Annotated in this window: 47 protein-coding genes, 1 tRNA gene and 2 pseudogenes (1 of these 50 running past the window's edge); 23 read left to right on the top strand and 27 right to left on the bottom strand. The window is 73.6% G+C overall.

Annotated elements, in window-relative coordinates; translation table 11 throughout:
• From LQ51_RS07850 to LQ51_RS07830, 5 genes are all read left to right on the top strand, one after another.
• A protein-coding gene (locus LQ51_RS07850) for an acyclic terpene utilization AtuA family protein (protein ID WP_046564043.1) crosses the window boundary here: on the top strand, positions 1-561 show its 3' end. Its footprint begins 1,116 nt before the window's first position; 561 of the gene's 1,677 nt are visible here — the last part of the coding sequence; its start codon lies beyond the left edge, outside the window; the stop codon is at positions 559-561.
• Positions 558-1,697: an acyl-CoA dehydrogenase family protein gene (locus LQ51_RS07845; RefSeq protein ID WP_046564020.1), complete on the top strand. Its 1,140-nt coding sequence runs from the start codon at positions 558-560 to the stop codon at positions 1,695-1,697. The genes LQ51_RS07850 and LQ51_RS07845 overlap by 4 nt, the downstream gene beginning before the upstream one ends.
• Positions 1,694-3,301, top strand: coding sequence for an acyl-CoA carboxylase subunit beta (locus LQ51_RS07840; protein WP_046564019.1), 1,608 nt, complete (start codon positions 1,694-1,696; stop codon positions 3,299-3,301). The genes LQ51_RS07845 and LQ51_RS07840 overlap by 4 nt, the downstream gene beginning before the upstream one ends.
• Before the next feature lie 68 nt (positions 3,302-3,369).
• Entirely contained in the window at positions 3,370-5,346 is a 1,977-nt protein-coding gene (locus tag LQ51_RS07835) for an ATP-binding protein (RefSeq protein WP_046564018.1), read from the top strand.
• Complete coding sequence (locus LQ51_RS07830) at positions 5,343-6,506, top strand: acyl-CoA dehydrogenase family protein (RefSeq protein ID WP_046564017.1); 1,164 nt, start codon at positions 5,343-5,345, stop codon at positions 6,504-6,506. The genes LQ51_RS07835 and LQ51_RS07830 overlap by 4 nt, the downstream gene beginning before the upstream one ends.
• 13 nt (positions 6,507-6,519) lie before the next feature.
• On the opposite strand, the gene LQ51_RS07825 is transcribed toward LQ51_RS07830, so the two are convergent.
• Complete coding sequence (locus LQ51_RS07825; RefSeq protein WP_046564016.1) at positions 6,520-10,287, bottom strand: CHAT domain-containing protein; 3,768 nt, start codon at positions 10,285-10,287, stop codon at positions 6,520-6,522.
• Positions 10,288-10,466: 179 nt separating this feature from the next.
• On the opposite strand from LQ51_RS07825, the gene LQ51_RS07820 reads away from it, so the two are divergent.
• Both LQ51_RS07820 and LQ51_RS07815 read left to right on the top strand, forming a co-directional pair.
• A complete protein-coding gene (locus LQ51_RS07820; protein WP_046564015.1) occupies positions 10,467-10,847 on the top strand; it encodes a hypothetical protein in 381 nt (126 codons plus the stop codon).
• Entirely contained in the window at positions 10,844-11,785 is a 942-nt protein-coding gene (locus tag LQ51_RS07815; protein WP_046564014.1) for a hypothetical protein, read from the top strand. Before LQ51_RS07820 ends, LQ51_RS07815 begins: the two co-directional genes overlap by 4 nt.
• A 12-nt stretch (positions 11,786-11,797) precedes the next feature.
• On the opposite strand, the gene LQ51_RS07810 is transcribed toward LQ51_RS07815, so the two are convergent.
• Positions 11,798-12,823, bottom strand: a complete 1,026-nt coding sequence (locus tag LQ51_RS07810) for a tetratricopeptide repeat protein (protein ID WP_197087562.1) — start codon at positions 12,821-12,823, stop codon at positions 11,798-11,800.
• A gap of 151 nt (positions 12,824-12,974) precedes the next feature.
• Here LQ51_RS07810 and LQ51_RS07805 point away from each other — a divergent pair, with 151 nt between their 5' ends.
• Positions 12,975-13,358 carry a hypothetical protein gene (locus LQ51_RS07805; protein ID WP_046564012.1) on the top strand — a complete coding sequence of 128 codons (384 nt, stop codon included), beginning with the start codon at positions 12,975-12,977 and terminating at the stop codon, positions 13,356-13,358.
• Here the strand turns inward: LQ51_RS07805 and LQ51_RS07800 are convergent.
• From LQ51_RS07800 to LQ51_RS07775, 7 genes are all read right to left on the bottom strand, one after another.
• A complete protein-coding gene (locus LQ51_RS07800; protein WP_046564011.1) occupies positions 13,345-14,880 on the bottom strand; it encodes a serine/threonine-protein kinase in 1,536 nt (511 codons plus the stop codon). The two genes, LQ51_RS07805 and LQ51_RS07800, sit on opposite strands and share 14 nt — an antisense overlap.
• A gap of 30 nt (positions 14,881-14,910) precedes the next feature.
• Positions 14,911-15,381 carry a hypothetical protein gene (locus tag LQ51_RS07795; protein ID WP_046564010.1) on the bottom strand — a complete coding sequence of 157 codons (471 nt, stop codon included), beginning with the start codon at positions 15,379-15,381 and terminating at the stop codon, positions 14,911-14,913.
• A gap of 116 nt (positions 15,382-15,497) precedes the next feature.
• Entirely contained in the window at positions 15,498-19,079 is a 3,582-nt protein-coding gene (locus tag LQ51_RS07790; protein ID WP_046564009.1) for an adenylate/guanylate cyclase domain-containing protein, read from the bottom strand.
• Complete coding sequence (locus LQ51_RS07785) at positions 19,076-19,876, bottom strand: MBL fold metallo-hydrolase (protein ID WP_046564008.1); 801 nt, start codon at positions 19,874-19,876, stop codon at positions 19,076-19,078. The genes LQ51_RS07790 and LQ51_RS07785 overlap by 4 nt, the downstream gene beginning before the upstream one ends.
• A 118-nt stretch (positions 19,877-19,994) precedes the next feature.
• Positions 19,995-20,456, bottom strand: a complete 462-nt coding sequence (locus tag LQ51_RS07780; RefSeq protein ID WP_046564007.1) for a RidA family protein — start codon at positions 20,454-20,456, stop codon at positions 19,995-19,997.
• Between the two features lie 5 nt (positions 20,457-20,461).
• Complete coding sequence (locus tag LQ51_RS32660; RefSeq protein WP_013736319.1) at positions 20,462-20,617, bottom strand: DUF4177 domain-containing protein; 156 nt, start codon at positions 20,615-20,617, stop codon at positions 20,462-20,464.
• Positions 20,618-20,679: 62 nt separating this feature from the next.
• Positions 20,680-21,126 (bottom strand): hypothetical protein, encoded by a 447-nt coding sequence (locus LQ51_RS07775; RefSeq protein WP_046564042.1) that lies wholly within the window; start codon positions 21,124-21,126, stop codon positions 20,680-20,682.
• A 611-nt stretch (positions 21,127-21,737) separates the two neighbouring features.
• On the opposite strand from LQ51_RS07775, the pseudogene LQ51_RS07770 reads away from it, so the two are divergent.
• From LQ51_RS07770 to LQ51_RS07760, 3 genes and pseudogenes are all read left to right on the top strand, one after another.
• Positions 21,738-22,316: pseudogene (locus tag LQ51_RS07770) on the top strand (hypothetical protein); the annotation flags it as partial.
• A gap of 26 nt (positions 22,317-22,342) precedes the next feature.
• Positions 22,343-23,317 (top strand): ArsA family ATPase, encoded by a 975-nt coding sequence (locus LQ51_RS07765; RefSeq protein ID WP_046564006.1) that lies wholly within the window; start codon positions 22,343-22,345, stop codon positions 23,315-23,317.
• Positions 23,318-23,371: 54 nt separating this feature from the next.
• Positions 23,372-24,523: an ArsA family ATPase gene (locus LQ51_RS07760; RefSeq protein WP_197087560.1), complete on the top strand. Its 1,152-nt coding sequence runs from the start codon at positions 23,372-23,374 to the stop codon at positions 24,521-24,523.
• Positions 24,524-24,545: 22 nt separating this feature from the next.
• On the opposite strand, the gene LQ51_RS07755 is transcribed toward LQ51_RS07760, so the two are convergent.
• Positions 24,546-24,866 carry a WhiB family transcriptional regulator gene (locus LQ51_RS07755; protein WP_046564004.1) on the bottom strand — a complete coding sequence of 107 codons (321 nt, stop codon included), beginning with the start codon at positions 24,864-24,866 and terminating at the stop codon, positions 24,546-24,548.
• A 401-nt stretch (positions 24,867-25,267) separates the two neighbouring features.
• Here LQ51_RS07755 and LQ51_RS07750 point away from each other — a divergent pair, with 401 nt between their 5' ends.
• Positions 25,268-27,709: a penicillin-binding protein gene (locus LQ51_RS07750; protein ID WP_046564040.1), complete on the top strand. Its 2,442-nt coding sequence runs from the start codon at positions 25,268-25,270 to the stop codon at positions 27,707-27,709.
• A 64-nt stretch (positions 27,710-27,773) separates the two neighbouring features.
• Here the strand turns inward: LQ51_RS07750 and LQ51_RS07745 are convergent, their stop codons facing one another.
• Complete coding sequence (locus LQ51_RS07745; RefSeq protein ID WP_046564003.1) at positions 27,774-28,229, bottom strand: GatB/YqeY domain-containing protein; 456 nt, start codon at positions 28,227-28,229, stop codon at positions 27,774-27,776.
• Between the two features lie 25 nt (positions 28,230-28,254).
• On the opposite strand from LQ51_RS07745, the gene LQ51_RS07740 reads away from it, so the two are divergent.
• Together LQ51_RS07740 and LQ51_RS07735 are read left to right on the top strand one after the other, a co-directional pair.
• Positions 28,255-29,148: a metallophosphoesterase gene (locus tag LQ51_RS07740; RefSeq protein ID WP_046564002.1), complete on the top strand. Its 894-nt coding sequence runs from the start codon at positions 28,255-28,257 to the stop codon at positions 29,146-29,148.
• A 74-nt stretch (positions 29,149-29,222) separates the two neighbouring features.
• A tRNA-Pro gene (locus tag LQ51_RS07735) sits at positions 29,223-29,299 on the top strand.
• 198 nt (positions 29,300-29,497) lie between these two features.
• Here the strand turns inward: LQ51_RS07735 and LQ51_RS07730 are convergent.
• Positions 29,498-30,202 (bottom strand): hypothetical protein, encoded by a 705-nt coding sequence (locus LQ51_RS07730; RefSeq protein WP_046564001.1) that lies wholly within the window; start codon positions 30,200-30,202, stop codon positions 29,498-29,500.
• A 106-nt stretch (positions 30,203-30,308) separates the two neighbouring features.
• On the opposite strand from LQ51_RS07730, the gene LQ51_RS07725 reads away from it, so the two are divergent.
• Positions 30,309-31,073 (top strand): hypothetical protein, encoded by a 765-nt coding sequence (locus LQ51_RS07725; protein ID WP_156313001.1) that lies wholly within the window; start codon positions 30,309-30,311, stop codon positions 31,071-31,073.
• 49 nt (positions 31,074-31,122) lie between these two features.
• Here LQ51_RS07725 and LQ51_RS07720 read toward each other — a convergent pair whose 3' ends face one another.
• Positions 31,123-31,596: a hypothetical protein gene (locus LQ51_RS07720; protein ID WP_046563999.1), complete on the bottom strand. Its 474-nt coding sequence runs from the start codon at positions 31,594-31,596 to the stop codon at positions 31,123-31,125.
• Positions 31,597-31,705: 109 nt separating this feature from the next.
• Here LQ51_RS07720 and LQ51_RS07715 point away from each other — a divergent pair, with 109 nt between their 5' ends.
• The gene (locus tag LQ51_RS07715; RefSeq protein ID WP_046563998.1) at positions 31,706-32,995 is read left to right on the top strand and encodes an MFS transporter; all 1,290 of its coding nucleotides are present in this window, start codon (positions 31,706-31,708) and stop codon (positions 32,993-32,995) included.
• Between the two features lie 82 nt (positions 32,996-33,077).
• On the opposite strand, the gene LQ51_RS07710 is transcribed toward LQ51_RS07715, so the two are convergent.
• Both LQ51_RS07710 and LQ51_RS07705 read right to left on the bottom strand, forming a co-directional pair.
• Entirely contained in the window at positions 33,078-34,817 is a 1,740-nt protein-coding gene (locus LQ51_RS07710) for a bifunctional metallophosphatase/5'-nucleotidase (protein WP_046563997.1), read from the bottom strand.
• A gap of 607 nt (positions 34,818-35,424) precedes the next feature.
• Positions 35,425-36,198 (bottom strand): phosphodiesterase, encoded by a 774-nt coding sequence (locus LQ51_RS07705; RefSeq protein WP_046563996.1) that lies wholly within the window; start codon positions 36,196-36,198, stop codon positions 35,425-35,427.
• Positions 36,199-36,370: 172 nt separating this feature from the next.
• Between LQ51_RS07705 and LQ51_RS07700 the strand changes: the two genes are divergently transcribed.
• Positions 36,371-37,822: a sensor domain-containing diguanylate cyclase gene (locus LQ51_RS07700; RefSeq protein WP_046563995.1), complete on the top strand. Its 1,452-nt coding sequence runs from the start codon at positions 36,371-36,373 to the stop codon at positions 37,820-37,822.
• A 79-nt stretch (positions 37,823-37,901) separates the two neighbouring features.
• Here the strand turns inward: LQ51_RS07700 and LQ51_RS07695 are convergent, their stop codons facing one another.
• Positions 37,902-38,960 (bottom strand): aspartate-semialdehyde dehydrogenase, encoded by a 1,059-nt coding sequence (locus LQ51_RS07695; protein WP_046563994.1) that lies wholly within the window; start codon positions 38,958-38,960, stop codon positions 37,902-37,904.
• A gap of 6 nt (positions 38,961-38,966) precedes the next feature.
• Entirely contained in the window at positions 38,967-40,232 is a 1,266-nt protein-coding gene (locus tag LQ51_RS07690) for an aspartate kinase (RefSeq protein ID WP_046563993.1), read from the bottom strand.
• Positions 40,233-40,480: 248 nt separating this feature from the next.
• On the opposite strand from LQ51_RS07690, the gene LQ51_RS07685 reads away from it, so the two are divergent.
• The gene (locus tag LQ51_RS07685) at positions 40,481-41,263 is read left to right on the top strand and encodes a hypothetical protein (protein ID WP_231605536.1); all 783 of its coding nucleotides are present in this window, start codon (positions 40,481-40,483) and stop codon (positions 41,261-41,263) included.
• Positions 41,264-41,347: 84 nt separating this feature from the next.
• Positions 41,348-41,890 (top strand): nitroreductase family protein, encoded by a 543-nt coding sequence (locus LQ51_RS07680; protein WP_046563992.1) that lies wholly within the window; start codon positions 41,348-41,350, stop codon positions 41,888-41,890.
• A gap of 118 nt (positions 41,891-42,008) precedes the next feature.
• On the opposite strand, the gene LQ51_RS34340 is transcribed toward LQ51_RS07680, so the two are convergent.
• Positions 42,009-42,998 (bottom strand): ArsR/SmtB family transcription factor, encoded by a 990-nt coding sequence (locus tag LQ51_RS34340; RefSeq protein ID WP_156313000.1) that lies wholly within the window; start codon positions 42,996-42,998, stop codon positions 42,009-42,011.
• Positions 42,999-43,071: 73 nt separating this feature from the next.
• Here LQ51_RS34340 and LQ51_RS07670 point away from each other — a divergent pair, with 73 nt between their 5' ends.
• Together LQ51_RS07670 and leuA are read left to right on the top strand one after the other, a co-directional pair.
• Positions 43,072-44,343 carry an MFS transporter gene (locus tag LQ51_RS07670; protein ID WP_046563990.1) on the top strand — a complete coding sequence of 424 codons (1,272 nt, stop codon included), beginning with the start codon at positions 43,072-43,074 and terminating at the stop codon, positions 44,341-44,343.
• 239 nt (positions 44,344-44,582) lie between these two features.
• Positions 44,583-46,334: a 2-isopropylmalate synthase gene (gene leuA / locus LQ51_RS07665; RefSeq protein WP_046563989.1), complete on the top strand. Its 1,752-nt coding sequence runs from the start codon at positions 44,583-44,585 to the stop codon at positions 46,332-46,334.
• Positions 46,335-46,351: 17 nt separating this feature from the next.
• On the opposite strand, the gene LQ51_RS07660 is transcribed toward leuA, so the two are convergent.
• Positions 46,352-47,797, bottom strand: a complete 1,446-nt coding sequence (locus tag LQ51_RS07660; RefSeq protein WP_046563988.1) for an MFS transporter — start codon at positions 47,795-47,797, stop codon at positions 46,352-46,354.
• Positions 47,798-47,989: 192 nt separating this feature from the next.
• On the opposite strand from LQ51_RS07660, the gene LQ51_RS07655 reads away from it, so the two are divergent.
• On the top strand, positions 47,990-48,550 hold the full coding sequence (locus LQ51_RS07655; RefSeq protein WP_197087564.1) for an HNH endonuclease family protein: 561 nt from the start codon (positions 47,990-47,992) through the stop codon (positions 48,548-48,550).
• Positions 48,551-48,614: 64 nt separating this feature from the next.
• Positions 48,615-49,100: a hypothetical protein gene (locus tag LQ51_RS07650; protein ID WP_046563986.1), complete on the top strand. Its 486-nt coding sequence runs from the start codon at positions 48,615-48,617 to the stop codon at positions 49,098-49,100.
• Between the two features lie 49 nt (positions 49,101-49,149).
• On the opposite strand, the gene LQ51_RS07645 is transcribed toward LQ51_RS07650, so the two are convergent.
• The 8 genes and pseudogenes from LQ51_RS07645 to LQ51_RS07610 all read right to left on the bottom strand — a co-directional run.
• Positions 49,150-50,256, bottom strand: coding sequence for an ABC transporter ATP-binding protein (locus LQ51_RS07645; RefSeq protein ID WP_046563985.1), 1,107 nt, complete (start codon positions 50,254-50,256; stop codon positions 49,150-49,152).
• Positions 50,253-51,239 (bottom strand): ABC transporter ATP-binding protein, encoded by a 987-nt coding sequence (locus LQ51_RS07640; protein WP_046563984.1) that lies wholly within the window; start codon positions 51,237-51,239, stop codon positions 50,253-50,255. The genes LQ51_RS07645 and LQ51_RS07640 overlap by 4 nt, the downstream gene beginning before the upstream one ends.
• A 55-nt stretch (positions 51,240-51,294) precedes the next feature.
• The gene (locus LQ51_RS07635; RefSeq protein WP_082159314.1) at positions 51,295-52,335 is read right to left on the bottom strand and encodes an ABC transporter permease; all 1,041 of its coding nucleotides are present in this window, start codon (positions 52,333-52,335) and stop codon (positions 51,295-51,297) included.
• On the bottom strand, positions 52,332-53,339 hold the full coding sequence (locus LQ51_RS07630) for an ABC transporter permease (RefSeq protein WP_046563983.1): 1,008 nt from the start codon (positions 53,337-53,339) through the stop codon (positions 52,332-52,334). Before LQ51_RS07630 ends, LQ51_RS07635 begins: the two co-directional genes overlap by 4 nt.
• 98 nt (positions 53,340-53,437) lie before the next feature.
• The gene (locus LQ51_RS07625) at positions 53,438-55,108 is read right to left on the bottom strand and encodes an ABC transporter substrate-binding protein (RefSeq protein WP_046563982.1); all 1,671 of its coding nucleotides are present in this window, start codon (positions 55,106-55,108) and stop codon (positions 53,438-53,440) included.
• Positions 55,109-55,611: 503 nt separating this feature from the next.
• Complete coding sequence (recR, locus tag LQ51_RS07620) at positions 55,612-56,205, bottom strand: recombination mediator RecR (protein WP_046563981.1); 594 nt, start codon at positions 56,203-56,205, stop codon at positions 55,612-55,614.
• A gap of 7 nt (positions 56,206-56,212) precedes the next feature.
• Entirely contained in the window at positions 56,213-56,521 is a 309-nt protein-coding gene (locus LQ51_RS07615) for a YbaB/EbfC family nucleoid-associated protein (RefSeq protein WP_046563980.1), read from the bottom strand.
• Positions 56,522-56,629: 108 nt separating this feature from the next.
• Positions 56,630-56,933: pseudogene (locus tag LQ51_RS07610) on the bottom strand (DNA polymerase III subunit gamma and tau); the annotation flags it as partial.

Raw genomic sequence — 56,933 nt, 5'->3', positions numbered from 1 at the left:
GAGCTGGCGCTGGCCTCCTACCCGGGCTGCACGCTGACCACCCTGCCCGGCGACGCCATCCCGTACGGCGTGTTCACCGCCGACACGATCGCCCAGGACGCGGTCGCGCACGTGGCGGTGCTCCCCTCCGGCGAGCGGGTGCCGATCCCGCCGCCGACCGTGCTGGGCGGTCCGCCGGCGGCCCCCGTGCCCGACGAGGCGTCAACCGGGGGTGCGTCCGGGCCCGCCACCCGGCGCGGGCCGCTCGGCGAGCTGGTCGGGGCGCGGTCGGGCGACAAGGGCGGCGACGCCAACCTCGGTGTCTGGGCCCGCACCGACGCGACCTGGCCCTGGCTGCGCGACTGGCTCACCGTGGCCCGGCTGGCCGAGCTGCTGCCGGAGACGGCGGCGCTGACCGTCGAGCGGTACGAGCTGCCGAACCTGCGCGCGGTCAACTTCGTGATCCGGGGGCTGCTCGGGCAGGGCGTGGCCGCCTCCACCCGGTTCGATCCCCAGGCCAAGGCGCTCGGCGAGCTGCTGCGCTCACGGATGGTCGATCTTCCGACGGAGGTTCCGGCATGACCATCGTGGACACACCGGAACGCCGGCAGCTGCGCGAGCTGACCCGCTCGTTCGTCACCCGGGAGGTGCTGCCGCACCTGTCCGACTGGGAACGGGCCGGCGAGGTGCCGCGGTCGCTGCACGAGACCGCCGCGAAGGTCGGCCTGCTCGGCATCGGCTTCCCGGAGTCGGTCGGCGGCAGCGGCGGTGACCTGCTCGACTCGATGGTGGTCACCGAGGAGATCATCCGCTCGGGCGGGTCGTCCGGGCTGATCGCCGCGCTGTTCACGCACGGCATCGCGCTGCCGCACATCGTCGCGGCCCGGGACGAGGCGCTGATCGAGAGGTACGTCCGGCCCACCCTCGCCGGGACGATGATCGGCGCGCTGGCGATCACCGAGCCGGACGGCGGCTCGGACGTCGCGGGCATCCGCACCTGCGCGGTCCGCGACGGCGACCACTACGTGGTGAACGGCGCCAAGACGTACATCACCAGCGGGGTGCGGGCCGACTTCGTGACCACCGCGGTCTGCACCGACTTCCCCGGGTCGGCCTCGCTGAGCCTGCTCGTGATCGACAAGGGCACGCCCGGGTTCACCGTGGGCCGGCGGCTGGAGAAGCTGGGCTGGCACTGCTCGGACACCGCGGAACTGTCCTTCGTCGACGTCCGGGTGCCGGTGACGAACCGGGTCGGCCCGGAGGACACCGGCTTCCTCGCCATCATGCAGCAGTTCGCCGCCGAGCGGCTCTCGCTCGCCACCCAGGCGTACGCGACCGCGCAGCGCTGCGTGGACCTGACGGTGCGGTGGTGCCGGGACCGCCGGACGTTCGGCCGGCCGCTCGTCGGGCGGCAGGTCGTGCGGCACCGGCTGGCCGAGATGCACTCCCGCACCGAGGCGGCCCGGGCGTACGTGCACGAGGTCGCCGAGCGGGTCGCCGTTGGGCAGCCGGTGGTCACCGAGGTGGCGATCGCGAAGAACGTGGCGGTGTCGGCGTGCGACTTCGTGGTCTACGCCGCGCTGCAACTGCACGGCGGTTTCGGCTACCTGCGTGACGCCGAGGTGGAGCGGCACTACCGCGACGCCCGGATCCTCGGCATCGGCGGCGGCGCCACCGAGATCATGAACGAGATCATCGCGAAGGGCATGGGCCTATGAGCACGGCTGTCCTGCAGAGCACCATCGACCCGTCCGCGCCCGGCTTCGCGGCCAACCGGGAGGCGCTGCTGGAACGCCTCGCCGAGCTGGAGACCGCGCTCGACCAGGCCCGGGCCGGTGGCGGCGAGAAGTACGTGACCCGCCACCACGGGCGGGGCAAGCTGCTGCCCCGGGAGCGGATCGAGCTGCTGCTCGACCCGGACAGCCCGTTCCTGGAGCTGTCGTCGCTGGCCGCGTACGGCACCGACTTCCCGGTCGGCGCCAGCACGGTGACCGGCATCGGCGTGGTCGAGGGCGTGGAGTGCCTGATCGTGGCGAACGACCCGACGGTACGCGGCGGCGCGATCAATCCGTGGTCGCTGGCGAAGACCCGGCGGGCGGGTGAGATCGCGGCCGCCAACCGGTTGCCGATGGTGAACCTGGTCGAGTCGGCCGGCGCGGACCTGCCCACCCAGGCGGAGATCTTCATTCCCGGCGGCCGGGTGTTCCGCGACCTGACCCGGTTGTCCGCGCAGCGGATCCCGACGGTGAGCGTGGTCTTCGGCAACGCCACGGCCGGCGGCGCGTACGTGCCCGGGATGTCCGACTACACCATCATGATCCGGGACCGGTCGCAGGTCTACCTGGCCGGGCCGCCGCTGGTGAAGATGGCCACCGGCGAGGTGACCGACGACGAATCGCTCGGCGGCGCGGCGATGCACGCCAGCACGTCCGGCCTGGCCGACTTCCTGGCCGAGGACGAGCGGGACGGCATCCGGCTGGCCCGACAGTGCGTCCGCCGCCTCAACTGGCGCAAGCACGGCCCGCCGCCGCGCAACCCCCACCCGCTGCCACCCCGGTACGACCCGGAGGAGCTGCTCGGCATCGCCAGCGCCGACCTGAAGGTGCCGTTCGACCCGCGCGAGGTGCTGGCCCGGGTGCTCGACGACAGCGCGTTCGACGAGTTCAAGCCCGGCTACGGCACCGCCCTGGTGACCGGCTGGGGCGAGCTGCACGGCTATCCGGTCGGCGTGCTGGCGAACGCCCGGGGCGTGCTGTTCAGCCAGGAGGCGCAGAAGGCCGCCCAGTTCATCCAGCTCGCCAACGCCGCCGACACCCCACTGGTCTTCCTCCAGAACACCACCGGCTACATGGTCGGCACCGAGTACGAGCAGCGCGGCATCATCAAGCACGGCGCCCTGATGATCAACGCGGTGTCGAACTCGACGGTGCCGCACCTGACCGTCAACCTGGGCGCCTCCTACGGCGCCGGCAACTACGGCATGTGCGGCCGGGCGTACGAGCCGCGGTTCCTGTTCACCTGGCCGAACGCGAAGTCGGCGGTGATGGGGCCGGCGCAGCTCGCCGGGGTGCTGTCCATCGTGGCCCGGCAGGCGGCCGCGGCCCGGGGGCGCGAGTACGACGAAGACACCGACGCCGCCATGCGGATGATGGTCGAGCAGCAGATCGAGTCCCAGTCCGGGGCGCTGTTCCTCTCCGGTCGACTCTACGACGACGGGGTGATCGACCCCCGGGACACCCGTACCGTCCTCGGGCTCTGCCTGTCGGCGATCCACAACGGACCGGTGAAGGGCGCCGACGGCTTCGGCGTCTTCCGGATGTGACCTGTGAGCGCGAGGAACGCAGCGAAGCGGAGTCCCGCAGTCGCGAACGAAAGGCAGGCTCAGCGCGCATGATCAATAAGCTTCTGGTGGCCAACCGGGGGGAGATCGCCCGGCGGGTCTTCGCCACCTGCCGCGCCCTCGGCGTGGCCACCGTCGCCGTGCACTCCGACGCGGACGCCGACGCGCCGTTCGTGGCCGACGCCGACCAGGCGGTGCGGCTGCCCGGGAACACGCCGGCCGAGACGTACCTGCGCGTCGACGCCATCCTGGACGCGGCCCGCCGCTCCGGCGCGGACGCCGTGCACCCCGGCTACGGCTTCCTGGCCGAGAACGCCGAGTTCGCGGCGGCGGTGACCGACGCGGGCCTGACCTGGGTGGGTCCGTCGGCCAAGGCGATCGCCGCGATGGGCGACAAGATGGCCGCCAAGGCGCTGCTCGCCGACGCGGGCGTGCCGATGCTGCCCACCTGGACCGATCCGGCCGAGGTCACCGCCTTCCCGGTGCTGGTCAAGGCCGCCGCCGGTGGTGGCGGCCGGGGCATGCGGATCGTCCGCGACGCGGCCGGGCTGGCCGAGGCCGTGGCGGGCGCGCGCCGCGAGGCGGCGGCGGCGTTCGGCGACGGCACGGTCTTCATCGAGCGGTACGTGGAGCGGGGCCGCCACGTCGAGGTGCAGATCTTCGGCGACGCCCACGGCACCCTGGTGGCGCTCGGGGTCCGCGACTGCTCCATCCAGCGCCGGCACCAGAAGATCGTCGAGGAGGCGCCCGGTGTGCTGCCCGACGAGGTACGCGCCACGCTGCACGAGGCGGCGGTCGCGGCCGGGCGGGCCGTCGACTACGTCGGCGCGGGCACCGTGGAGTTCCTGCTGGCGCCGGACGGTCAGGTGCACTTCCTGGAGATGAACACCCGCCTCCAGGTGGAGCACCCGGTCACCGAGGCGACCACCGGGCTGGACCTGGTCCGGCTGCAACTGCTCGTCGCCGAGGGTGGGCCGCTGCCGGTGACCGGCCCGCCGCCGGCCGACGGCCACGCGATCGAGGTGCGGCTCTGCGCCGAGGACCCGGCCCGGGGCTTCCGCCCGGCCACCGGCACGCTGCACCGGTTCGCGGTCCCCGGCGTCACCGCCGAGTTCGCGCCGGCCCGCGGGCTGCGGCTGGACTCCGGCGTGGTGGACGGCTCGACGGTGAGCGTGCACTACGACTCGATGCTCGCGAAGCTCGTCGCCTGGGCGCCCACCCGCGCCGAGGCGGCCCGGACCCTGGCCGGCGCGCTCGCCCGCGCCGAGCTGCACGGCGTGGCCACCAACCGGGACCTGCTGGTCCGCGTGCTGCGCAGCGCGGAGTTCGCCGCCGCCGACGTGGACACCGGCTTCCTGGACCGGCACCCGGAGGTGTTCGCGCCGCTGCTGCCGGCCGGTCAGCTTCCGCTGGTGGCGCTGGCGGCGGCGCTGTCCGGGGCCGCCGCTCGGCGGGCCGCCGCGCCGGTGCTGGCCGGACTGCCGTCGGGCTGGCGCAACGTGCCGGCCTTCCCGCAGGTCACCCGGTTCACCGTCGGCGACAGCGCGGAGATCGAGGTCCGGTACCGGCTGGACCGCACCGGCGGTCTCGCCGAATGGTCGGTGCTCCCGTCCGACGCCACGCCGACCGTGGCGGTGGTCGATGCCACCGCCGACCGGGTGGTGCTCGACGTGGACGGGGTGCGGCGGGCCTTCCGCGTACACCGGGCCGGGTCGGCGGTCTTCGTGGACGGCCCGGACGGGGCGGCGAGCCTCACCGAGCTGCCCCGCCTGCCCCAGCCCACCGCGGAGCTGGCGGCCGGGTCGCTGCTCGCGCCGCTGCCCGGCGCGGTGACCCGGGTGCACGTCGAGGTCGGTCAGCGGGTCGCCGCCGGTGACCTGCTGCTGACCCTGGAAGCGATGAAGCTCGAACATCCCGTGCTCGCCCCCGCCGACGGCGTGGTGACCGACCTGCCGGTGCCCGCCGGCGGCCAGGTCGAGACGGGTGCCGTACTGGCCGTCGTGGATCCCGAGGAGGACCCGCAGTGAACTTCGACCTCACCCCCGAACAGGACCAGCTCCGCGACGCGGTACGGGAGCTGGGCCGCAGGTACGGCCATTCCTACTTCGTGTCGAAGGCCAGGGCCGGCGAGCACACCACCGAGCTGTGGCACGAGGCCGGCCGGCTCGGCTACCTGGGCGTCAACATCCCCACCGAGTACGGCGGCGGGGGCGGCGGCATCACCGACCTGGCCATCGTCTGCGAGGAGCTGGCCGCGGCGGGCTGCCCGCTGCTGCTGCTCGTGGTCTCCCCCGCCATCGCCGCCACCGTGATCAACAAGCACGGCACCGAGGAGCAGCGCAAGAAGCACCTCCCCGGCCTCGCCGACGGCTCCCAGAAGATCGTCTTCGCGATCACCGAGCCGGACGCCGGCTCGAACTTCCACCGGCTCGCCACCGTGGCCCGCCGCGACGGCGACGACTGGCTGCTCAGCGGCCGCAAGATCTACATCTCCGGGGTGGACGAGGCCGGTCACGTGCTGGTGGTTGCCCGTACCGAGGACTCCTCCACCGGAAAGCTGAAGCCGGCGCTGTTCCTCGTGCCGACCGACGCGCCCGGCCTGGAGAAGTCCAAGCTGGACATGGAGATCCTGTCGCCGGAGAACCAGTTCCTGCTCTTCCTCGACGACGTCCGGCTGCCCGCCGACGCGCTCGTCGGCGAATCGCTGGACGCCGGGCTGCCGGCGCTGTTCGCCGGGCTCAACCCGGAGCGCATCACGGTCGCCGCGATGGGCGCCGGCACCGGCCGGTACGCGATCGAGAAGGCCAGCGACTACACGTCCACCCGCACGGTGTGGGCTGGCCGCTCGATCGGCTCCCACCAGGGCGTGTCGCACCCGCTGGCGCACGCGGCCGTCCAGGTCGAGCTAGCCCGGCTGATGATCCACAAGGCGGCGACGCTCTACGACGCCGGCCGCGACCTGGAGGCCGGCATCTCCGGCAACATGGCCAAGTACGCGGCCGGCGAGGCCGCCGCGCTCGCCGTGGACACCGCCGTGCAGGCCCTCGGCGGGGCCGGCATGACCACCGAGTACGGGGTGGCCACCCTGCTCGGCGCGGTCCGGGCCGGCCGGATCGCCCCGGTCAGCCGCGAGATGATCCTCAACTTCGTCGCCCAGCACGTCCTCGGCCAGGACAAGTCGTACTGAGCCGGCGGGCCGCTCAGAGCGCCCGGTTCAGCCCGACGTGCAGGTGGCCGGCCCACCGGGTGGGCGTCGCCGGGAACTCGTCGCGTACCGCCCGGACCGTCTCGGTGAGCACCCGGGCGGCCGCGGCCGGGTCCGGGGGCTCGGTGCCACCGTTGGTCAGGCCGGCGTAGAAGGCCGCCGCGATCCGCGCGCTGTCCGTGGTCCGCCACATCGTGCCGATCACGCCACGGAAGCCGGCGAGCTGGAACGCGGCGGCCAGGTGCAGCGGCTCGTCGGTGAACGTCGGGTGCGTCTCGGCCGTGCCGCACGCGGAGAGGAAGGCCAGCTCGGCCCGGGCCAACCGGTAGGAGCCCACCATGTGCGGGCTCAGCGAGCCACCCTTGCCGAGGCGCAGGCCACCGGTCAGCATCGCGGCCGTGCCGGCGTCCGCCTCGCCGTGGCAGGCGAAGTGCGCGATCGGGTGCCGGCGCAGCGCCTCCTCGACCTCGGTCGGGGCCACCTCGGTCCCGGTCAGCACGGTCGAGCCGGGGATCAGCCGGGCCACCTGCTCGACCTCGGCGCGTACCTGGGACAGCGCCGGCAGGTCCCGCGCGGTCGGTACGCCGACCACGGTGGCCGTGGCGGCCGCCGGCGGTCGCGGCCGCTCCGCCGCGGCGTGCGCCAGCGCGGTGAGGGTCGGCGTGTAGGACGGCACCACCCGGTCCAGGACGGTACGCCGGTGCCCCGGCTCCCGGTGATGGCCGGCGGCGTGCAGCGGCAGCCGGGCCAACGCGCCGACCGGGGACCACCAGAGCGGCAGCGGCGGCCCGTCGGCCGGTGCGATCCGGTCCAGCACCGGCCCGGTCACCGCGTCCCACAGCCAGCCCAGCACGGCGTGCAGCTCCTCCTGGGCGGCGGCGCGCCGGTCGAACGGCACCCCCGGGTCGAGCGCGTCGGACACCGCCGCGTACCAGCGGGTGACCTGCCGCTGGACGGCGGCGCCGGTCAGCTCGGGCAGCCGGACCGGCTGCACGGGCTGCCCCGGGTCACCCGGGACGACCAACGCGTCGCCCCGGTCGCCGTGGCTGTTGACGACGACCACCGGCAGGCCCGCGAGCCGCTCCCGGAGCAGCGGCACCGACGGTGGCCGCAGGAAGTCGGCGAACCCGGGCAGCCGCCGGATCCGCCCGATCACCCGGTCCCGTTCGGCGGCCAGTTTCCGGGTACGCGGCACCCAGGCGGTTCGCGGATCCCACTCGGTCGTCGAGCTGTCCAGCAGTTCGCCGTCCGCACTGCGGCGCTGCACCTCGATGGTGAAGTTCCGGACATGCGTGTAGGCGTCCGCCTCGGCCAGCTCCCGGTCGACCCGGTCCAGGTCGGCGGCCAGCCCGGGGCTGACCACGCGCAGTTCGGCCCGCCCATCGCGGATCCCCAACGCCTCGTGGAACAGCAGGCCACGGCCGCGTTCCAGGAGTTCGACGGCGCGCTCGGGGTGGTCCGCCGCGAGCGCGGTCGCGGCCGCCTCCGCCGCCAACCCGCTGAGTTCGGCCACCGCCCCGAGCCGGCGCCGGCCGGCCGACGACCGGCTGATCGAGGCCGGCATCTGCCGCACCGCCCGCTCCAACGCGGCCAGCCGAGCGGCCGGGTCGCCGGCCGCGTGCGCCAACTCGGCCTGCTGCCGCTCGGCGTCGATCCGGGTCTGCGGGTCCGCCTGCGGCGCGGCGGCGATCGCGGCGTACGTGGCGGTCGCCTCGGCCCGGGCCGGCTCGGCGTCCGGCCCGCCCGCCCGGGCCAGCTCGGCGGCCGCCCGGGCCAGCAGCCCGGCCCGCAGCGGCCACCAGTGGTGGTCCGGCGGGGTCGCCTCGACCGCCTCCCGGGCCAGCCGTACCGCGTCGGCCAGCACCTCCAGGTCGCCGCCGAGCCGGTACCGGTGGTAGCGGGCGTCGGCGATCGCGCTGCGGATCCGCGGCTGGTCGGGGTGATCCGGCGGCACCAGGGCCAACGCCTCCCGGTAGCTGCGTTCGGCCGCGACCAGCCCGGCCTCGTCGCGCTGCCGGACGGCCTGGACGGAACGGCTGCTGGCGTGGTTGTAGAGGAAGCCGACCCGGCGCGGATCCCGCTCCGTCAGCAGGCCCGCCGCGCGGCCGTTCGTCGCCACCGCCTCGGCCAGCAGCGCATCGTCGGGCACCAACTGGTCGCGGTGCACGAGCGTCTGGGAGAGCTTCATGAGCCGCAGCGGGTACGACTCGTGCCCCTCGGGGGTGAGCCGCAGCGCCTCCCGCTGGTATCGCAGCGCCTCGTCCACGAGTTCGGCGTCGCGGTTCAGCCAACCGGCGTCGTCCAGCGCGTCGCCGAGGACCACGAGTTGGTGCGCGCGTTCCTCCGGCTGCTCGCCGGCGAGCGGAAGCGCCGCCCGGGCGGCGGAGAGCGCGACCTCGACCAGGTGCTCGTCCTGCCCGTGCAGCCCGGCCGGTGCGGCCGCGGCGGCCAGCAGGTTCAACGCCTTGCGCCGCAACGGGTCGGCCGGCCCGATGGCGTCCAGCGCCAACTGCGCCCAGCTCGCCGCCTCCGCCGCGCCACTCAGCTCGCCGCCGTGCTGCCACCGGTCCAGCTCGGCCGAGCCGAGCAGGAGCAGCGCGCGCGGCCGGGCCGGGTGGAAGCCCGGCACCACGGCGAAGAGCAGGAAGGCCGCCTCGTACTGGTCGGCCAGGGCCGCCGCCGAGGCGTCCGCCGCGATCCGGGCCTCGAGTTCCTCGGCCCGGCCCAGGTAGCGGTCGATCACCTCGGGCTGCCCGGCGGCGGTGACGACCTCCAGCGCCAGCTCCGGGTCGATCTCCTGGGCCAGCAGGTTGACGACGGTGTTGAGCCGCTCCAGCGCCGCGGCCATCGCCGGCTCGTCGCCCGCCGCGGCGTGGACCGCGTCGCGCCAGGCCGCGGTCGCCTCGAACAGGACCTCGACCGACGCCAGCGGCGGGACCTCGGGCAGCCGGGACAGCGCCGTGGCGAACCGCGCCACCACCCGCGGGTCGGTGGGCTGCCGCCGCCAGCCGAGCTGGGCGGCCCGGCGGTACTCGCCGACGGCCAGTTGCAGCGCCCGCGGCCCGGCGCCCCGGTCGAAGTAGAGCTCCAGCAGGCGACCGCGGTCGACGAGGCGGTGCATCCGGTGCGGGTCCCGGTCGGTGGTGGCCGCGAGGGCCGCCGTGGCCGCGTCCAGCGCCTCGTCGTACGTCGGTCCCTCCCCGGTCGCCTCCGCCAGCGTCACCAGCGCCTCGGTGAGATCGGTCAGCAGGGCGGCCCGCAGCAGGCCGGTGTCGTCGTCGCGGTCCCGGGCCAGCTCCAGCAGCCATTCCTGATAGAGCGTGACGAGCAGCCGGAGGGCCTTGGCGGAACCCGCCCGGTGCCGCTGCCGGAGGCCCGCGATCCGGTCGGCCTGCTGCTGGCTGAGCAGCACGTCGGCGAGTCGGGGAGACCGGGGCGGCTCGCTCTCCCGGCAGTCGGCCCGGATCAGCTCCGGCACCAGCTCCGGGTCCCGGCGGTGCACGTGCCGGAACAGCCCGACCGCCGCCCGGCGCGCGCGCAGGCCGTCCAGCCCGGACAGGTTGAGGTAGCGGTACCAGTGCAGCCGGGCCAGCGCCTGCGCCGCGGCCCGCCCGGCGCCGCGCCCGCCGGCCGCCGCGGCGAGCACCTGCTCCTCGCCGGCGAGGTCGGGTCCGAACAGGACGGCCGGTGCCCCGGTCCGCTCGTACTCGGCGGTCACCGCGGTGACCCGCCGCGTGGCGTTACCGACCGTCCATTTCGGCATCGCTCCTCGATTCCGGTGCGCTGGCGTCGGGTGGCGATCTCCTGGCCCGGTAACGATCCTGCCCAATGGGTCCCGGTCCGGGAAAGCGGAATCCGGGTCGCGTCCCGGCTGGCGGCACGGGCTTGCCGGGGCCGCTACTGTGGCAGCGGAAACGGCCGACCGGCGCACGGGGGGCGACCTTGGAACTCGTTGCGGAGCGCATCGGCCGGTTGTGCAGCCAGGCCACCGGGGAGCAGCTGCGCACGCACGCCGAGCGGTACGGCGTCGCCGAGGTGCTCGACCGGGTCGTCGCGGCGGTCCGCGCGGGGCGCTGGGACCCGCAGTTGGCCGCGGACCTCGACCGGCTCGACGCGGCCTTCGCCCAACACGGCATCGACGGCCTCACCACCGGCGTACGCGGCTTCGAGCCGTGGCTCGGCGGCGGTGGCCACCCGACGGTCGCCGCCTGGACCTGCCCCGGCGCCGGACCGTGCCCCCGCAAGGCCCCGGTCGACGACGGCCCGCCGCCGACGTGCGGGCTCACCGGTGCGCCCTTCGTGGCGAGCCGGGTCACCCTGTGAACGCGTTCCTCGCCGAGCTGGGCAAGCAGCTGGTGACCCGGTGGACGGCCGCGCTGGTGCTGCCGGGGGCGCTGTTCGCCGCCGCGGTGGTGCTGGCCCGGGTGCTCGGCCAGAGCCACGCCCTGGATGTCGCGGCCCTGCCGGCCTGGCTGGACCGGCTGACCGGCACGCCGGCCGGGGCGCGCGGCGCGGCCCTGCTGGTCGCCGGGGCCGCGTTCCTGCTCGGCGCGGCGGCGGCCGGGCTGGCCGCGCAGGCGGTGGGGATGGTCGTCGGGTGGACCTGGAGCCTGACCGGGTCGACGCCGCTGCTGGGCCGGCTCGCCGACCGGCGCCGGCGGCGGTGGGAGCGGGCGGACGCCGAGGTGGCCGAGGCCGAGCGGGCGTTCCTCGCGGACACCACCGACCCGGCCCGGCGGGCCCGGGTGCGGCGGGCCATCGACCGCCGCGCGGCGATCTGCCTGGTCGAGCCGGCGCGGCCGACCTGGACCGGCGACCGGCTGCACGCCGCCGACGTGCGGGTGTGGCGCACGTACGGCATCGACCTCGCGCCGGTGTGGCCGCGGTTGTGGCTGGTCCTGCCGGAGGAGACGCGCGGCGAGCTGACCGCCGTGCAGGACCGCTGCGCCACGGCGGCCCGGCTGGTCGGTTGGGGCGCCCTCTACGCCGTCCTCGGGGCGTTCTGGTGGCCGGCCCTGGTCGTCGGCGCGGCGATCCTGCTCGCCGCCCGGCACCGGTGCCGCCGGTCCGTGGCCGTCTACGCCGAGCTGGTCGAGGCCGCCGTGGACCTGTACGGCCGCGAGCTGGCCGTCCGGTTGGGACTCTCCTGCCCGGGCCGGCTCACCGGCGAGGTCGGCGAGCAGATCAGCGGGCTCGTCCGCAAGGACGGCACCGTCCCCCGCGCCCGGCGGCCGGTGAGCGCCCCGCCGGCCGGTGCCTGACCGACGGTGCCGTCACGGCGTCCAGGACGGGTTGTGCAGGATGGCCAGGTTCTGCCGCGCGGTGACCGCCAGGGCGTGGCTCCGGTGGCCGTCCGGCAGCGTGTCCAGCACCTCCCAGTACAGCTCGATCGCCCGCTCCCGGTACCCGGCGAGCGCCAGGGTGGCGGCCAGGTTGTTGCGCCGGCCGATCGTCTCGAGGCTGCGGCGTCCCCGGCTGTGCTCGGTGTGCCGGATGTTCTGCTCGTGCAGGCCGATGGCCTGGGCGTACTGGCCGGCGTGCTGGTAGGCGACGGCCAGGTTGTTGCGGAAGACCAGGGTGAGTGGGCTGTCCGGGCCGTGCAGGTGCTCGGCCGCCGACACCACCTCGCGCAGCACGTCCAGGCCGTCGTCGACCTGCCCGGCCTCGAGGTACGCCTGACCCAGTTCGTTGCGGACCTTCAGGGTGTCCTCGTCGACCGGGCCGAACGCCTCGGCCGCGGCGCCGGCGAGCGGCTCGAGCAGGGCGAGTGCCTCGTCGTACCGGCCGCAGCGGCGGTGGTTCTCGGCGAGGCTGAGCCGGTAGGCCAGGGTGCTCCGGTCGGAGAGGGATTCCCGGCCGAGGCCGGCCGCCCGCCACAGGTCGAGGGACATCCGGACCACGTCGAGCGGCCCGTGCGACACCGGCGGCGGGGGCGGGGGCATCGCGGGCAGCGGCGTGGGGGCGCCGGCGGCCGCCACCGCCCACGAGGCGAGCCGTGCCCGCAGCTGCGCGGCGGGGAGGTCGCGGACGTGGAAGCGGTACACGTCGCGGTCCAGGTGCAGGTGCAGGGACGAGCCGTCGTCGTACTCCGGACGGAAGCTGAGCGCGAGGGTGAGCAGGCCCGGCGGGTGCACGTCCAGCCCACGCAACGCGTCCCACCGGACGGCGAGGAAGCGGCGGAAGGACCGGCGCAGCCGGATGCCGGAGCGGTCGACGACGGCGGTGAGCCCCGGGAGGGTGTCCGCCCGGTCCGGATGCCCGCCGAGATAGGTCACCTGGGGTATCGACAGCGATGACATCCCGTCATCGTTCCATCCGTACCCGGGGTTGAGAATGCCCGCGCCGGGGGCGGCCGGCGAGCCGCTCCGGCGGCGATCAACCGGACGGCCGGTGACCACCACCGGCCGGATCGGTGGTTGACAGGCGGACGCGCTCGGCGATGCTTGTCGGATGAGGTCGTTCCCGAAGCCCGATGCGCGGGCCAGGGCCGCCGTCGCGTCGCTGGCGGCGGTGGCGGCACTCGTGACGCTGCTGGTCTGGCGTCCCGCGGGCATCGTGTCGGTCGCGCTCGCGCTGCTCTGCGTCCTGCTCGTGATGGTCGCCGGGGTGGCGATCAGCGCCCACCGGCAGGGCGGCGGGGTGGCCCCGGCCGAGGAGTGGCCCGCGCCGGGCAGCTACGGCGTCGACGCCGACACCCTGGAAGGGCTCGACCCGCAGGCCGTCCGCGGACTCCGCGCCGCCGCCGACTGCGCGGTCGACGCCGACACGTTGGAGGGGCTGGACCCCCGGGCGGTCCGCGACCAGCGCGCGGTGCGGCGGCTCAGCGACCGGTGAGGGTGGGCATGGCGAGCGCGTCCACTCCCCGCCCGGCCAGGCAGCGGTAGGTGCGGTCGGCGCCCGCCCCGGTGGGCGGCAGCACCTCCAGGTTCCAGTCGCCCGCCTGCCGGATGCCGCTGGCGAGTTGGAACGTGCCGACGTTGCAGACCCGCTGGACGGCGGGATGGGCCGCCACCGCGCCGTGCCCGGCCCCGGCCAGCGTGGCGGGCAGGTCCCCCTCGGCGTAGGTCTCCCAGGTGTGCCGGCCGTCGCAGGACACCCGGGTGGCCTCCGCCCGGTCGCGGCGCAGCCGTACCGGCCCGAAACACTCCAGCTCGGTGGCGCAGCGCGCACCGGCCGGCAGCCGGACGTCGCCGGTGGCGCAGCCCGGCAGCACCTTCGGGGCGGTCACCTCGACCACCCCGCTGGCCACCGGGGTCGGCGACACCACGGGCGGAGCGCCGCCGGCCAGCCAGGCCCCGGCGCTGGCCGAGGCGGCCAGCGCGAGCACGCCCGCGCCGCCCAGGAACCAGCGGCGCCGCCAGCGCCGCCCGGCGGCCGGCACGGTCGGGTGGTCGTCGTCCGCGGGCGGGCGCGGGGCCGGCTGCCCCGTCAGGCCCAGCGGGTACGGCCAACCGGTGCCGGTGCCGCCGGTCGGGCCACCGCTGGCCGGGGCGCCGGAGATCGGCGCGCCGCTCACCGGGGCCGCGCCCTGGTCCAGCGGGAGCGCGGCGAGCATCGCGCGCAGCTCCACGGCGGACGGTCGCTCGTCCGGGTCGTTGGCCATGCCGAGCCGCAGCACGTCGACCAGGTCGTCGGGGACCCCGGGCAGGCCGGGGATCGGCTGCTGGAACATCTCCAGCACGGTGACCAGGCTCGGGTTCCGCTCGGACTGCCAGCGGGGCGGCCGGCCGTGCATCACCGCGTAGAGGGTGGCGCAGAGCGCGTACACGTCGACGGCCGGCGAGGGCGGGCTGTGGCTGAACATCTCCGGCGGCGCGTACGCCGGGGTGAGCACCTCGAGGGTGACCGAGGCGTCGCGCACCTCGGCCAGCACGGCCAGCCCGAAGTCGGCCAGCACCGCCGAGTTGAAGTGCGAGTAGAGGATGTTGGCCGGCTTCACGTCGCGGTGCAGCACCCCGGCCGCGTGCGAGTGGGCCAGCGCATCGGCGATCTTGACGCCCAGGTCGCGGGTCTCCACCGGGCCCAGCGGGGAGGTCCGCATCCGCTCGGCGTACGAGCCGTCGCAGAGCTCCATGATCAGGTAGGGGTGCTGGTCGACGGTGACCCCGACGTCGAAGAGGTCGACCACGTGCGGGTGGGAGGACATCTTGCCGGCGGCCCGCGCCTCACGCAGGAACCGGGCCTGGTCCCGTTCGCTGTCCAGCGTGCGGTTCTCCACTTTGACCGCGACCTCGCGCCCCACGGAGATCTGGGTGGCCCGGTACACGGTGGCGTAACCGCCCCGGGCGAAGACCTGCAGATCGGTCAGACCGGGCACGATGGGCAGCCGGAGGGCGCCGGGTGGGGTCTCGGTCACGGCTCGAAAATACCCAACTGTCTCGCGCGCTCAGCGCACCGCGTCGGTCGCCGGCGCCGGCTCCGGGTCGGCGGACAGGCCCCCGGAGCGCCCCGCGCCGGCCGCCCGGCGGGCGTCCCACCACAGGCCGACGGCCGTCGCGACCGCGCCCAGCCCCTCCCACACGGCCACCCCGAAGAACCGCCCCGGGGCGATGTCGGAGAGCACCGCGATGGTGAAGACGCTGAACGTGACCAGCCGGAACCAGACGGTGAAGCGGTAGAACGGGCGCCACTCGGTGGCCGCGGCGAGCAGGTAGTAGACCCCCATGTTGAACGAGGCCATCGAGGACGCGGTGAGGAACGTGCCGGTGTAGTCACCGGGGCCCCGCTCGGCCGGCACCTCGAAGCCGAGCATGCGCAGCTGAGCCTCCGGCCAGATCAGCCCGAGCGCGCCCAGCAGCAACGCCAGCACGCCGAAGACCGCGATCGTCCAGCCGGCGCCGGTGCGCGGCAGCCTCATCCGTCCTCCCCAAGACCCACCGAGGTGACTGGTCCCCCTCGATCCCACAACCTAACCGGCAGGCCCGACACGCACATCCCCGGAACCGGTAATCCTGCGCCGGGGTCGACCGCCGGTCAGCCGGCGGCGAGGCGGGCCCGGAGCGCGTCGGCGCCGGCCCGCTCGCTGCGCTGCTCGGTCGCGTACGCCAGCCGGACCGCCTCCTCGGCGCTGGCCAGCGCCTCCGCCGGTCGCCCGCAGGCGGCCAGCGCCTCGGCCCGCACCATGGCCGCGATCACCTGGCTGCGGACGTCCTCGGCCGGGGCGGCCACCGCCCGCTGCGCCCAGTCCAGCGCCTGCTCGCGCTGGCCGTGGGCGAGCAACGCGGACGCGTACCGGGCCATCGTCTGGCGGCGGGAGATGAGCAGGGACGGGCTGTTCGCGGCGGCGGTGGCGACCGGGGCGAGCAGCCCCACCGCGGTCGCCGAGTCGCCGGCCGCGAGCCGGGCCATGGCGAGCAGCACCCGGGGCGCCACCTGGGCCGGCGCCTGCGGGTTGTGCGGCTCCACCGAGGTCAGCACCGACCGGGCGTCCCGCTCGGCCGCCTCGTGGTCGCCCATGTCCAGCGCCACGAACCCGCGCAGCGTGCCGGCCATCCCGGTGAGCAGCGGGTGGGTGGTCTGGTCGGCGTACCCGAGCGCGTCGGTGAGCAGGTCCGCGGCGTGCTCGGGCGCGCCCAGCCCGCGCGCCACCACCCCGCGCACGACCAGCGCGAAGCCCTGCCCCCACTCGTCGCCGACCTCGGCGAACTCCCGGTACGCCCGGCGTGCGCCCCGGTCCGCCTCGGCCAGCTCGCCCAGCTCGGCGGTGGCGTACGCCTCGACCGCGCGGAGCGTGCCGACCGCCCACGCCTCGCCGACCCGTTCCCCGAACGGCAGGAAGACCTGCGCCAGCCGGCACGCCTCGCGGAGCCGGCCGGCGAGCAGCCGGGCGAACGCGGTGGTGCCGCGCAGCCAGGCCCGCCCGTACGGGTCCTTCAGCTCGGCGAAGAGCCGGGCGGCCCGGCCGAGCACCGCGTCGGTGCCGGCGAAGTCGCCCCGGGTGGTGGTCACCCAGGCCAGGTTCTGCAACGACCAGGCCTGCCCGCGCGGATCCTTCGCGGCGAGGCTGACCTGGTAGGAGGCGGCGAGCCGGCTGCTCGCCTGGCCCAGCCGGCCGGCGATGAAGTCGGCCATGCCGAGCCGGCGCATCGCCGCGGCGCGCATGGTCGGCAGCTCGGCCGCGGTGGCCACCTGCAACGCCTCCTGCCAGCACCGTTCCGCCCGGGCGGCGTCACCGAGGGTCTGGTGGGCCTGCCCGGCGAGCAGCAGGGCGCCGGCCCGGGTGGCCGCCGCGTCCCCGGCGTTCGCGGCGATCTTCTCGGCGAAGGCGAGGGCGTCGCCCGGCCGGCCGAGCTGGAGCAGGGCCCGGGCGTGCACCACCCGGTCGGCCAGGGGCAGCCCGTCCCGGGCCAGCTCGGCGGCGCGTTCGGAGTGCTCGATCGCCAGCGCCGGCTCGCCGGAGCGCAGCGCCCGCCGGGCGGCCCGGCCGAGCGCGGCCACCCCGAGCGGGGCCACCGCGCGGGCCGGCGCGTCGGGGCGCAGCTTCACCGCGTCGGCGAGGGCGGTGGCCCGCTCGACGTGCTCGGCCACGAAGTCGTCCCGGGCGGCCTCGGTGAACCCGCCGGGCAGGGTGGCCGCCCCCGGGCTGCTCTCCGCCGCCGCCCAGCGGGCCAGCGCGGCGTGCCGCTCGGCCAGCTCGGCCTTGCTCACCCCGGCGTACGCGGCCTCGCGCATGAGCGGGGTGGCGAAGGCGAACCCGGTGCGGGTGCGGTGCAGCATGCGCCGTTGCAGCAGCTCCTCCACGGCCCGGTCGAGCTCCAGTGCGGCCACCGCCGCGGGCCGCCCGGCCAGCCCGGTGCGCTGCTCGCGGAGCGCCTCCAGCGCGCCGGTGGGGACGGTGTCGCCGACCACGGCGGCGTCCCGCAGCACCGAGCGGGCGTCCGGCGGGAGCGCGTCGATCCGCGCCGCGAGCACGGCGGCCAGGTCCCGGGAGAGCAGCCGGCTGCCCAGCGAGCCGGGGGCCAGCCGCCAGCCGACGTCGGCGCCGCGCCCCGGCCCGGCGGTCAGCGCCCCGCGCTCCAGCAGCAGGGTGACCAGCTCGGCCAGGTAGAACGGGTTGCCCTGGGCGGTGGCCAGCAACCGGTCGGCGTCGGCCTGGGACAGCTTGCCGCCCCCCAGGTAGCTGGTCAGCAGCCGGGACGCGTCCGCGCCGCGCAGCGGCGGCAGGCCGTGCACCTCTGCGTCCGCGACCCGGGTCAGCGTGCCCGCCGTCCGGACCAGCTCCGGCCGGCCCAGCAGCAGCACCAGCACCGGGCCGGTCAGCCGGGAGAGGGTCAGCCCGAGCGCGCTGATCGTCTCGGTGGTCGCGTCGTGCAGGTCGTCCACCACGATCACCAGCGGCGCCTCCACGGCGAGGGCGCTGAGCAGCTCGGCGACCGCGTTCGGCACCGCCTCGGCGTCCGGCGGCGGGGCGGCGGCGCTCCACTCGCCGTTCTCGGCGGCGGCGGGCAGTTCGGCGTACCCGAGCAGGGCCAGGAGCTGGTCGACGGCGAGCGGGGGGAGGTCGCCGGGGAGCCGGCCGAGACGCTGCCCGAGCCGGCGCAGCCGCTCCTCGACGGCCGGCCGGGTGAGCGCGGTGGCCGGGTCGTTGGGCAGGCCGACCGCCGCCCGGACCAGGTCGGCCAGGGGGGCGAGCCGGCGCCGCTCGCCGAACGCGGCGCAGCGGACCGAGAGCACCCGGGCGCCGCTGTGCGCGGCGTACCGGCCGGCGCCCACGTCGTAGCCGGCGGCGAGGCGTTCCACCTCGGCGGCGAACCGGGACTTGCCGATGCCCGCCTCGGCGGTCATCAGCAGCACCCGCGGCTCACCCCGGTCGATCACCTCGGCGAGCCGGCCGGCGACGCGGCCGATCTCGGTCTCCCGGCCCACGAAGGGCGCCTCGTCGCCGAGGCCGGAGCGGGTGCCCGGGGCGTCCAGGAGACCCAGCAGCTCGTACGCCTCGACCGGCTCGCGCTTGCCCTTGAGCCGCAGCGGCCGCAGCGCCCGCCAGGAGGCGACGTGCCGGGTGGCGGCGGAGGTCCGCGCCCCCGCGTACACCGCGCCCACGGCGGCGGCGTCGGCGAGCCGGGCGGCGGTGTTCACCGTGTCGCCGATGACCGTGTACTCGATGGCGGCCTGGATGCCGGCGATCACGTCGCCGGTGTTCAGCCCGACCCGCAGGCCGGTCGGCGCGCCGCCGCCCCGCTCGTCGTCGAGCACCCGGCGGACCGCGCGCTGCATGGAGAGCGCGGCCCGCACGGCCCGCTCGGCGTCGTCCTCGTGCGCCACGGGCGCGCCGAAGACCGCCATGATCCCGTCGCCGGTGAGCTTGTCGACGTGCCCGCCGAAGGTCTTGACCGCGCCGGCCAGGGCCGCGAGGACCCGGTCGGTGACCGCGCCGACCCGTTCCGGGTCGAGGTCTTCCGACCAGGAGGTGAAGTCGGAGAGGTCACCGAAGAGCACGGTGACCACCCGGCGCTCGGCGGCCGGGAGGGTGGCGGCGGCCGGCAGCGCGGCCCCGCAGTTGTGGCAGAACCGCGCGTTCGGTACGGCGACGGTCCCGCACACCGGGCAGGTCACGGCTGCTCCACCCCGAGGTATTCGAGCTGGGCCCGGACCGACCACTCGGCGGCCCACCAGAGCGAGCGGTCGACGTCGGCGTAGACCCGGGCGACCACCTCGGGGGCGGTGGTCGCGCCGGCGGCCACCGCGGCGCGGACCTGGTCGAGCCGGGCCCGCCGGTGGGCGAGGTAGAACTCGGCCGCCGCACCGCAGTCGGCCAGCGCCGGGCCGTGCCCGGGCAGCGCCCGGATCCCCCGGTACGTCGAGAGCAGCTCCAGGCTGGTCAGGTAGTCGCCGAGGTGCCCGTCGGGGTGGGCGACCACGGTGGTACCCCGGCCCAGGATGGTGTCGCCGGTGAGGACGACCCGCTCGTCGCCGTGCTCGACCAGGAAGCAGACCGAGTCGGCGGTGTGCCCGGGGGTGGTGAGCAGCTGGATCTGCAGGCCCTCGAGGCCCAGGTGCTGGCCCGGCTCGGTCAGCGGCGCACCGCCGATGGTGTGCGCCGGGTCGGCGGCGCGGATGTGCCGGCCGCCCAGCAGCTCGCTGAGCCGGGGCGCGCCCGCGGTGTGGTCGGCGTGGCCGTGCGTGATCAGCACGAACCCGACCGGCCCGTGCGCGGCGATCGCGGCCAGGTGCGCGTCGTCGGCCGGCCCCGGGTCGACGACCACGGCGTGCTCCGCGCCGGGGGCGCGCAGCACCCAGGTGTTGGTCCCGTCGAGCGTCATCGGCCCCGGGTTGGGCGCGCGCAGCAGCGTCACCCAACCCGGCAGCTCGTCCGCGAGCGCCCCTGCGGCTCCGGTCACATGCCCGCCCATGGCAGCGATCGTACGACCCCGCCCGCCGCTCCCCGCGATCTTGCGGGCCCACCTGGCGTTATATCCCGTTGCGGGCCGTCTGCCGGCACGACCTCGGCAAGATCGCGGGTGCGGAGAGTCAGGCGACCTCGACGATGACCTCGACCTCGACCGGGGCGTCCAGGGGCAGCTCGGCGACGCCCACGGCGCTACGGGCGTGCCGGCCGGCCTCGCCGAAGACCGCGCCGAACAGGTCGGAGGCGCCGTTGATCACGCCGGGCTGACCGGTGAAGCCGGGGGCGCTGGCCACGAAGCCGGTCAGCTTGACGATCTTGACGACGTTCTCCAGGCCGACCAGCGCGTCGATCGCGGCCAGCGCGTTCAGGGCGCACCGCTGGGCCAGGTCCTTCGCCTGGTCGGCGGAGACCCCGGCGCCCACCTTGCCGGTAGCGAGCAGCTTGCCCTCGGCCATCGGGAGCTGACCGGAGACGTAGACGTGCTGCCCCGACTGGACGGCCGGCACGTAGCTGGCCACCGGGGGGACCACCTCGGGCAGGGTCAGGCCCAGCTCGGCGAGCTTGGCGTGCGGTCCGTTGCTCATGCCCGTCACGCCTTCGGGCGCTTCAGGTAGGCGACGAGCTGCTCCGGGTTCGGGCCGGGCACCACGGAGACCAGTTCCCAACCGTCCTCGCCCCAGTTGTCGAGGATCTGCTTGGTCGCGTGGACCAGCAGCGGCACCGTGGCGTATTCCCACTTCTGCATCGGGTAACGGCTCCCTTGCCTGACATGGACTTCGGTCAGGCACAGCCTACGATCCGGCCGACCTACCGCGACGGGGGACGCTGCTCCGGCGCCGGCGGCTCGCCGCACGGGCCCTCGTGGTCGTAGCGCTGCGGGCACCGGGACCGGTCGGCCAGCAGCAGGTCGCAGAAGACGCGGTGCCGGTTGTTCTGGTCGTCGGCGGTGGAGACCGTGGTCTCGCCGGCGTCCAACTCGGTGAGGAAGCCCAGCGAGGTCGCCACGGTGCCGGCGAGCGCGGTGGCCGCGGCCAGGTCGGGCACCCGGACCGGCAGGTGGATGACGTAGCCCGGCTCCTCCTCGTCGCGGCCGCGCTCACCCGGACGGACCAGCGTGCGGACCACCTCGACCGGCGGCCGGTACGACCGCTCGTTGAACGGCAGGCCGGCGCCGGGGCTCTCGCCCTCACCGGGTCGCCCCGACCGTTCCCCCGACGGGAACTGGCCTCGGGGAATGTTCTCCGCGTCACGCATGCGCTGCCTCCGGGCGTCGTACCTGCTCACCGTCACCACCATCCGGTCCGGACCGACTGACCGGTCCGGCTCCGCCTCGCGACGAACGTAGGACCTGCGAAGAGTCCCGGCAACGGGACGCGCAGGCTTGGTCACGTTCAGTCACATATGCGACAGGCGTCCGTCCGGGATCTGACGAAGACTTCGCGTTCCGGTCGGACAGGTTGTCCGTCACCGCGTACGCGGGGCTGGCAAGCCGGCCATCGACCGCTACCCTTCCGGTCTGGACGGGCGACCCACGCCCGTGCGCCACGCTCGAATCACGCGTCGGTCGCCCGGGGCGGCGACGGCGCCGCACCCCGGGGGACGACATGACCCAACCGCCCGTCGGCGGCACCGCCGGCTCGCCGCACGAGCAGCCGCCCGCCGGTTCCGTGCCGCCCCCGCCGGCCCCGGGCGCCTTCCCGCCGGCCCAGGACCCGTTCGCGCAGCCCGCCGCCGCCTTCCCGCCGCCGGCCCAGGACCCGTTCGCGCAGCCGGCCGCCGGCGCCTTCCCGCCGCCGGCCCCGGGCGCCTTCCCGGCGCCGCAGCCGGGCAGCTTTCCGCCGCCTCCGGGACCCGGCGCCACGCCGCAGCCGTCGAGCCCGGCCCCGTTCCCGCCCGGGCCCGGCCAGCCGCCGTACCCCGGCGCGGCGGTGCAGCCGGCGAACCCCGACGCCTACCCGCCCGGGCCCGGTCAGCCGCCGTACCCCGGCGCGGCGGCCCCGAAGAAGCGGCGCGGGTTGCTGATCGTGTCGCTCGTGCTGGCCGCGGCGGTGCTGCTCTGCGGCGGTGGTGGCACGGCCGCGTTCCTCACCCTGCGCAACGCCGAGGACGGCCAGGGCGCCAAGGAGCCGACGGTCGCCGTGGACAACTTCCTCACCGCGGTCTACAAGGAGCGCGACGCCCGCAAGGCGGCCAGCTTCGTCTGCTCCGCCGCCCGGGACGACGACAAGATCGCCGCCAAGGTCGCCGAGGTGCGCACGTACGCCAAGGAGTACAAGAACCCGCGGTTCCGCTGGACCACCCCGAAGGTGGACAACCAGACCGGCGACCGGGCGACGGTGACCACCAAGGTCACCATGTCGACCGCCGACGAGAAGGTCGCCAACCAGGACCTGCGCTTCACGGTGGTGCGGAAGACGGGTTGGTGGGTCTGCGAGGTCGCCTGAGCCCGGCGGCTGGATAGGCTCGACGGGTGGCAGCGACTGAGCAGCCGGCCGAACCGGCCGGCACCTGGCCGGCCCGCCTGCACGTGGTGACGGGCAAGGGCGGCACGGGCAAGACCAGCGTGGCCGCGGCACTGGCCCTCGGGCTGGCCGCCGGCGGCCGGCGCACCCTGCTGGTCGAGGTGGAGGGGCGGCAGGGCATCGCCCAGCTCTTCGGCACCGACCCGCTGCCGTACGAGGAACGGCACCTCACCGCCGCCCCGGGGGGCGGCGAGGTGCGGGCGCTCGCGGTGGACGCCGAGGAGGCGCTGCTCGAATACCTGGACATGTTCTACAAGCTCGGCGCGGCCGGCCGGGCGCTGCGCAAGTTCGGCGCCATCGACTTCGCCACCACGATCGCCCCCGGGCTGCGGGACGTGCTGCTCACCGGCAAGGTCAAGGAGGCCACCACCCGCAGCAACGGCCAGCGCCGGACGTACGACGCGGTGGTGCTCGACGCTCCGCCGACCGGGCGGATCGGCCGCTTCCTCAACGTCACCGCCGAGACCGCCCGGCTGGCCAAGGTGGGCCCGATCAAGAACCAGAGCGAGGGCGTCTCCGCGCTGCTCCGCTCGCCGATGACCGCGGTGCACGTGGTGACGCTGCTGGAGGAGATGCCGGTCCAGGAGACCGTCGACGCGATCGCGGAGCTGACCCAGTTGGGTTTCCCGGTCGGCCGGGTGATCGTCAACGGGGCCCGCCCGCCGGTGCCGGCGGGCCGCGAGGTGACCGCCGCGGAGCTGAAGCGGGGGCTGGCCGCGGCCGGGCTGCCGACCGACGGCCGGACCGTCACCGGCCTCACCCGGGAGGCCCGTGACCAGCAGGTTCGTCGGGAGCTGGAGGACTCGCTCCGGGCCGAGCTGGCGGAGCTGGGGCGGCCCCTCGTCGAGCTGCCGCTGCTGCCCGGCGGGGTGGACCGGGCCGGGCTGGAGACGCTGGCCGCGGCGCTCGTCCGGGCGGATTGACTCACACCTGCGGCCGGCACGGCGCAGAGACCCCCTCAGGACCGATACGCTCGATTGGTGCCTTCCGAAGACGCGGCGCCAACGCTGGACGTCGACCAGATCCTCGCCGACCCCGGCGTGCGGATCGTGGTCTGCTGCGGAGCCGGCGGTGTGGGCAAGACGACCACGGCGGCCGCGCTGGCGCTCCGGGCGGCCGAACGGCACGGCCGGCGCACCGTGGTGCTCACCATCGACCCGGCCCGCCGGCTGGCGCAGTCGCTGGGCCTGACCGAGCTGGACAACACGCCCCGTCAGGTCAAGGGCATCGACGTGGAGGCCAGCGGCGGCGAGTTGCACGCCATGATGCTCGACATGAAGCGCACCTTCGACGACGTGGTGCTGCAGCACACCGACCCGGCGAAGGCGGCGGAGATCTTCGCCAACCCCTTCTACCAGGCCATGAGCTCGACCTTCGCCGGCACCCAGGAGTACATGGCGATGGAGAAGCTGGGCCAGCTGCACGCCCGCGGCGAGTGGGACCTGATCGTGGTGGACACCCCGCCGTCCCGTTCCGCGCTGGACTTCCTCGACGCGCCGGCCCGGCTCTCCCGCTTCCTCGACGGCCGGATGCTGCGCCTGCTGCTCGCCCCGGCCCGCACCGGCGGGCGGAGCATGTTCAGCTTCGTGACCGCCGGTTTCGGGATGTTCTCCAAGGTCGTGCAGAAGGTGATCGGCGCGCAGCTGCTCACCGACCTGTCCGGCTTCGTCGCCGCGCTGGACTCGATGTTCGGCGGCTTCCGACAGCGGGCCGAGCAGACGTACCGGATCCTGCAGGCCCGGGAGACGGCGTTCCTGCTGGTCGCGGCGCCGGAGCCGGACGCGGTCCGGGAGGCCGCGTACTTCGCCGGGCGGCTGCGCGAGGAGCGGATGCCGCTGGCCGGCCTGGTGCTCAACCGGGTGCACCGGCCGGCGGTGCCGGGGCTGAGCGGCGCCGACAGCCTGGCCGCCGCCGAGCGGCTGGCCCAGGTGGGTGGGCACGAGGGCACCGTCGAGGTGTTGCGCGCGCACGCGGCGCTGGCCCAGCAGGCGGTACGCGAGCAGGGGGTCGCGGCCCGGTTCACCGAGGCGTTCCCGACGGTGCCGGCGGTGTCGGTGACGGCGCAGCCCGCCGACGTGCACGACGTCGACGGGCTGCGGACGATCGGCGCGGCGATCGGCGGGCGCTGACGCGCGCCGACCGGGGCGTCGGTCAGTTGGCGGTGGTCACCAGGACCTTGTCCTTGCCGGCCTTCTCCTTGGCGTTCTTCTTCATGGCGGCCTCGAACATCTTCCGCCAGCTGGTCACCTGTGGGTGCCGGCGCAGCAACGCCCGGCGCTCGCGTTCGGTCATGCCACCCCACACACCGAACTCGATCCGGTTGTCGAGCGCGTCGGCCAGGCACTCGTATCGAACTGGGCAGCTTCGGCAGATCCGCTTCGCCACGTTCTGTTCGGCACCCTGTACGAACAACGCGTCCGGGTCCCCGTTCTGACATGCCGCCAGTGACGGCCAGTCAGTGATCATGCCCATCTGTACACGTCCCCCCTTGCATTACCTACCGACTCCGCGCGACCAGCCGTCGAATCAACCCCCCGGTCGTCCGGCCGACCTCCCCAGGACGGCACGGACGACATGTGGCTCCGTCGCCGCCACCATCATGCTGTGTAGTCGCCCGATTACGCAACGTTGTCGGCGAAATCCATCATTACGGACACTCCCGGCTTCCCGGGCTTTCGCCCGCCGTCTACCCGGCTCGTGTTCGTGAAAACGCTGCGCTGCTCCTCCGTTCGGAGGAGACTTCTCGCGGGTTCACGCAACCTCGCACCAGGGTTCGTGCGTTTAGCACAACGAGGCCGGCGCACGCAGGAAATGGGGAAAGTTCCCCCCGCGCCCCTCGTTCCCTGCTCGCGTACCCTGTCGAGGTGACCTGGATGCGGAAACGTGACCACAACGTACTGACCAACGCCGCATCGCTACTCATCTGTGGCCTGTTGGCCGGCGTGGTGGTCGCGGCGGCGGCCTTCCCCGCGGTGGCGATGTCCGGACTGGCCGCCAAGGCCGGCGCGGAGACCTTCGGCGCGCTACCCAAGGAGCTGACGGTGGCCCGCGCCCCGCAGATCAGCTACCTGCTGGCCGCCGACCGCAAGACCCCGCTCGCCACCATGTACGACGAGAACCGGCGCGACGTGAAGCTCAAGGACATCGCGCCGATCATGCAGAAGGCCATCATCGCGGCCGAGGACCACGACTTCTACAAGCACAACGGCGTGGACCTCAACGGCGTCGCCCGGGCGTTCGTCAACAACCAGTCCGGGACCAACTCGCGGCAGGGCGCCTCGACGCTCACCATGCAGTACGTCCGGCTCGCCATCTCCTACTCGGCCACCCACCCGGCCGACGTGGTGGCCGCGACCGAGGACACCAGCGCCCGCAAGCTGCGCGAGATGCGCTACGCGCTCCAGATCGACAAGGAGCTCTCCAAGGACGAGATCCTGGAGCGCTACCTGAACATCGCCGCCTTCGGCAACGGCGCGTACGGCATCTACGCCGCCAGCCAGGTCTACTTCAACAAGCCGCCGAGCAAGCTCGACATCCAGGAGTCGGCGATGCTCGCCGGCCTGGTGAAGGCACCCACCTCGTTCGACCCCACCACCCCGGCCGGTTACCCGGACGCGGTGGGCCGACGCGACTACGTCATCCAGAACATGGTGCAGATCGGCGCGATCACCCAGGAACAGGCCGACCAGGCCAAGCAGATCAAGCTGAAGGTCGCCAAGAAGCGCACCCCGAACGGCTGCGTCGCCACCAACACGCAGAGCTGGGGCTTCTTCTGCGACTACTTCTACCGCTGGTGGAAGCAGCAGGAGACGTTCGGCTCGACCTCGTACGACCGCGAGCGGCGGCTCAAGAGCGGCGGCTACACCATCACCACCACCCTGGACGTCCAGGCGCAGCGGGCCGCCGACCGGGCCGTCCGCGACCACCTGAGCGTCAACGCCACCGCGGCCCGGATGGTCGCGGTGGTCGAGCCGGGCAGCGGCCGGGTCCGGGCCCTGGCGGTGAACCGCAACTTCAAGCTCGACAACCCGGACAACCCGCAGAACAAGCTCTCCAGCGATCCGAAGAAGGCCAAGAAGGGCATCCGCGGCAGCCGGCCCAACACGGTGAACCCGCTGATCTCCGGCGGCGGTGGCATCACCGGCTACCAGGCCGGCTCGACCTTCAAGATCTTCACGCTGGTGGCGGCGCTGGAGAAGGGCTACCCGCTCAGCTACACCATCAACGCGCAGCCGCAGTTCAAGTCCGAGTACATCATCGACTCCGGGAACCCGGCCGCCTGCAAGGGGACGCACTTCTACTGCCCGGAGAACGCCAACCCGGCGATGGCCGGCGTGCACAACATGTGGAGCGCGTTCGGCTTCTCGGTCAACACCTACTTCGTGGCCCTCCAGCAGCGGGTGGGCGCCGAGAACGTGGTGAAGGCGGCCCAGAAGCTGGGCATCACCTTCCGGGCGCCCAACGACGCCAAGTTCGCCGCGAACAAGGACGCCGCGCACCAGTGGGGCGCGTTCACCCTCGGCGTCTCGCAGACCACCCCGCTGGAACTCGCCAACGCGTACGCCACGCTGGCGGCGGACGGCACGTACTGCGAGCCCATCCCGGTCCAGGAGATCCGCGGGCCGGACGGCGAGAAGCTGGACATCGCCAACCCGCACTGCGAGAAGCGGATCAGCACCGAGGTGGCCCGGGCGGCCGTGGACGCGGCCCGCTGCCCGGTGGGTGACAACTCCTCGACCAGCAAGTGCAAGTCCCGCACGGCGGGCAACGTGCGCGGGATCGTCGACGCGCCGGTGGCCGGCAAGTCCGGCACCACCGACGGGGACAAGACCTCGGCGCTGGTCGCCATGACCAAGCAGTACGCGGTGGCCGGCATCGAGGCCGACCCGGACTGGCCGCAGACCAACCAGCGGATGAAGCACAACGAGGTGCCCTGGGGCATCAACCCGGCGGTGTACGAGACGCTCCGCGACGCCATGAAGGGCAAGGAGCGGATCCAGTTCACCCCGCCCAGCGGCAAGATCATTCAGGGTGACCAACGTTCGATCCCCGGGGTGAAGTGCGAGTCGATCGAGACCGCCAAGTCCCGGCTGCGCGGCGCCGGCTTCGAGCCGGTGGTCTCCAACAGCAAGACGCCGTCCGAGTGCCCGGCGGGCACCGCGGCCGGCACCAGCCCGGACGGGCGCACCATCAAGGGCGGCGTGGTGACCATCGAGGTCAGCGCCGGCGGCGGTGGCAAGCCCGACGGTGGCAACACGACCGGACCGGGAGCGCCACCGCCACCCAACGGCCCCGGCCGACCGCCGCGCCGCTGACCGAGAACGTGAAGCGGGCGGGCACCCGATCCGGGTGCCCGCCCGCTTCGTCGTTCCGGCCCGGTCAGAGGTCGAGCTGCCGGCGTACCTCGGCGGCGACCCGGCCGCCCTCCGCCCGGCCGGCCACCGCGGCCTGGGCCGCCTTCATGGCCGGGCCCAGCTGCGCCTTGCCGGTGAAACCGCCCGCGGCGAGCGCCCCGGCGACCAGCTCGGTCAGCTCCGCCTCGGAGAGCTGCTTCGGCAGGTAACGCTCCAGCACCTCGCCCTCGGCGGTCTCCTTGCCGGCCTGCTCGCGGCGACCCGCGTCGGCGAAGGCGGCCGCCGCCTCACGCCGCTTCTTCGCCTCCTTGGTCAGCACCGCGAGCACCTCGTCATCGCTGAGCTCGCGCTTTTCCTTGCCGGCCACCTCGGCGTTGCCGACGGCCGCGAGGGCCATCCGCAGCGTGGACGTGGTCAGCTCGTCGCGCGCCTTCAGCGCGGCGCGCATGTCGGTGGTGAGACGGTCCTTCAGCGTGCTCATGGACGGTCAAACTACCCTGAACGCCATGCGAAAGCGCACACTATTCCGGCTCGCCGCCGGAACCGTCGCCGCCGGAGCGGCCACCCTGGCGTACGCGTCGCTCATCGAGCGCAACATGTTCACCCTGCGCCGGTACGACGTACCGGTGCTCCCCACCGACGCCGAGCCGCTGCGCGTGCTGCACCTGTCGGACCTGCACATGATGCCCGACCAGCGGCGCAAGCAGGACTGGGTTGCCTCGCTGGCGGCGCTCGACCCGGACCTGGTCGTGGTCACCGGGGACAACATGGCCCACCCGGACGCCGTGCCCGGCGTGCTGCGGGCCCTGCAACCCCTGCTCGACCTGCCCGGGGCGTTCGTCTTCGGCTCCAACGACTACACCGGCCCGGTCTGGAAGAACCCGTTCACCTACTTCCTGCCGGACCGGGAGTACGCCGAGGGCACCCCACTACCGTACGAGGAACTGCGCGACGTCTTCGTCGGCGCGGGTTGGGTCGACCTGAACAACGCCCGTACCACCGTCAAGGCGGGCGGCCGGGAGATCGAGCTGGTCGGCGTGGACGACCCGCACGTCGAGCGGGACGACTACGACGCGGTGGCCGGCCCGGTCAGCTCCGGCCCGGCGCTCGCGGTCGGCCTGGCCCACTCGCCGGAGCCCGCCGTGCTGGACCGGATGGCCGCGGACGGCTTCGGGCTGCTGCTCGCCGGCCACACCCACGGCGGTCAGGTCTGCGTGCCCGGCTACGGCGCCCTGGTCACCAACTGCGGGCTGCCCCGCTCGATGGCCCGCGGGCTGCACCGCTGGCCCGGGTCGGACGCCTGGCTGCACGTCTCCGCCGGCCTGGGCACCCATCCCACGGCCCCGGTGCGCTTCGCCTGCCCGCCGGAGGCGAGCGTGCTCACCCTGATCCCACGCTGACCGGCCGCCCGGCGGGGCGGGGGGTACCGAGTTTGACCACCGGAGCGGGTGGGCTACTATTTGTCGGCACGCCTCGGGGTGTGGCGCAGCTTGGTAGCGCGCTTCGTTCGGGACGAAGAGGTCGTCGGTTCGAATCCGGCCACCCCGACCAGAGGTAAGAGGGCACATCCGATCGATGGATGTGCCCTCTAGTGCATCCTGGGTGACCAACAGAGTGACCGTGCCTCAGCAGCCGGCGCGAAGATGCGATCAACGCGCTGGAGCAGCGCGTCAACTCGGCTTTCTCTAGAACACCCTTGCCTCTCCGGTCTGCGGTCCGGGGCTGAGTTCCGCCGCGCCAGCGCGGTCGTCAAGCGTCGCCACCGGCTCCGAGCAGTGAGCTGACCTGAGCCAACATGTCCTGCGACATGGCCCCGGGTTTGCGGAACGCATACCTGGTCTCGCTGATCCGCCCACCCGGGGTCCGGGTCCAGCGCTGCGGGCCCCAGCAGCCCTGCTTCCCAAGAAGTACGCGGGCCAGCATCCCGGTCTCCCCAGTGGCCCCGCAGGCGGTCAACATCGCAGCGAGGACGCCCTCCGCGTCCGGCGGAAGGTCCGCGTCGCTCATGATCGGCAACAGCAGCAGAACGGTGTGGGGGTCAAGCCGTAAGCTCGATCCGGCCGCGGCCGCCGTCTGCGCGACGGCGAGCAACTCCGGCCAGCACAACCCTGGCCCCCTGAAGCAACCTTCGACAGTTGCCAGGGGAACCGTCGCCGTCCATGCGGGATGGTGCAGCAGGTAGTCGTACCCGTGTTCGCCGGGAAGGTTGCGGTAGACGACATGGAGCAGGTGGCCTGCCGAGAGCGGGACTGACAGCACCGGCCACCGGCGCTCGTCGCTGACCCGTTCGAAGAACCGCAACAGGTCGGCCGCGCTGACCCCGAATCCCGCGCACAGGGGCTCTTCGACGCCGTTGGTGCATTGCAACAGGTGGGTCGCCCAGAACAGTGGCTCGGCTACCAGGTACGCCCCATCGACCAGGGGGTCGTCCTCATAGCCGGGGATCTTCTGCATCGGGCGAGCTTGGCACACAGCTCTGACGCCAGCCTGACCCCCGGCACGACGCCAGCACCAGCGGGGCCTCGATGCGCTCCGGCCGGCGACAGCACGCACTGGTAGCGTGGCGCGTCTCACGCGAGAGGTGGTCGGGCCGGTGCTCCGGATGGTGCTGGGCAGGTCGGTTGCGGTGCTGGCGGTCTGCCTGACGAGCGCGTGCGGCCCACCGACCGCCCGGCCGGCGACCGAGCCGGCGCCGGTGACCGAGCCGGCGCCGGTGACCGGCTCGGTCGCCCCGACGAAGCCGGCGGTCCCGGCGAGCGGCGGAGCAGGCTACTCCGCGGCGCTGTCCGCCCGGTTGGTGACGGCGGAAGCGCTGCCGCCCGGAGCCAGCGTGCAGATCGCGACGGTCATGGCGGCGGATGCGGGCGAGCGGCGGCCAGCCGCCGACGCGCCCTGTGCGGACCTGATCCCGCTGCTGTCGGCGTCCCGGCTGACCGGAACCCCGACGGCGATGGCTGCGGCGACCCTCGCCTTCGAGGTCGGGCCCGACGACCTCTGGGTGGGAACCGAGATCCTCCGGACCTACGCCGACGACGGCGCCGTACGCGCGCTGGCCGACCTGCGGGCCCTCGTCGCCCGCTGCCGCAGCGTCGTGGCGTCGTCCGGCGACCGGTACCGCTTCGCGGTGGCGCCCGGGCCCCGGCTGGGCGCGGAGAGCATCCACCTCAGCTGCGCCAGCGGCGAGCTCGAATGCGACAGCGTGCTGGTCCGGGTCGGCACCACCCTGCTGGTCATCCTGGAGCAGGGCAACGCGCCCGGCGGCCACCGGCACCTCGCCCCGTTCGCCGAGGCGGCGCTCCGCCGCTACCAGGCGACCGGGTCCTGACTGCCCGGCGAGCGGCGAACCGTACCCCCGAGCGGTTCCGGGCACCGGCTCAGTCGTGCAGCTCGGTCCGGGCCACCTCGGCGAAGGCGGCCTCCAGGTAGCCGGCCAGGGGCCGGCCGGCGGCGGCCAGCAGGTCGGCGACGAGCAACGGCGCGTGCCGGGCGATCGCGGCCGGGTCGGGAGGCGCGTCGTCGTCGCCCGGGTCGTACACGCCGAGCGCGCCGGCCAGCAGGACCAGCAGCACGTGCGGGTCGACGTCCGGCCGCCAGGTCGCGGCCGCACGCACGCAGCGCTCCAACACCTGGCGTACGTCGTCGCCGGTCAAACCGTCCGGGTTGGTCTCCTCCAGCAGTAACCGGACCACCCCGCCCAGCACGAGGCCGGCCCGGTCTGCGGCGGTGAGCCGGAGCACCGCCGACTCGTACGCCTCGACGTCCCGGTCCCGCGCGGCGGCCACCGCCCCGGTGGCCGCCGCCGCGATCTCCCGGGCGGGTGCGGGCAGGTGTCGCCAGGTCGTGGTCACCGGCCCAGCATGGCAGACGGCGTGTGCTTGCTCACGTGGCGGCCGCGCCACGCGCGTCCGGCGGGTAAACGGTTCGCGGGCCGTCGTACCCGCCCCGGAGAATCCAGCCATGCTGCGCCGCGCCCTGCCCGCCCGTCCCGAAGCCCGCCGGATCCTGATCGGCACCCTGCTGTCGGCCGTCGGGCGCGGCCTGACCCTGCCGTTCCTGTTCATCTACCTGACCGACGTCCGTGGCCTGACGGACACCCGGGCCGGCCTGGTGATCGGCTGGTTCGGTGCGGTGACCCTCGCGCTGTCCCCGCTGGGCGGCACGCTGATCGACCGGTTCGGCGCCCGCCGGGTGGTGCTGCCCTGCCTGGCGGTGGAGGCGATCGGCACCGGCTCGCTCGCGCTGGTCGACTCGACCGCGACGGCGTTCGGCGTGATGACGCTGATCGCGGTGGGCAGTTCGGCGATCTGGTCCGGGCAGAACACCATCCTGGCCTCGCTCACCGGCGACGGGGAGCGGCAGCGGGTGTTCGGGTTGAACTTCGCCCTGCTCAACCTGGGCATCGGGGTCGGCGGGTTGATCTCGGGTGCGGTGGTCGACGTCGCCCGCCCGGTCACCTTCCAGGCGATCTACCTGCTGGACGCGCTGAGCTACCTGATGCCGGCCCTGATCCTGCTGACCCTGCCGCACGTCGGGCACCGGCTGGCCCAGGAGCGGTCGACGACGGCCACCCGGGCCGCCGGCGGCTACCTCACCGTGCTGCGGGACCGGCCGTTCCGCCGCCTGGTGATCTTCGGCCTGGTGCTGACCACCTGCGGGTACGCGCAGATCGAGGTCGGCTTCGCGGCGTACTCGGTGCGGGTGGTGGAGGTGTCGCCGCGGGTGGTGGCGTGGGCCCTGGCCGGCAACACCGTGATGATCGTGTTCGCCCAGCTGCTGGTGATCCGCCGGCTGGAGGCGCGCAGCCGGACGGGCGCGCTCGCCGCGGTGGGTGCGGTCTTCGCCACCGCCTGGCTGGTCCTCGGCGCGGCCGGCCTGATCGGCCCGGGCAACGCGCTGCTGGCCGCGCTCGGCGTGGTGGCCTGCTCAGCGATCTTCGGCTTCGGCGAGACGATGCTCTCGCCGGTGATGCCGGCGCTGACCAACGCGCTCGCCACCGACGAGCTGCGCGGCCGGTACAACGCGATGAGCTCGATGATCTTCGGGATCAGCGGGGTGATCGGCCCGGTCACCGCCGGCCCGCTGCTCGGCGCGGCGCACGGGCGGCTCTGGGTCGCGGTGGTGGTGGGCGGTTGCCTGGTCGCCTCGGTGCTGGCGCTGTCGCTGCGCCGGCTGCTCACGCCGGGCCAGGACGGCCGTCCCGGCCCGGCGGCGGACCGGACCGCGGAGCTGGCTCCCGCCGCCGGCTGACGGCGCGCGGCTGGGGAACGCCCCGATCGCGAACGGGCCCCGGAGCTGGCTGCTCCGGGGCCCGTCCTTCGTGCGGTTGCCGTCAGGCGGCGGGAACCTCGGCGGTGGTCTGGATCCGGTCCAGCGCCGGCGCCGAGATCGGGGACTTCTCGGTCAGGTACGCGCTGAAGGCATCCAGGTCGATCATGCCGGTGACCGCGTTGGTGCCACCGGTGAGGACGCTGAAGCCGTCACCCCCACCGGAGAGGAAGTTGTTCACGGTGACCCGGTAGGTCGCCGTGTCGGTGACCGGGGTGCCGTTGATGGTGAGGCTGCCCCGGACCACCCGGGTGCCGCTGCACGGCGTGGCGACCGGTGCGGTGGTGCCGTTGACGTCGACCACGTAGTGCACGGTCGAGGAGGCGTACAGCACCTTGGCGGTGGTGAACTGTTGCTCCAGCAGGCAGTAGAGCTGCGCGCCGGTCAGGTCCAGGGTCACCAGGTTGTTGGCGAACGGCTGGACGGTGAACGCCTCGGCGTAGGTGACCGGGCCGGCGTCCAGGTCGGCGCGGACGCCGCCGGGGTTCATGAACGCGGCGACCGCGTTCTGCTCGTTGTCGGTCGCGGCGAGTTGCGCGTCGGCGATCACGTTGCCCAGCGGCGACTCACCGGTCTGGTAGACCGGTTCGCCCTTGTCGTCGACCCCGGTCTGGAACAGCTTCTCCTGCGTCTTGGTGAGCACGCCGGTGGTCTCGCCGACCACCGTGTCGGCCACCGGGCCGAGGGCGGTCTTGTAGTGCTCGATCAGCTTGGTGGTGGCCGGGTCCTTCGGGACGTCCCGGGTGACCACGACGTTGTTCGCCGACGCGCTGACGATGTCCCGGGTCCGCCGGTCGATCTTCAGGTCGATGTCGGTGACCAGCCGGCCGAAGGAGCTGGCGCTGGTGACCAGCTTGCCGTTGATGTTGCAGTTGTACGCCTGGTGGGTGTGCCCGCTGACGATCACGTCGATCGCCGGGTCCATCCGGTTGGCGATGTCGACGATCGGGCCGCTGAACCCGGTGCAGTCGTTGATCCCGCCGCCGTTCTGGGCGCCACCCTCGTGCAGCAGCACGACGATCGACTCGACCCCCTGGGCGCGCAGCTCCCGGGCGTACTTGTTGGCGGTGTCCGCCTCGTCGGCGAAGCTCAGCCCGGCGACGCCCTGCTGGCTGACGATCTGCGGGGTGCCCTCCAGGGTCATCCCGATGAAGCCGATCTTGATGCCGTCGATCTTCTTGATCCCGTACGGCGGCAGCAGCGGCTTGCCGGTGGCGGTCTTGAACGCGTTCGCCGACAGGTACTGGAAGTTGGCGCCCTTGAACGGGGTGCCGTCGCCGCAGCCGTCGACCGGGTGGCAGCCGCCGTTCTGCATGCGCAGCAGCTCGGCGGCGCCCTCGTCGAACTCGTGGTTGCCCACGCTGGTGAACTCGAGCCCGGCGAGGTTCATCTCCTCGATGGTGGGCTCGTCGTGGAAAGCCGCGGAGAGCAGCGGGGAGGCGCCGATCAGGTCACCGGCGGCGACCGTGACGGTGTGCGCCCGCTCCTTCTTCGTGGTGCCGCGCAGCATGTCGAGCTGGGTGGCCAGATATTCCGCGCCACCGGCGGTCTTGCCGTCGATGGTGCCGCTCGAGCCGCTCGGCGGCTCGAGGTTGCCGTGGAAGTCGTTGATGGCGAGCAGTTTGACGTCCACCGGCTTCGGACCGGCCTCGGCCTGGTCGGGGTGGACGGCGACCGCGGTGAACGCGGTCGCGGCGAGTGCGGCCAGGCCGACGGCGGCCCGACGCATCCCGGGGACGGACATGGAACTCCTCATGAGGTTCGGCGCGTGGTTGTCCGGACGATGGTTCGCCCGGTGACCCTGATCCGTGCCGTGACAGGGGTCGGCGCGCAAGGCGGCAATCGGGGGAACGCCGCCCCGCCGGGGGCAAGCTTCTCATCCACCGGGCGTCCGGTCGACCGGGGCGGCCACCGAGAATGGTGGATCCGGGGGGCGACCTGTGCCGGTCTGCCGGACGAGTCCGACATGACGGTCAGGTGAATTCCTTCACGACCGCCCACTGTCACCCCGGCACCTCGGCTGAGCACGTCCCGGATCGACGCGACGCCGGCTCCAGGGACCGGGGAGCCGGCGTCGCGGTTCGCGGGGGTCAGCGCCAGGTACGCGCACCCCCGCCACCCCAGGTCCCCCATTCACCGGCAAACTCCTACCGGCGGCAACCTCTTCGGCGTCAACAAATACGTCCGTGCGGACGGCCGGCGGCACCCGAAAGTTGATCGTCCTCGCCGATCCGGTTGACCCTTCACCTGGTCCGATGTGGAGCGACGACCCCGGCGCGCCGGCCCTCGCGGCGCCCGGGGTGTTCCGCCACCGCGCCGGGCTCCGCCGTCGCGATCAGCCGGAACCGGGTTCAGAACCAGCAGGTCCGGGCGGCCGCATGGCTCACCGCGACGGTGTGCGTGACGCAGCCGTCCACGGCCACCCGGTGCAGCAGGAAGGCGGTCGGCTCGGCCACCATCCCGAGTTCCGGGTCGTCGGTCAGGCTCACCTGCATCCAGGTGCTCGGCGCCGTGGTCAGCACCGTACCGGCGAAGTTGCTGGTCACCGGGCGGTGCAGGTGGCCGGCGGCCACGCGTACCACATGGGGGTGCCGGCGGAGCACGGCCGCGAGGTCATCGGCGTCGATGAGCCGGATGGGGTCCATGGCCGGCATGCCCACCGCGACCGGCGGATGGTGCAGGCACACGACGGCGGGCACCTCGGGCCGGCCGGCGAGCACCCCGTCGAGCCAGCCGAGCTGCTCCTCGCCGAGCCGCCCGGCGGCGTCGCCGGGCGCCAGCGAATCCAGCACCAGGAGCGTCGCGTCCGGATGGTCCAGGTGGTAGTACGCCGAGAAACCGCCCCCCAGGTACGGCGTGCCGCCGAACGTGTCCAGCAGGGACTCCCGGTCGTCGTGGTTGCCCGTCGCCAGGTGCACCGGCAGCGGGAAGCGTCCGATGATCTCGCGCAGCGCCACGTACTCGTCGGGCCGGCCGTGCTCCACCAGGTCACCGGTGATCACCACGCAGTCGGGCCGGGGGCGCAGCGCCAGCACCCGGCCCAGGGCCCGGTGCAACCCGGCGGCCTGCTCGGCGGCGAGCGGGCCGGTGGTCACGTGCGGGTCGCTGAGCTGGGCGATGAGCATCGACGCCTCCTCGGGCCGGGAGCCTCACGCTATCGCCGACCACCCCCGCGCGCGGTCCGCCCCCGCCCACAGGCCGCGTCCACAGCCTGTGGATAGCACATGTGTACGAAGGTCGCCGAGCCCGTCGCTGAGTACTCTTGATCGCGCAACCACCCCTCTCACCAGGAACGACGTGGATCACGAGCGAGTCGCCCGAGACGTCACGGTCCGCCTGTCCACGGCGTCGACCGCCCTCGAGGCATGCCAGACGGCGGTCACCGAGCTCGCCCGGCACACCCCGGCGACCATCTCGGTGCTGCTCGCGGCGCACGACCGGCTCCGCTGCGTCGCGGCCACCGGCGCCTGGCAGGTCTTCGCCACGGTCCCGCACCACGAAGCCGGCGCGGCGCACCCCGAGCGCCGCCGCTCGATCGTCGGCCGGGTCTACGCCTCCGGCGAGCCGGCCACCGTCGCCGACGTCACCGCCGACCCCGACTACCTCCCGGTACGCCCCGACGTCACCACCGAGCTCTGCGTGCCGGTGCTGGACCCGGCGGGGCGGCCGATCGGCGTGCTCGACCTGCAGTGGAGCAAGCCGGTCGAGCTGGCGCGCTGGCAGGAGACCGCGGCACAACTGGCCGGCGGGCTGGGCGCCCGGATCGTGGCGCTCGGCGGCCCGCCGGCGGAGAGCCGTAGCGAGAAGTTGCTCCGGCACGCCGCCGCGATGACCGCCGCCCCCACCGACTGGGACCTGATGGCCGCCGCGCTCACCGCGGCCCGGGACGTCTCGGGGCTCGCCGCGGCCGTGCTACTGCTGGCCGGCCGGCGGGGGCCGCGGCTCGGCGACCCCACCGGCACGCCCGGCGAGCTGGAGGCGCGGCTCCGCGCCGAGCTGGCCGAGGCCGGTCCGGCCGCGTTCGGCCGGCTGATCGCCCGGGCGCACCGGCACGGCGCGGCGTACACGCTGGGCGAGGCGGGACACCCGCCGACCGAGGACTACCAGCCGTTGGCCCGCGCCGGCGCGCGCACCCTGGTGGCGGTGCCGGTCGGCCCGGCGGACGGCGGCGGGGTGCTGCTGGTCGCCGATGAGCGCCTGCTGCGCCCCGACCCGACCACGGTCAACCTGATGGAGCTGCTGGCCGGGCAGGCGTGGACCTGCCTCGACCGGCTGCGTACCCTCGACCGGCTGCGCGAACAGGCCAGCTCCGACCCCCTCACCGGGCTGCGCCACACCGGGCCGTTCGGGCAGCGGATCGCCACGGCCACGCCGGGGCGTACCGCCCTGCTGGCGATCGACGTGGACGGCTTCAAGAAGGTCAACGACACGTACGGGCACCAGGCCGGGGACCGGCTGCTGGTGGGGCTGGCCCGGGCGCTGGAGGGCGCACTGCGGCAGGGCGACGAGCTGTACCGGACCGGCGGGGACGAGTTCGTCGCGGTGATCGAGGTGAACCGCCCGGAGGAGGCGGTCCGGATCGCCGAGCGGCTCGCCGAGGCGGCCCGGCGCACCGGCCGCACCATCAGCGTCGGCGTGGCCCTTCCCCGCCCCGGCGAGTCGCCCCAGCGCACCCTGCACCGCGCCGACCAGGCCCTCTACGCCGCCAAGCGGCACGGTCGCGACGCCGTCCACCTCGCCGCCGCCTGATCCGTCCCCGGCCGCCCCGCCCCGCGTGACCGCCCTGCCGGGCCCGCCCGCGTCGATCAAGGGCGCCGGCGGGGGCCGGTCAGGGGTGGGCGAGGTCGGTGGCGAGGAGTTCGGCGATCTGGGCGGTGTTCAGGGCGGCGCCCTTGCGGAGGTTGTCGCCGGTGACGAAGAGGTCGAGGGCGCGGGGGTCGTCCACCGCGCGGCGGATGCGGCCGACCCAGGAGGGATCGGTACCGACCGCGTCGATCGGCATCGGGAACTCGCCCGCCGCCGGGTCGTCGACCAGGATCACCCCGGGGGCGTTACGCAGCGCCTCGCGGGCGCCCTCGGCGTCCACCTCGGTGGCGAAGACCGCGTGTACGGCGACCGAGTGGCCGGTCACCACCGGCACCCGTACGCAGGTGGCGGAGACCTTGAGGTCGGGCAGGCCGAGGATCTTGCGCGATTCGTTGCGCATCTTCAGCTCCTCGGACGACCAGCCGCCGTCGCCGAGCGAGCCGGCCCAGGGCACCACGTTGAGTGCCAGCGGGGCCGGGAACGGGCCCAGCTCGTCGCCGACCGCCTGCCGGACGTCACCCGGGCGGGAGCCGAGCACCCGGTCCCCGGCGATCTTCCCGAGCTGGGCGTACAGCGCGTCGGCGCCGGCCTGGCCCGCCCCGGACGCCGCCTGGTACGAGGCGAGCACCAGCTCGCGGAGGCCGTACTCGCGGTGCAGCGGGGCGATCGCCACGATCATCGCGAGGGTGGTGCAGTTGGCGTTGGCGATGATGCCCTTGGGCCGGTTGCGTACCTGCTCGGGGTTGATTTCCGGAACGACCAGCGGGACGTCCCGGTCCATCCGGAAGGCGCCGGAGTTGTCGACCACCACGGCGCCCCGGGCGACCGCCTCCGGCGCCCACCGCAGGGAGACCTCGTCCGGCACGTCGAACATGGCCACGTCGACGCCGTCGAAGGCCTCGGCGGTGAGCTCCTGGACGATCAGCTCCTCGCCGCGGCACTGCACCCGGCGGCCCGCCGAGCGCGCCGAGGCGAGCAGCCGGATCTCGCCCCAGACGTTGCGGCGGGAGGAGAGCAGCTGGCACATGACCGTGCCGACGGCGCCGGTCGCCCCGACCACGGCGAGGGTGGGCAGCGACATCTCCCGCTACCGCCCGGTCCCCGCGTAGACCACGGCTTCGGTGTCACCGCCCAGGTCGAAGGCGTCGTGGATGGCTCGCACCGCCTTGTCGAGGTCGGTGTCCCGGCAGACCACGGAGACCCGGATCTCGGAGGTGGAGATCATCTCGATGTTCACCCCGGCCGCGCCGAGGGCGGCGAAGAAGCCGGCCGCGACGCCCGGGTGCGAGCGCATCCCGGCGCCGATCAGCGAGACCTTGCCGACGTGGTCGTCGTAGAGCAGGCCCTTGAACTTGACCGACTCCTGGATCTTGCTGAGCGCGGCCATGGCGGTCGGGCCGTCGGTCTTCGGCAGCGTGAACGAGATGTCGGTGCGCCCGGTGCCCTCGGTGGACACGTTCTGCACGATCATGTCGATGTTGATCTCGGCACCGGCGACGGTGTCGAAGATCCGGGCCGCAGCGCCGGGCTCGTCGGGCACCCCGACGATGGTGATCTTCGCTTCGCTGCGGTCGTGGGCGACCCCGGTGATCAGTGCCTGTTCCACAGGAAGGTCCTCCATCGATCCGGTGACCATCGTGCCGGTGTTGGTCGAGTATGACGAACGGACGTGGATCGGCAAGCCCGCGCGCCGGGCGTACTCGACGCTGCGCAGGTGCAGCACCTTGGCGCCGCAGGCGGCCAACTCCAGCATCTCCTCGTAGGTGATCTGCTTGATGTGCCGGGCGTTCGGCACGATCCGGGGATCGGCGGAGAAGACGCCGTCCACGTCGGTGTAGATCTCGCAGACGTCCGCGTCGAGCGCGGCCGCGAGCGCCACGGCGGTGGTGTCCGACCCGCCCCGGCCCAGCGTCGTGACGTCCTTGGTGTCCTGCGAGACGCCCTGGAAGCCGGCCACGATGACCACCGCGCCCTCGTCCAGCGCGCCCTTGAGGCGGCCCGGGGTGACGTCGATGATCCGCGCCCGGCCGTGCACCGAGGTGGTGAGCACGCCGGCCTGCGAGCCGGTGAACGAGCGGGCCTCGTACCCCAGGTTGTGGATGGCCATGGCGAGCAGCGCCATGGAGATCCGCTCCCCCGCGGTGAGCAGCATGTCCAGCTCGCGACCGGGCGGCAGCGGGCTCACCTGGTTGGCCAGGTCGAGCAGCTCGTCGGTGGTGTCGCCCATCGCGGAGACCACCACGACCACGTCGTCGCCGGCCTTCCGGGCGGCCACGATGCGCTCGGCCACCCGCTTGATCCGCTCGGCGTTGGCGACGGAGGATCCGCCGTACTTCTGCACCACGAGTGCCACGACGGTGCACTCCCTCCCAGCGACGACCCTGAGCGTGCCGACGCCGCCGGTCCGAGGTCCGGCGGCGCGTGTCAGACCTCCTCAGCGTATCGGGCGGCGTCGGCCGCCGGGTCGGGTGATCCCACCATCCGGCCCGGCATGGGCGGCTCACCAGCGGCGCGCCCGCCCGTCGAGGTCCGCGCGACACGCCGGGAAGCCAGCCGTACGGCGGGCTCCCCGCACCCGGTCGGGCACCGCAGAATGTCCCGGTGCACGCACACCTCCGCGCGGCCCGACGACTGGCCGGCGTCCTGGCGATCGCCCTGCCCGCACTGCTGGCCGCCTGCACCGCCGACCCGCCCCGGCCGGCGCCGGCCAGCACCGCCGACCCGGCGCCGGCGGAGGCGGACGCGGCCCGGGACGAGTTGGCCGCGCTGGCCGCCGCCGCCCAGGATCGGCACCTGACCGCCACGTACCTGCTCGTCACGGGCGACGGGCCGGACCGGACCATCACGGTGACCAGCGCGAACGACGGCAGCTGGCGGGTCGACGTGCCCGGTTGGGGCTGGGGCGGCACGGTCGACGTCTCCCTCGCGGCGAACGGCGACGGGCTGTTCCAGTGCGCGCTGCCGTCGCCGGGGCGGCCGGCGTCGGGGAGCTGCGTACGCCTCGGCGACCCCGACGACGCGCTGCCCCGGAAGCTGGACCCCCGGGTGCAGCATCCGTTCACCGACTGGCTGGAGGTGCTCACCGACCGGCGGGCGCCGCTGGCCGTCTCCCCGGCGACCGCGCCCACCAGCGCCACCGGCGACTGCTACGCGGTCGACACCACCTCGGCGTCGCTGAACGCCCCGCTGGACGTCGGGATCTACTGCTACCGGCCGGACGGCACCCCGACCGCGGTCCGGGCCGCCTTCGGGACGCTCCGGCTGGCCGGCGAGCCGGGGCCGGCGCCGGCCACCGTGCCGCTGGCCGGACCGGTCGTCGAGGGCGACCCGGTCGGGCGGGAGGCGCCGGAGCCGACCGACAGCGCGAGCACGGGAACGCCTTGAGGCACTTGTCCGTTACGGGTGCTCTTGGCCACATCTGACCGACCCGTCAGACAGGGCAAAACGTGCATCTGGGATGCTTCCCTCATGACCGACCTCACCCCGCTGCTCGCCTTCCGCTGGAGCCCTCGCGCGTTCGACCCGCACGCCGAGCTCGCCGGCGACGAGGCGACCTCGCTGCTCGAGGCGGCCCGCTGGGCGCCGTCGGCGGCCAACGCGCAGCCCTGGCGGTTCGCCCTCGGGCACCGCCAGGACGAGACCTGGAAACGGATCCTGGTCAGCCTCCCCGACCCCGAGCAGCGCTGGGCCCGGCACGCCGCGGCCCTGCTGGTCGGCGCGCACACCGGCGCGGCCGGGCCGGGCGCGGCGGAGCGGGCCGCGTACGACCTGGGTCAGGCGATCGCCCACCTCACCGTCCAGGCCACCGCGCTCGGCCTGCACGTCCGCCAGCTCACCCGCTTCGACCGGGCCGGCCTCGCCGCCGAACTGGACCTCGCGGCCGAGGTCCGGCCGCTGGTGGTGGCCGCCGTCGGCCGGCTCGGCGACCCGTACGCCCTGCCGCCCGACCTGCTCGCCCGGGAAACCGCCCTGCGGCACCGCCACCCGCTGGCCGCCCTCCTGCTCCGCTGACCGCCCCGCCCCGTCCTTCGTCCGGAGGCGGCACCCACCGCGACCGGAGGGCGGCACGCACGGCCGTGCGGGCACCCCGGCCGCCGCACCTCGCACCGGGCCGGGGAATCGACCCCCCTCAGTCGCCCCGGGCGGCGCGGAGCAGGACCATCGCGGCCTCGGTGTTGCGGTAGAAGACGTGCCGGCCGCGCCGGCTGCGAGCCACCAGCCCGGCGGCGTGCAGCGCCGCCAGGTGCTGCGAGACGCCCCCGCCGGACAGGCCGGTACGCCGGGCCAGATCGGTGGTGGTGGCCGGCGAGTCGAGCAGGTGCAGCAGCGCGGCCCGCCCCGAACCCATCACCCGGGCCAGCGGGTCCCCGGGCGGCGCGGGACAGGTCTCCCACAACGTGCCGACCGCCCGGACCGGGTACGTCCCGGCGGGCATCGACTCCTCGAGCAGGTTCCAGAGCACCCGCCGGTCCGTGAAGATCCCCGGGTTGAGCGCCAGGCCACGCCCGCCCAGGTCGAAGTCCCGCTCGAACGGGTCGTCGCTGACCACCCGGTCGCCGAGCCAGTGCAGGCTCGGATGCAGTTCGTCCAGCACCCGGCCGGCGCCACCCTCGGCGAGCTGGGCCGCGCGGTGCGCGACATCCGCCTCCAGCAGCGCCCGCATCCGCGCCCAGTCCGGCGCGATCGCCTCGTCGTGCCAGACCCGCACCGCGTCGACGAGCGGCGGCAGCAGCTCGCGCGGCGCGACCAGCAGAGCCTGCCCGAACCGGGACAGCGGCCCGCTCGGGGTGGTGGACACCAGGTCCCGCACCACCACGTCGGGCGGGGTGGCCGCGATCTGGTCGAGCTGCTCCTCGACGGTCACGTCGGCCCGGGCGGCCGCCGGGGTGAGGAAGTCGGGCAGCCAACGGCCGGGCCGCGCCAGCTCCCGCAACGGCCGGATCCGGTCGACCACGTCGGGGCGGCGGGCGGTCACCCGGGCCCGGTCGAACCAGGCCAGGTGCACGGCGTGCCGGACCGGGTTGTCGAGCGCCCAGAGGCTGGAGACGGTCTCCCACACCGGCGAGAGGCTGAACCGTACGCCCGCCACATCGGCCGGCTCGAACCGCAACTCGGACACCCGCACCCCCGTGAATTCGGCTCAGCCTAAATCGCTCGACCGGACGGTGGGGGGTCCGCTTGGCTCAGCCGTCATGGGGGCCGCAGACACCATCCGTACCGCCGTCCGGGACGTCGTACCGCCGGCCGGGCTGACCCGCGCCCTGGCCGTGCAGGCCATGGTCTACGCCGTGGGAAGCGGCCTGTTCCAGGCCGGCAGCGCCGTCTTCTTCACCCGGGCGCTCGGGCTCAGCGCCGCCCAGGTGGGGCTGGGCCTGTCCGTCGCGGCGGGGGTGTCGCTGCTGGGCGCGGTGCCGCTGGGCGGGCTGACCGACCGGTACGGCCCGCAGCGGGTCTGGGTGCTCGGGCTGCTGCTGGAGGCGGCGCTCTTCGGGGCGTATCCCCTCGTGGGCGGCTTCCTCGGATTCCTCGCCGTGGTGGTCGCGCTCGCCCTGGTCCACGCGGCCGCCGGCACCGCCCGCCAGGTCTACTCGATCAACGCGCTGCCGCCGGCCGAGCGGGTCACCGCGATGGCGTACCAACGTTCCCTGCTGAACGTCGGATTCGGGCTGGGCGCGGTGATCAGCGGGCTGGTGCTCGCGGTGGACACCATGGCGGCGTACCGGGCGATGGCCTGGTTCATCGCGGCGGTGTTCCTGGTGACCTCGATCTTCGTGCAACGGCTGCCGCGGCTGCCCGAGGTGACCCGGGCGGTGGAGCCGATGAGCCGGTTCGCGGTGCTGCGGGACCGGCCGTTCATGACGGTGTCCCTGCTCTCCGGGCTGCTCACCGCCCACCAGACGCTGTACCTGACGGTCATGCCGCTCTGGATCCTCACCCACACCGACGCCCCGAAGACGCTGATCGCCGGGCTGGTGCTGTTCAACACGGTGTTGATCGTGCTGCTCCAGGTACGCGCCAGCCGGGGCGCCGACACCGCGCCGGGCGCGGCCCGGGCGTCCCGCCGGGGTGCCCTGCTGATCGCCCTGTTCTGCCTGGTGCTGCCGGTCTCCGGGGCGACCCGGGGCGCGCTCACCGTGGTGGTGCTGGTGGCCGCCGCGACGCTGCTCATCCTGGCGGAACTGATCGAGTCGGCGGGCGCCTGGGGGCTCACCGCCACGCTGCCGCCGGCCGCCCAGCGCGGCGCGTACGTGGGGGCGTTCCAGCTCGGCTCGCAGCTGCAGTACCTGATCGCCCCGGCCGGGCTCACCGCGCTCGGCGTGACCACCGGCGGCTGGGGCTGGTACCCGGCGGCGGCGATCTTCGCCCTGGTCGGCCTGGTGATCGTGCCGGCGGTGGCGTGGGCCGGGCGGATGCCGCGGCTGGGCGAGCCGGTGGCGGAGCGGGCGGTGACTCCGGTCCCATAGTCCGGACCCGCCTTCCCACCGCCGGTCTCACCACGTAGGGTGACCTAGTCATGTGGCGGGCGTTCCTTCTCCTTGGCTGCCGCGACGAGGCCTAACCGGCCGGCACCTCGTCGCGGAGTTGAACCGCGCCGTCCAGCACATCCGATCTTCTTCTCGGCTCCGCCGCGCACCGTCGCGCGGCCCCCACGCCGACACCTTCCGATCTGCTGACGCCACATGTTCCCAGGGAGCACACCGAGATGGCTCAACCTGTCACCGACGCCGAGACCGATCCGATCGCCCGGCAGCGCCCCAGCCGGATGCCCTTCCACCGCTACCTGCCGTACGACCAGCAGTTCCGCGTCGACCTGCCGGACCGCGCCTGGCCGACCCGCCGGGTCGAGGCCGCGCCCCGCTGGTGCGCGGTGGACCTGCGCGACGGCAACCAGGCGCTGATCGACCCGATGTCGCCGGAGCGCAAGCGCCGGATGTTCCAGCTGCTCGTGCAGATGGGCTACAAGGAGATCGAGGTCGGCTTCCCGTCGGCCAGCCAGACCGACTTCGACTTCGTCCGGCAGCTGATCGAGCAGGACCTGATCCCCTCCGACGTCACCATCCAGGTGCTCACCCAGTGCCGGGAGCACCTGATCGACCGGACGTTCGAGTCGCTGCGCGGCGCGCGCCGGGCCATCGTGCACTTCTACAACTCCACCTCGACGCTGCAGCGCCGGGTGGTCTTCGGCCTGGACCGGGACGGCATCACCGACATCGCGACGAGCGCGGCGCGGCTCTGCCAGAAGTACGCCGAGATCCACACCCCGGACACCGAGATCTACTACGAGTACTCGCCCGAGTCGTACACCGGCACCGAGCTGGAGTACGCGCTGGAGGTCTGCACCAAGGTCATCGAGGTGATCGAGCCGACCCCGGACCGGAAGCTGATCATCAACCTGCCGGCCACCGTCGAGATGGCCACGCCGAACGTCTACGCCGACTCCATCGAGTGGATGCACCGGCACCTCCCCCGACGGGACAGCCTGGTGCTGAGCCTGCACCCGCACAACGACCGGGGCACCGGCGTGGCCGCCGCCGAGCTGGGCCTGCTGGCCGGCGCCGACCGCGTGGAGGGCTGCCTGTTCGGCAACGGCGAGCGCACCGGCAACGTCGACCTGGTCACCCTGGGGCTGAACCTGTTCTCCCAGGGCATCGACCCGATGATCGACTTCTCGAACATCGACGAGATCAAGCGGGCCGTCGAGTACTGCAACCAGCTGCCGGTGCACGAGCGGCACCCGTACGCGGGCGACCTGGTCTACACCGCCTTCTCCGGCTCGCACCAGGACGCGATCAAGAAGGGCTTCGACGCCCTGCACGCCGACGCGGCGGCGGCCGGGGTGCCGGTCGACGAGTTCAGCTGGGCGGTGCCCTACCTGCCGATCGACCCGAAGGACCTGGGCCGCACCTACGAGGCGGTCATCCGGGTCAACTCGCAGTCCGGCAAGGGCGGCGTCGCGTACATCATGAAGACCGAGCACCAGCTCGACCTGCCGCGCCGCCTCCAGATCGAGTTCTCCGGCGTGGTCCAGCAGGTCACCGACCACGACGGCGGCGAGGTCGAGCCGGGCACCATGTGGGAGATCTTCGCCCGCAACTACCTGGTCGACCACCAGGTCGACCCGGCGGTCACCCTGGCCGGCTACACCATCGGCACCGCCGACGGCAAGGTGGAGATCGAGGCGCAGGTCGGCACCGGCGACGCGGTCCGCCCGCTCACCGCGGTCGGCAACGGCCCGATCGACGCGTACGTCAACGCGCTGCAGTCGCTGGGCGTGGCGGTACGGGTGCTCGACTACCACGAGCACGCCCTCTCCTCGGGTGGGGACGCGCAGGCCGCCGCGTACGTGGAGTGCGAGGTGGACGGTGCCACGGTCTGGGGCGTCGGCGTCGACGCCAACATCGTGACCGCCTCGATCAAGGCGGTCACCAGCGCCGTCAACCGCGCCCGGGGCTGATCTCGGCAGGCGGGGCCTCAGCGTGACGCGGGGGCCCCGCCTTCTTTCCGGGGTCGGTGGATGAGCGCGGCGGCGAGCACCGCGCCCGCCACCAACAGGCCCGCGCACCACGCCAACGCCCCCCGGTACGCGCCGGCGAGCGCGCCCTTCTGCTCGTAACCGGTGCCGGAGAGGCCGACCAGCAGCGGCAGCGCGGCCACCGCGAGCAGGCCGCCGGCCCGCGAGGCGGCGTTGTTGAACCCGCTCGCCACCCCGGCGAAGCGGTCCGCCACCGCCGCCAGCACCGAGGCGGTCAGCGGCGCCACCACGAGGGTCAGGCCCGCTCCGAACAGGACCACCCCGGGCAGCACATCCGTCCAGTACGACGCGCCCGGCCCGACGCGGCGCAGCAGCAGCAGACCGGCCGCCGCGACCACCGGGCCGACGGTCAGCGGCAACCGCGGGCCGATCCGGGCGGCCATCGCCCCGGCGCGCGACGAACCGAGCAGCAGCAGCACCGTCATCGGCACCGTGGCCAGGCCGGTGAGCAGCGCGGACCAGCCGACCACGTTCTGCAGGTAGACGGCGAGGAAGAAGGTGAACCCACCGAGCGCCGCGTACACCACCACGGTGAAGACGTTCAGTACCGAGAAGAGCCGGCTGCCGAACAGCCCGGTGGGCAGCATCGCGCTGTCGCCGCGCCGCCGCTCGACGAGCACGAACACCACCACGGCGAGCACCCCGGCCACCGCCGCGGCCAGCACCGCCGGGGAGCGGGCGCCGCGCGCCGGTGCGTCGATCAGCGCGTACGTGACGCCGCCCAGGCCCAGCGCGCCGAGCAGTGCGCCCGCCACGTCGAACCGCCGTCCCGCCCCGGTCCGCGAGGCCGCCACGTCCCGGCTCTCGGGCACCCAGCGCAGCGCGGCGAGCACCACCCCGACGGCCAGCGGCACGTTCACGAAGAAGATCCACCGCCAGGAGAACGCGTCGATGAGCCAGCCGCCGAGCAGTGGGCCGAGCGTGGTGGCCACCCCGGAGAGCCCGGACCAGATGCCGATCGCCTTGCCCCGGTCGTCGGGATGGAAGCTGGCCTGGAGCACGGCGAGCGAGCCGGGGGTGAGCAGCGCCCCGCCGGCGCCCTGGAGGAACCGCGCCGCGATCAGCCAGCCGATCCCCTGGGACAGTCCGCAGAGCACCGACGCCAGGGCGAACCACACCACCCCGAGCAGGAAGATCCGCCGCCGGCCGAACCGGTCGCCGAGCGCGCCGCCGAGCAGCACGAACGCGGCCAGCATGAGCAGGTAGCCGTTCACCGTCCACTGGAGATCCGCCACGGTGGCGTCGAGGTCCGCCCCGAGCCGGGGCAGCGCCACGTTGACGACGGTGCTGTCCAGGAAGACCATGCCGGAGGCGAGGGTCGCGGCGAGCAGGGTGCCCCGGCCGGCGGCGGTGCCGGTGCGGAGCGCGGAGGCCGGTGGGGTCATGGAAGTCCACTCTGCCGGGCCCCGGGTCCCGACGCCACGAATCACCGAATCCGCCGCCGGGTACTGTGCGGACTCGCCGGGAGCCCGCAAGCTAAAGAGGTGTCGTCTGTGCGTACGAGATCAGGAGCCCGTGCCGGTTCGGCGGCTGCGCTCACCGCGGTGCTGGTGATCGGCGTGTCCGGCTGTGTGCCGATGGCCGACGAGCCGGGGGCGTCGCCGAGCGCCACGGGCAACGTCAACCAGCAGCTCGGCGAGCTGACCGTCGCGGCGGCCGGTTCGATGAAGGGTTACAGCCGGACCCATTTCCCGCACTGGCGGGGCACCGGCAAGAACTGCGATGTGCGGGACAGCGTGCTGCAGCGGGACGGGGAGGGCATCAAGCTCTCCGGTTGCAACGTGGTCGGTGGCCGCTGGGAGAGTGTGTACGACGGGATGGCACTGACCGATCCCGCCGACGTGGACATCGACCACATCGTGCCGCTGGCCAACGCGTGGCGGTCGGGCGCCGACGAGTGGGACGACTCGAAGCGCGGCGATTTCGCCAACGACCTGACCCGGCCCCAGCTGGTGGCGGTTTCGCAGCGGTCCAACCGGGCAAAGGGTGATCAGGACCCGTCCCAGTGGAAGCCGCCCAGCCGGTCCTACTGGTGCCAGTACGCGGCCGACTGGGTGGCGGTGAAGCACTACTGGCGGCTCACGGTGACCAGCGCCGAGAAGGCCGCGTTGACCGACATGTTGGAGGGCTGCCCGTGAGCGGGCGCCGGCGAGCGGATCTCCGCACCGGCGGGGCGGCCAGCGAGCGGAACGAGGGAGCCGGATGAGCGAGCAAGCGGTGACCGGGTCCGGCGGTACGCCGGCACCGGAGCAGGCGCCGGACCCGGCGGGCGGGGCGGCGGCGACCGCGCCCGCGTCGGGTGCGGAGGCGGCGGCGCCCGCCGGCGCGACCCCGCCGGGCCCGACCTCGGCCGGCATGACGGCCGACGGGGCGCCGGCCGCCCCGGCCGACGTCTCCGGCGCCGGCATGGCCGCCGACACGACCCCGCCGGCCGGCGGGACGCAGCAGCGGAGCACCGACCTCACGGCCGGGCCGGGCGGCGTGATGACCGACGAGGTCGGCGTGGTGACCGGGGAACTCACCCTGCGCACCGAGTGGGCCGACGGGCAGGTCGTCCTGCGGGTGCAGTACAAGGACGCCGACGAGTGGTACGTGGTGACCGGCGGGAAGGCGGCGCTGGCCGACCCGGCCGGGCTGGACGCGGTGCACACCATCGCGGTCGCCCTGCTGAACCGCCCCGAGGGCTGACCCACGACGAGGCCCCCTTCCCGGCTCGGGAAGGGGGCCTCGTGCGGTGTCACGGGGTCGGGATCAGCTCACCGGTGTCGCCCGGCGCGGCGCCGTCGTCCGGCCGGACAAGTTCCGGCTCGACCTCGTGCGGCCGGATCCGGCCGGCCGCGATGTCCTCGGCGTAGTGGCACGCGACCCGGTGGCCGTCGAGCACCTCGCGCAGCGCCGGCCGCTCCTCGGCGCAGCGGGTCGGCTGGGCCCACGGGCACCGGGTGTGGAACCGGCAGCCGGCCGGCGGGTTCGTCGGCGAGGGCAGGTCGCCGGCGAGCAGGATCCGCTCGCGGCGGTCCTCCACCTGCGGGTCCGGCACCGGCACCGCCGACATCAGCGCCTTCGTGTACGGGTGCATCGGCTCCCGGTAGAGGTCGTCGCTGGACGCCTCCTCGACCAGGCCACCGAGGTACATCACCCCGACGGTGTCCGCGATGTGCCGGACCACCGCGAGGTCGTGCGCGATGATCAGGTACGTCAGGCCGCGATCGTTCTGGATGTCCTCGAGCAGGTTGAGCACCTGGGCCTGGATCGACACGTCCAGCGCGGAGACCGGCTCGTCGGCGACGATCAGTTCCGGGTCGAGCACCAGCGCCCGGGCGATGCCGATGCGCTGCCGCTGCCCGCCGGAGAACTCGTGCGGATACTTGCTCAACGCGGAGGCGGGCAGGCCGACCGCGGCCAGGGTGTCCCGCAGCCGCTTGGCGGTGGCCGCCTTGTCGCCGGCCAGCCCGTGCGCCTTGAGCCCCTCGACCAGCAGCGACTCCACCGACTGCCGGGGGTCGAGACTGGACAGCGGGTCCTGGAAGATCATCTGCATCCGGCGGCGGGCCTTGCGCATCGACTCGCCCTTGAGCGACCGGACGTCCGTGCCGTCGAAGACGATCTCGCCGTCGGTCGGCTCGACCAGCCGCAGCAGGCCCCGGCCCAGCGTGGACTTGCCGCAGCCGGACTCGCCCACCAGCCCGTACGTCTCGCCCCGGTTGATCGAGAGGGAGACGCCGTCCACGGCGTAGACGTAGCCGACCGTCCGGTCGAAGAGCACCCCGCTCTTCACCGGGAAGTGGACCTTGACGTCGCGCAGTTCGACCAGGGGTCCGGTCCGCTCGGTCGACTCGGTCACGGGACCGCCACCTCCTCGGAAACGGGGTTGTTGCAGCGCAGGTCGCCGCCGGTCGCGGTGGGCTCCAGCGGCGGGGTGCCCTCCAGGCAGGCGTCCACGACGTTGTCGCAGCGCGGCGCGAAGGCACACCCCTCGCCCCAGGGGATGTTGTCGGCCACCGAGCCACGGATGGCGTGCAGCCGCTCGCCCCGGGGCGAGTCCAGCCGAGGCACCGAACTCAGCAGCCCGTGCGTGTACGGGTGCCGCGGCCGGGCGAACAGCTCGTGCCGGGCCGCCCGCTCCACCACCTTGCCGCCGTAGAGCACGTTGACCGTGTCGCAGAGGCCGGCGACCACGCCCAGATCGTGCGTGATCATGATGAGCGCGGTGCCGGTCTCGTCGACGAGCTGCTTGAGCAGGGTGAGGATCTGCGCCTGGATGGTCACGTCCAGGGCGGTGGTCGGCTCGTCCGCGATCAGCAGCCGCGGCTTGCAGGCCAACGCGATGGCGATCAGCGCCCGCTGCCGCATGCCGCCGGAGATCTGGTGCGGGTATTCCTTGAGCCGCCGGTTCGGGTCCGGGATGCCGACGGCGTCGAGCAGTTCCCGGGCCTCCTTCAGGGCCGCCTTGCGGTCCATGCCCCGGTGCCGTTCCAGCACCTCGGCCACCTGGATGCCGATCGGCACGACCGGGTTCAGCGAGGAGAGCGGGTCCTGGAAGATCATGCCGATGTCCCGGCCGCGCCGGTCCCGCAGGTCGTCCGGGCGCAGCTTCAGCAGGTCGGTGCCGTCGAAGTTGACCTCGCCGGTGACCTTGTTGCCGCGCCTGGGCAGCAGGCCCATGATCGCCAGGCTGGTCACGCTCTTGCCACAGCCGGACTCGCCGACCAGGCCCACGGTCTGCCCCGGCTCCACGCTGAAGCTGACCTTGTCGACCGCGGTGAACGGCCGCTCGCCACGGCGCTGGAACACCACGGTCAGGTCACGTACGTCGAGCAGGCTCATCGGGTCACGTCCTCTCGCCGGCCGGGGCCGGCCGTGCTGGTCCGCCGCATCGCCGTCACCGCCGGCTCTTCGGGTCGATCGCCTCGCGCATCCCCTCGCCCAGCAGGGTGAAGCCGAGCGCGACGATGATGATCGCGACCGCCGGGTAGTAGGCCAGCTCGGGGCGGACCTCGAAGTAGCGCTGACCGTCCACGCCGAGCATCAGGCCCCACTCGGCGCGGTTGATGTCGGGGTCACCGAGGCCGAGGAAGGAGAGCGACGCCGCCTCCAGGATCGCGGTGGAGAGGGTCAGCGTGGCCTGCACGATCACCGCGGTCATCGCATTGGGCAGCATGTGCCGGAGCACGATCGACCCCTGCTTGACGCCGAGCGCCCGGGCGGCCAGCACGTGGTCGCTCTCCCGTTGCGCAAGCATCGAACCGCGCAGCAGCCGGGCGAAGATCGGCACGTTGACGATGGCCACCGCGATGATGACCGTCCACTGGCTGGACCGGCTGGCCATGGCCACCAGGCTGATCGCCAGCAGCAGGGCCGGCAGCGCCAGCATCACGTCGGTGAAGCGCATCAGGATGTTGTCGACCCAACCGCCGAAGGCACCGGCGATCGCGCCGACCAGCACGCCCAGGGCCAGCCCGATGAACGTGGCGAGCACGCCGACGAACAGGGTCTGCCGGCTTCCGTGGATCATGCGGGACAGGAAGTCCCGGCCGAGCGGGTCGGAGCCCAACGGGAACTCGCTGCTGGCCCCGGGGATGTTGTCAACGGTGAGGTTCTTCGTCAGCTCGTCGAAGCGCTGCGCGGGGTCGTGCGGCGCGAGCAGCGGTGCGAAGATCGCCACCAGGATGAACAGCGCCACGATGGACGCGCCGAAGATCGCCGTCGGGTTGCGCCGCAGCCGGCGGAACGCGTCCCGGACCAGGCTCACGCCACCCTTGTCGGCGGTGGCCTGGGCGAGCTGCTCCAACCGGGCGCGCTTGCGCTCGCCGAGCCGGTCGAGGCCGGGCGGCAGGATGCCCTCGCGCTTCTCCTCGACGGCGGAGGGGTCCACGCTCTCGCGTTGCGGGCTCGCCGTGGGCCGGGTGATCGGATCACTCATCGCACACGCACCCTCGGGTCGATGAAGGCGTAGGAGAGGTCGACCAGGAGGTTGACCAGCACGAAGACCAGCGCGGCCAGCAGGATCAGCGCCTGGAGCACCGGGTAGTCCCGGCCGCCGCTGATCGAGTTGTAGATCAACGTACCGAGGCCACCCCAGTTGTAGACCCGCTCGGTGAGCACCGCGCCGGAGAGCAGCGCGCCGGTCTGCAGGCCGATGGTGGTGACCACCGGCAGCAGGGCGTTGCGCAGGATGTGCCGGCCCCGGATGGTCTTGTGCCGCAGGCCCTTCGCCTCGGCCGTGCGGACGAAGTCCTCGTTGAGCACGTCGAGCACGCTGGCCCGGGTGATCCGGACGATCACCGCCAGCGGGATGGTGGCCAGGGTGAGCGCCGGCAGGACCAGGTGCCAGAGCGCGTCCGCGGTGGCGTCGAACTCCCGCGTGAGCAGACCGTCGAGGACGAAGAAGCCGGTGATCTCGGTGTTGTCCACGCCGGTGCTCATCCGGCCCGAGGGCGGGAACCAGTGGATGTTCTGGGTGAAGACGTCCTTGAGCAGGTAGCCCAGGAAGAAGATCGGAATCGAGATGCCGAGCAGGGTGCCGGCGATGCTCATGTTGTCGAGTAGCCGGCCGCGGTGCCGGGCGGCCAGGTAGCCGAGCGGCACGCCGAGCCCGATCGCGATGACCATGGCGGCCGCGGCCAGCTCGATGGTGGCCGGAAAGGCGCGGCCGATCACCTCGGTGACCGGATCGCCGCTCCGGATCGAGTTACCGAAGTCGCCGGTCAGCAGCCGCTGCATGAACTTGGCGTACTGCACCAGGATCGGCTGGTCGTAGCCGAGCGCCTTGATCAGCAGGGCCCGCCGTTCCGGGGTGGCCCGCTCACCGAGCAGCGCCTCGATCGGCCCGCCCGGCAGGTTCCGCAGCCAGACGAAGACCAGCGCGGACAGCCCTATCAGGGTCACCACCAGCTGTAGCAGGCGGCGGACTATGACTCGCAACATCTTTCACACACCAGATTCTCGGTAGCCGCCGAATCGGCCCGGGCGGGGGTAAGCCCAGCCCGGGCCGATTCCGTGTCGCGTCAGCGGATCAGGCGTCCTCAGCCGACGCTGACGGTGTTGAACCGCTCGTCCGTCAGCGGGCTGGCGACCAGACCCTTGACGTCCTTGGTGACCACGATGGCCGGCGGGGCGTGCCAGACCGGCACGGCCGGCAGCCACTTGGCGGCGATGTCGCGGTTGACCTGCTCCCACGCGGCCTTCTTGCCGGCCTCGTCGACGGTGGCGTCGGCCTTGGTGATGGCGTCGAACATCTCGGTCATGGACTGGTCGCCGAACTCGACCTTGCTGCGGCCGAAGAACGTGCCGACGAAGTTGCCCGGGTCGTTGTAGTCACCGGTCCAGCCGAGGATGTGCAGGTCGTGCTTGCCGAACTGCTGCACGTCGTCCTTGTAGCCACCGTTCCACGGGCGGGCCACACCGTTGACCTTGATGCCCACGGCCTGGAGGTCGTTGGCCAGGACGGTGAAGATCTCCTGCGGGTTCGGCATGTACGGCCGGGACACGTCGGTCGGGTAGTAGAAGTTCAAGGTCAGGTTGCTGACCCCGGCCTCCTTGAGCAGCTGCTTGGCCTTGTCCGGGTTGTACTCGTACTTCTGCACGTCCTGGGCGTAGCCGAGCACGGTGTCCGGCATGAACTCGTCGGCGACCTTGGTGCCACCCGGGCCCTTGGTCTGCACGAGCTGCTGGCGGTTGAGGGCGTAGGCGATGGCCTGGCGCACCCGCAGGTCCTTCAGCTTCGGGTTCTTCTGGTTGAAGCCGAGGTAGAGGATGTTGAACGCCGGGCGGTCGAGGACCTGGAAGCCCTCGCCCGAGAGCGCCTTGCGGTCGGCCGGGGCCGGGAAGTCGATGCCCTGGACGGTGCCGGCGCGCAGCTCCTGCTTGCGGGTGTTCTCGTCCTCGATGATCTTGATGACGAGCTTGTCGACCTTGGCCTTCTCGCCCCAGTAGTCGGGGTTCCGCTCCAGGGTGATCTCACCCTTGGCCTTGTCCCATCCGGCGTACTTGAACGGGCCGGTGCCCACCGGGTGCTCGTTGGCGAACGCGCTGTACTCGAACGAGTCGCCGTTCTGCTTCACCGTGTCGGCGTCGTACTTCTTCAGCGCCTCGGGGCTCGCGATCGAGAGCGCGGTCAGCGCGAACGCGCCGGGGAAGGCGCCCTTGTACCGGTTCATCGTGACGACGGCGGTGCCGTCGTCCTTCGCCTCACACTTGTTGTAGACCGGCTCGCCGACACCCTCGGCCTCGTTCTTGGCGAAACCGCCGAAGACGTCCGAGTAGTAGATCATCTGCGACTGGGCGGCGGCGCCCTTCATGTTGAACCAGCGGTCGAAGTTGAAGCAGACCGCGGCGGCGTTGAAATCGGTGCCGTCGTGGAACTTCACGCCCTTGCGCAGGTGGAAGGTCCAGACCTTGCCGTCGGGGTCGTGCTCCCAGCTCTCCGCCAGCGCGCCCTGCAGATCGGCCGTGCCCGGCTTGTTCTGCACGAGGGTGTCGTACATCTGCCGGATCGGCCGGAACGACTCTCCGTCGTCGTTGAAGATCGGGTCGAAGTTCTTGGGGTTACCGGCGCCCGCGAAGACGAAGGTGCCGCCGGTCTTGGCCCCACCGCTGCCCTCGTCGCGCTCGCTCTTGGCACAGCCGGACGCCCCGACCGCCAGAGCGGCAGCGGCCGCAAGGGCCACGGCCGCTTTAAGCCTGCTCGCCTGCATCTCTCACCTCTGTCATGCACGTATCCCACGCCGAGCTGTGACTCAGTCCGTGTGCGGGAGGCTATGACACGACACACAGAAGCGGAACGCCCGTTAGGCAATCGCTATCAAGCCGACACCAAGCGGCCGGGTCTGACAGCATCCGATCTTCCGACAAACAGGACTGTCACAGCCATGAGCAGATGGTGGGATTGGACGGATCACCGCAAAGCGGGCAGCATGCCGAGCGGCCGGAGGGCGCGTGGCGAACCACACTCGTCCCACATCGCGGTACCTCCGGGCGCCCGCCCACGTCGCGGATACCTCGGGCGGCCCGCCCACACCGCGGAAGCCTCCGGGCGTCCGCCCACGTCGGGGATACCCCGGGCGGCCCGCCCACATCGCGGAAGCCTCCGGACGTCCGCCCAGGGCCGGCCCGGGTGGTCAGCGTGGTGCGCCGGCGCCGGGAAGGCGTCGTCGGGCCACCGGCCCGACCGGCACCGTCCCGGCACCGCCGCCGACGGTCAGACGGCCCGCCGGCCCTCGAACGCGCGGCCCAGGGTGATCTCGTCGGCGTACTCGAGGTCGCCGCCGACGGGTAGGCCGCTGGCCAGCCGGGTCACCGCGATCCCCATCGGCTTGACCATCAACGCCAGGTACGTCGCGGTCGCCTCGCCCTCGGTGTTCGGGTCGGTGGCCAGGATCAGCTCGCGCACGGAGCCTCCGCCGAGCCGGGTCATCAGTTCCCGGATCCGCAGGCTGTCCGGGCCGATCCCCTCCAACGGATTGATCGCCCCGCCGAGTACGTGGTAGCGCCCGCGGAACTCGCCGGTCCGCTCGATCGCCACCACGTCCTTCGGCTCCTCGACCACGCAGAGCACCTCGTCGGTACGGCGCGGGTCGCGGCAGATCCGGCACTGCTCCGACTCGGCCACGTTGTAGCAGGTGGTGCAGAACCGCACCAGCTCCTTGACCTTGCGCAGCGCACCGGCCAGCCGGTTCACGTCCGCCGGATCCGCCGACAGCACGTGGAAGGCGATCCGCTGGGCGCTCTTCGGGCCGACGCCCGGCAGCCGACCCAGCTCGTCGATCAGGTCCTGAATGGCACCCTCGTACATCTGCCGCTCAGAACCCGGGCAGGCCGAGGCCGCCCATCCCGCCGGCGACCGGACCCATCTTCTGCTCGGTCAGCTCCCGGGCCGCCTCGGCGGCGTTGTGCAGGGCCGCGACGACCAGGTCCTCCAGGGTCTCCACGTCCTCCGGGTCGACCGCCTTGGGGTCGATCTTGATGCTCTTGATCTCACCGTTCCCGGACACGGTCGCGGTGACCAGCCCGCCGCCGGCGGTGCCGGTCAGCTCCGCCTCGGCCAGCTCGGCCTGGGCCTTGGTGATCTGCTGCTGCATCTTCTGCGCCTGCTTCAGCATCTGCTGCATGTTCGGCTGTCCACCTGGGCGCACGGATGGCTCCTTCTCACAGTCGTCGGGTCGGCCGCGCCCAGCCTAGTCGGGCGGCGGCACAGCTCCTCGGCGGTCGACGCGCGCTCAGCGCGCGTCGACCTCGTCGATCCTCTCGGCGCCGAACGTCTCGCGGAGCAGCTGGACCGCCTGCTCCTCGCTGGACTGCCGGGCGGTCCGCTCGTCGATCACGTCGTCCAGCGGCTCGTCGCCCGGGTCGAACCCCTCGTACGCCGGGGCGGCCGGCACGGCCGGGCGGGCGCCCGGCCGGATCGGTCCGTCGAAGTCCGGGTCGTAGGGCGGCTCGCCGGCCCAGTCCGTGTCCGCGGTCGGGCGGGCCGGCTGGACGACCCGCGCGCCCCGGCCCGGGCCGCCCCCCGCCGCGGCCGCC

It is taken from the genome of Micromonospora sp. HK10 (assembly GCF_000982955.1).
Taxonomy (GTDB): Bacteria; Actinomycetota; Actinomycetes; order Mycobacteriales; family Micromonosporaceae; genus Micromonospora.
This window is presented reverse-complemented; position numbering and strand designations above follow the sequence as displayed.

What these genes read in the sequence shown, in the direction of transcription:
- LQ51_RS07635 (WP_082159314.1), bottom strand. Translation starts at nt 52,335, where the DNA reads ATGAGTGATCCGATCACCCGGCCCACGGCGAGCCCGCAACGCGAGAGC.
- LQ51_RS07745 (WP_046564003.1), bottom strand. Translation starts at nt 28,229, where the DNA reads ATGAGCACGCTGAAGGACCGTCTCACCACCGACATGCGCGCCGCGCTG.
- LQ51_RS07795 (WP_046564010.1), bottom strand. Translation starts at nt 15,381, where the DNA reads ATGAGGCTGCCGCGCACCGGCGCCGGCTGGACGATCGCGGTCTTCGGC.
- LQ51_RS07805 (WP_046564012.1), top strand. Translation starts at nt 12,975, where the DNA reads ATGAGGTCGTTCCCGAAGCCCGATGCGCGGGCCAGGGCCGCCGTCGCG.
- recR (WP_046563981.1), bottom strand. Translation starts at nt 56,205, where the DNA reads ATGTACGAGGGTGCCATTCAGGACCTGATCGACGAGCTGGGTCGGCTG.
- LQ51_RS07785 (WP_046564008.1), bottom strand. Translation starts at nt 19,876, where the DNA reads ATGGGCGGGCATGTGACCGGAGCCGCAGGGGCGCTCGCGGACGAGCTG.
- LQ51_RS07840 (WP_046564019.1), top strand. Translation starts at nt 1,694, where the DNA reads ATGAGCACGGCTGTCCTGCAGAGCACCATCGACCCGTCCGCGCCCGGC.
- LQ51_RS07730 (WP_046564001.1), bottom strand. Translation starts at nt 30,202, where the DNA reads ATGCAGAAGATCCCCGGCTATGAGGACGACCCCCTGGTCGATGGGGCG.
- LQ51_RS07625 (WP_046563982.1), bottom strand. Translation starts at nt 55,108, where the DNA reads ATGCAGGCGAGCAGGCTTAAAGCGGCCGTGGCCCTTGCGGCCGCTGCC.
- LQ51_RS07810 (WP_197087562.1), bottom strand. Translation starts at nt 12,823, where the DNA reads ATGTCATCGCTGTCGATACCCCAGGTGACCTATCTCGGCGGGCATCCG.
- LQ51_RS07740 (WP_046564002.1), top strand. Translation starts at nt 28,255, where the DNA reads ATGCGAAAGCGCACACTATTCCGGCTCGCCGCCGGAACCGTCGCCGCC.
- LQ51_RS32660 (WP_013736319.1), bottom strand. Translation starts at nt 20,617, where the DNA reads ATGCAGAAGTGGGAATACGCCACGGTGCCGCTGCTGGTCCACGCGACC.
- LQ51_RS07845 (WP_046564020.1), top strand. Translation starts at nt 558, where the DNA reads ATGACCATCGTGGACACACCGGAACGCCGGCAGCTGCGCGAGCTGACC.
- LQ51_RS07825 (WP_046564016.1), bottom strand. Translation starts at nt 10,287, where the DNA reads ATGCCGAAATGGACGGTCGGTAACGCCACGCGGCGGGTCACCGCGGTG.
- LQ51_RS07650 (WP_046563986.1), top strand. Translation starts at nt 48,615, where the DNA reads ATGAGCGAGCAAGCGGTGACCGGGTCCGGCGGTACGCCGGCACCGGAG.
- LQ51_RS07715 (WP_046563998.1), top strand. Translation starts at nt 31,706, where the DNA reads ATGCTGCGCCGCGCCCTGCCCGCCCGTCCCGAAGCCCGCCGGATCCTG.
- LQ51_RS07835 (WP_046564018.1), top strand. Translation starts at nt 3,370, where the DNA reads ATGATCAATAAGCTTCTGGTGGCCAACCGGGGGGAGATCGCCCGGCGG.
- LQ51_RS07755 (WP_046564004.1), bottom strand. Translation starts at nt 24,866, where the DNA reads ATGGGCATGATCACTGACTGGCCGTCACTGGCGGCATGTCAGAACGGG.
- LQ51_RS07670 (WP_046563990.1), top strand. Translation starts at nt 43,072, where the DNA reads ATGGGGGCCGCAGACACCATCCGTACCGCCGTCCGGGACGTCGTACCG.
- LQ51_RS07705 (WP_046563996.1), bottom strand. Translation starts at nt 36,198, where the DNA reads ATGCTCATCGCCCAGCTCAGCGACCCGCACGTGACCACCGGCCCGCTC.
- leuA (WP_046563989.1), top strand. Translation starts at nt 44,583, where the DNA reads ATGGCTCAACCTGTCACCGACGCCGAGACCGATCCGATCGCCCGGCAG.
- LQ51_RS07615 (WP_046563980.1), bottom strand. Translation starts at nt 56,521, where the DNA reads ATGCAGCAGATGCTGAAGCAGGCGCAGAAGATGCAGCAGCAGATCACC.
- LQ51_RS07780 (WP_046564007.1), bottom strand. Translation starts at nt 20,456, where the DNA reads ATGAGCAACGGACCGCACGCCAAGCTCGCCGAGCTGGGCCTGACCCTG.
- LQ51_RS07695 (WP_046563994.1), bottom strand. Translation starts at nt 38,960, where the DNA reads ATGTCGCTGCCCACCCTCGCCGTGGTCGGGGCGACCGGCGCCGTCGGC.
- LQ51_RS07750 (WP_046564040.1), top strand. Translation starts at nt 25,268, where the DNA reads ATGCGGAAACGTGACCACAACGTACTGACCAACGCCGCATCGCTACTC.
- LQ51_RS07655 (WP_197087564.1), top strand. Translation starts at nt 47,990, where the DNA reads ATGGCCGACGAGCCGGGGGCGTCGCCGAGCGCCACGGGCAACGTCAAC.
- LQ51_RS07775 (WP_046564042.1), bottom strand. Translation starts at nt 21,126, where the DNA reads ATGCGTGACGCGGAGAACATTCCCCGAGGCCAGTTCCCGTCGGGGGAA.
- LQ51_RS07630 (WP_046563983.1), bottom strand. Translation starts at nt 53,339, where the DNA reads ATGTTGCGAGTCATAGTCCGCCGCCTGCTACAGCTGGTGGTGACCCTG.
- LQ51_RS07680 (WP_046563992.1), top strand. Translation starts at nt 41,348, where the DNA reads ATGACCGACCTCACCCCGCTGCTCGCCTTCCGCTGGAGCCCTCGCGCG.
- LQ51_RS07640 (WP_046563984.1), bottom strand. Translation starts at nt 51,239, where the DNA reads ATGAGCCTGCTCGACGTACGTGACCTGACCGTGGTGTTCCAGCGCCGT.
- LQ51_RS07660 (WP_046563988.1), bottom strand. Translation starts at nt 47,797, where the DNA reads ATGACCCCACCGGCCTCCGCGCTCCGCACCGGCACCGCCGCCGGCCGG.
- LQ51_RS07710 (WP_046563997.1), bottom strand. Translation starts at nt 34,817, where the DNA reads ATGTCCGTCCCCGGGATGCGTCGGGCCGCCGTCGGCCTGGCCGCACTC.